Origin of the sequence: Comamonas sp. (genome assembly GCF_036643215.1) — a bacterium.
Classification (GTDB): Bacteria; Pseudomonadota; Gammaproteobacteria; order Burkholderiales; family Burkholderiaceae_C; genus Comamonas.
Genome location: NZ_JAVXSJ010000012.1, coordinates 1 through 57,671, shown reverse-complemented (window position 1 = coordinate 57,671; position 57,671 = coordinate 1). Strand labels below are relative to the sequence as shown.

The following is a 57,671-nucleotide window of genomic DNA, read 5'->3' as shown; positions in this document are numbered from 1 at the left end:
TGAGCGACGGCCTGCAAGCCGAAGTGCGCCTGTATGACCGCCTGTTCACCGACGCCCAGCCTGATGCGGGCGGCAAGGACTTCCTCACGCTGCTGAACCCCGACAGCCTGAAGGTGGTGACGGCCTATGTGGAGCCTTCGCTCAAGAGCGCCCAGCCCGATGACAAGTTCCAGTTCGAGCGCTTTGGCTACTTTGTGGCTGACCGCAAGGACCACAGCGCTGAAAAGCCCGTGTTCAACAAGATCACCGGTCTCAAGGACAGCTGGGGCAAGTAAAGCTGCTTGCGTTTAAGCATTGATAAAGGCTGCCGAGAATTCTCGGCAGCCTTTTTTATTGTTCAAGCTGCGCAGCACTGCATTGCAAGCATCTGCAATACAGACCTGATGAAGCACGGCTCTAAGCTTCCGCAGCCATACACAGAAATTGACTTTCTCTGAACCCAGATAAAAATCAAATACCGTCAGTATTTAAATTTTGTACTTTCAAAGAAGCGCCACAAAACTTTGTGAAATTGCTTAATTTCGCCCTTTTCTTTCTAGAATCAATTTCTTTAGATTAACTATCAAAGTTAATCAATTACTCCATTAAAAATTCTTCATCAATCATCAAAGGGAATAAATGAACAAGAAAGCAGGCATCGGTATTACAGCGGCGGTGGCCGTGGTCGTCGCAGGCGCTCTGGGCACCAGCTATTACATGGGCGGCAAGCTACAGCAAAGATTTACCGAAGGCATTGCCAAGGGTAGCGATTACGGCGTCAAGATTCAGATCACCAGCTACGAGCGCGGTGCGTTCTCCTCCACCGCCAAGACGGTCTGGACGCTGGAAAATGATGATGAGCCCACGCAATTCACTGCCGAGCACAAGATCAGCCACGGCCCCCTGCCTCTGGGCCATGCTGCCGAAATTCATACCCGCTTCAATCTTCCCGATGATGTGGAACCCGCGCTGAAGACCGCGCTCAATGGGCGCTCGCCACTAGAGATCGCAACCAAAGTCGGCTGGGGCCGCAGCAGCTCCAACGTCATGACCTCGCCCGCCGTGACGACCAAGGTCAATGACAGCGACATGAACTGGGGCGGCATGAAAATCGCCTGGGATATGCCCGCCAACCTGAAGGGCGCCAAGGGCACAGGCCATTTTGCAGGCCTGGAATTCAAGGATGCCGAAGGCAGCGCGACGATGGACAAGGCCGAGATTCGCTTTGACATCAAGCAGCCCGAAGGTCAGAAATTCTGGACCGGCCCGTTTGCCATGAATATTGCCAAGTTTGCGACCAGCAAGATTGAAGACGGCAAGACCTCGGCCAGCCATTTCGAAGGTATCAGCATGGATTCGGACACCCTGCTCAAGGGTGATGTGGTTGAGATGACACTCAAGTCAGGCATCAAGAGCGTCAAGCTGGAAGACAAGCAGGCCAACGATCTGGTGCTGGAGATGGCCTTCAACAATATCGATGCTGGCTGGATCAACCAGGCCATGGAGATGAGCAAGCGCATGAATGCTCAGCGCGCCGAGGGCGAAGAAGCAACGGACGGTGAAGACGAAATGTCTGGCGGCGACTTCCGCGAAAAAATGCTCAAGTCGCTGACACAGGCTCTGGCGCGCAAGCCGTCCATTGAAATCAAGCGCCTGTCCATGCACACCCCCGAAGGCGTGAGCGAATTTTCTGCCGCTGTTCAGTATCTGGGTGACGGCGAAAAAATGGGCAATCTGTTCAAGGACCTGAAGGTCAGCGTCAAGGTAGATGTACCCAAGCCCCTGATGGAAAACCTGATCCAATCGCGCAAGCGCGCCAGCCTGATCGCCACTCTGGACGATGAAAACGATTACAAACCCGAAGAGATTGACTCCGCCGCCAAGATCCAGACACAGGGCAGCCTGGAGTTGCTCACGAAAGAAGGCATTTTTGAAGACAAGGACGGCAAAATTCGCACCGAGATTGTCTTTGCCCAGGGTGAAATTCAGGCCAACGGCAAGCCTCTGAGCCCGGAAGGCACGGCCATGCTGATGTCCGAAGCCATGGAGTAAATGGCAAAAGCCAAGGCATGGACATGATGACTTTGCTCGCCATCGTGGCGGTGATTGCGATCATCGTCTTTCTCATCATGCGTTAAACGTCTGGGCATTTTTGCCCTGCTGCGCACGCCTGAAAAGCGTGCGCAGCTATTTATTCAAGAGCAAATCTTCTGCGCATCCTCTGGCTCCATCTGTGCTGACGGCGGCCTCCCTCGTGCTATCGTTCCTGTATCAGCCAGCGCTTGATAGATATGGGCTACAGCCCTTTTTAATCAAAGATGAACATGAATACAGCTCTTGAACGCCGCCGCCTGCTGCAATGGATGGGCCTGACAGCAGGCATTGCCAGCGCCCCCGCATGGGCTGCCAAAGCCGCGCAAAGCGACAGCGTCTGGCCACAAGACAGCCGCGTGCCCGGCGGCGTGGCCCGCATCTCGCTAGGCCCTGCATCGACCCGCCCCAAGTTCAGCTACAACGATGCACCCGCGCTGGTGCTTGGCGACATGATTGAGTGGACGGCGCTGATCGGCATCCCTCTTTCAACCGCTCCCGGCGAATACACCCTGCCCGTGGAAATGGACGGCCAATTGCGCGACAAGCGCCTCACGGTGCAAGACAAGAAGTATGTGGAGCAGCGCCTCAAGGTCTCGCCCAAGACTGTGGACCTGTCCCCTGAAGACAACACCCGCTATGAGCGCGAGGCGGCCCACCTCAAGACGGTCATGACCAGCCTGAGCCAGCCACTGCCCATGGCTACCAACTTGCAAATGCAGGTACCTGTGCCCGGCCGCCGCTCCAGCAGCTTTGGCCTGCGCCGCATCTTCAATGGCCAGGCCCGCAATCCGCACAGCGGCATGGACATTGCTGCGCCTACGGGCACGCCGGTGAAGGCGCCACTGCCCGGCAAGGTTATTGATGTGGGCGATTATTTCTTCAACGGCGGCACGGTCTGGCTGGACCATGGCGGCGGCCTGCTCAGCATGTACTGTCACCTGAGCCAGGTGAACTGCAAGGTCGGCGACATGCTGCAGACGGGTGACGCGTTCTGCAAGGTCGGCGCCACAGGCCGCGTGACCGGCCCCCACCTGCACTGGAGCGTGATGCTGAACCGTGCCATGGTGGACCCGGCTCTGTTTCTTTAAGCGCAACTCACACCCACAAAAAAGCGGCTTTAAAAGCCGCTTTTTTGCTATGCATTTGATATGGGCACCGCAAGCCCATCAAGCGCTACAGGCCAATTTCATTCTCAATACACTCAAGGCGTTTCTTTGTCCTGTTTGAGATAACTTTCCATCAGCTCAAAAAAGCTGTCGTAGAAGCTGCGCCGGGCAATGGTCTCGCTGCCAATCTTGACCAGCGAGTCCGTGTTGGAAGAAAACGGCAGAGACACCGAACCCAGCGCACTCACACCCACACTGGCCGAGTTGGCGCTTTTCTTGAGCGTGTACCGATCTTGCAATGCCGTGGCAAAACCCAAGCTGACCTGACCATCGCTGGTCTGCGGCACGCAGACCACACGGAAGTTGATTTCCAGATTCGTATCGACATTGGGCTGGAAGTTTTTGCGACCTTCAACCAGCTCCTGCGTCCTGGCCGTAGCGATATAGCCTTGGCTCAGCAAAGCCCGGCGCGCCGCCTCACAGGTCTGCGCAGGTGTCGCATCAAAACCGCGAGAGAACGTGGAGCTTGAATCAAAAGTCTCTTGCAGCGGCTCATGCACCGTTTTGGAGGTGCCGCAGGCGCTCAAAAGACCGACCAGCACACTGGCCAGACCCAGATTCAAAAAACTCTTTGCAGACAAAGCAACTCCACCTAAGCGCACACAATCTCCTTGATACCGAGACATGCGCGGTGCGCACCCTCAGCGCTCAAGAGTAGCAGCTTGACAAGTCCTTGCCCGGCGAACCAGAGCCAGAAATACGGATTTTTGCCATATTTACAGCACCTTCACGACATGCCCCAAGCTTACTGACCGCCCCTCTAGCCATCACCGCAGCATTTACTGACAATGTGACGACTCAAATCGCCAAAGTGCTCACCGCATTCGGTTAAGGTCACAGAGGTACACGGGGAACTGATATCGTCAACACGACTCGTCTGCCTCAGACGCAGCTTGCTGCCATCGCCCCCTATTTCACACTGAAGGAATCCTCATGAAATTTCGCTGGACCTGGTGCCTCCCTCTAGTTGCCTCCATGACGCTGGCCGCCTGCGGCACGACTAACGGTGGTGGCGTCAGCAAGCCTGGCCCCAACGGCCCCGCTGGCGATGCCGCATCTCTGACCGCTTACCACTGGAAGCTGCAACAAGCTTTCACCCCCGCTGGTGCCGAAGACCAGAGCTGGTTTCTGAGCGCCAACCATGCTCCTATCGAGCTGGAATTTGCCGACCAGCGCATCATGGTCAAAAACCTGTGCAATGTCATTTCTGCAGGCTACAGCGTTGAAGGTCAGCGCCTGAACGTGCAACGCAGCGTAAGCACACTGCGTGCCTGCAACGACAGCCAGCTCATGCTGCTGGAGCAAAAAGTCGCCCGCATTCTGCCCACGAGCAAGCAGTGGAATGTGCAACTGGGTGGAACCACCCAAGAGCAGCCCCGCCTGACCGTCCAGTTCATCGACGGCACACGCTGGCAGCTCAGCGGCAAGCCCACGCCCCAGACGCAGTACGGCAGCGCGCCCGAACGCATCTTTCTGGAAGTGGCCCCCGAGCGCAAAGCCTGCAGCCATGGTGTGATGAAGGATTACCAATGCCTGCAAGTGCGTGAAATCCGTTACGGCGAAAACGGCGTCAAGACCTATACCGGCCCTTGGGAAAATTTCTACAGCGAAATTGAAGGCTACAAGCACGAAGCAGGCGTGAGCAATGTGCTGCGCATCAACCGCTTCAAGCGTCAGAACGTGCCTGCCGATGCATCCAGCTACGCCTATGTGCTGGACATGGTGGTCTCGTCCTCCATTGCAGACAAGCGCAAATAAACCAGCGCAGCCTGCACAAAAAAGCCGACCACAGCGTCGGCTTTTTTGTTTTTGGCGGCCGTTGAAGAGTGCCAATGTTTCACGCACCCTTGACTCAAGCTTGATTGACGCTCAAATGGAGAAATTTTCCTTTGATCAAAGCGACTTAGCGATTGCTGTGCAATCGATATCAGAGGCATGAGCAGCTCTACGGGTTATACCCAGTCACTGTGGAGCGTCCTGTGGACAAGCCACTCTGAAACGTCGTAAATCCGCACCAGCACTGGCGCAAAGGCCTGCGATCAAAAATTACGCAGTGACGAGCCTCTGTCCTGATGTTTCACGGACAAAAAAAAGCCGGCACCTTTCGGATGCCGGCAAGAGAGGAGAGACACTGACCTCACACACAAAAACCAGTTCAGACCTCGCTACAGCCACAGGGCGTTAGCGAGAGCCGAAAAATTCAACGCAGACGGAAACTGCCTTCCACAAACATGGAAGAACGGTGACCTGTTTCACACTGCTCATCGGCATAGGACCAGAAGGCCTGAACCGTGCCCTTGGCGGAGTCGATAACTTGACTCACGGTAAAGCCGGTTTTCTCGATCCAGTTGAGGAAGTGCAGGTGATCGCTGAGCTGCAGATAGCTGAGCTTTTCACAGCCTTCGGACACATGTCCTTGGGAGTCCACCACGCGCCAGCGCATCTGCCCCTTGGCGGTGTAGCGAACTTCGGCCTGGCTGTCCGGGAATTCAATGACTGCTTCGCGCCCCAGAAGAGTTCCGGCGTATTGCATCGAAAGCATGGACATGATGAGACTCCTTGAATGAAAACGTTGCCAATCGCAACGCCAATCTTTTTTGCGTATAGCTATGGTGAATCTCCGGCGTTTTTCCAGTTGTGGGAAAGACGCTCATGCCGTCGTCGGAAAACATTTTTTAACAAATAACGTGATTCACTCGCCCGTTCGCCAGTCATTTCGACGCTTTCAGGTTGGGGCATCACAAGACCGACAGTGATCACTTCCTTGCCCGTGATTTCTGCACAGCACAGGGCGATCGCAGATACTCTGATGTCCGATTTTTCACATTGCCCGGCAGGCGCATCAGCGCATATCGGCACTGGCCGCCATTCCGGAATTCATCTTGCCAAGTCCCTCGCCCTCCCCTGAACCGGCACCCAACGCCCGCGCTGCGGCACCACTGCGCGACCCCGCTTTTCTGAGCTTTGTGCTGGCGCGCATGCTGACCATGTTTGCGCAGCAGATGCAGGCCGTGGTGGTGGCCTGGCAGGTCTATGACATCACGCGCGATCCGCTGTCGCTGGCCTATGTGGGGCTGGCTCAGTTTCTGCCCATGATGGGTTTGCTGATACCGGCTGGCGACCTCAGCGACCGCATGAGCCGCAAGCGCCTGCTGACCATCAGCTGGCTGCTAGCTTCGGTCTGCTCGGGCCTGCTATGGCTGCTGTCTCAGAGCGGCATGCATGATGTGAACTGGATTTACGCGGTGCTGGTGCTGTTCGGCTGCAGCCGCGCCTTCAGCGGCCCTGCGCTGCAAAGCCTGCTGCCGCAAATCGTGGCCCGCGAACAACTGGCCAAGGCATTGGCCACCAATAGCATGCTGATGCGCATTTCAGCCATCGCCGCACCGGTGTTGGGCGGCCTGCTATATGCACTGGGCGGCGGTGTATTGACCTATGCGGTCTGCGGTATCAGCCTGATTCTGGGTGCCGCTTTGCTAAGCCAGGTGCCCGTGCGCTTTGCCAAGCTCAAAGCGCCCAGCGCTGATGACCAGAGCACCATGTGGCAGCGCTTTGCCGAAGGGCTGCGCTTCATGCGCACACGGCCCATCATTCTGGGCACCATCTCACTGGACCTTTTTGCCGTACTGCTGGGCGGTGTGATTGCGCTGCTGCCCGTTTATGCGCACGAAGTGCTCAAGGTAGGCCCGCAAGGGCTGGGCCTGCTGCGTTCATCCATGGCGGTGGGCGAGGTGTGCATGGGCCTGTGGCTGGCTTCGCGCCCCATCAACCGCAGCGTGGGCAAGGTGATGTTTGCGGCCGTGGCCGTGTTCGGTCTGGCCAATCTGGTGTTTTCGCTTTCGCACTGGTTTGTGCTGTCCATGCTGGCGCTGGCCGTGGCCGGTGCGGCCGATATGGTCAGCGTCTACATTCGCAGCGCGCTGGTGCAGTTTTCCACGCCCGACCATATGCGCGGCCGCGTGAATGCGGTGAACATGCTGTTCATCGGCTCCTCCAACGAGCTAGGCGAGTTCCGCGCGGGCAGCAGCGCATCGTGGTTTGGCGTGGTGCCTGCCGCCATTCTGGGTAGCCTGTGCACACTGGGCGTAGTGGGTGCGTGGATGACACTGTTCAAGCCCCTGCGCGATGTGGACACGCTGGAAGATACAGCGCGCGTGGGTACCGGCAAGGAGTCCTGATTTGATAGCTGCTTGCGCTCAATAGACAAGCGCTACAGCATTTTTTATATAAAAAAGCCTCGCAAATTTTGCGAGGCTTTTTGACTGAAGGCGCTGAAGGCTTACAGCAGCTCAGCGCGCAGCTCGGCAGCGCTCTTGGGCGACAGCATGCCGGGAGCCACGTCAAACACCGTCTTGCAACCATGCTGACCGGCTTGCGCCATGCGATGCACGGCGCGGGCGTAGGCCACGAGCACGCTGGAGGTGAACTCGGGGTTGCTGTCCAGCTGCAGGCGGTACTCAATGACCTGCTTGTTTTCGGCGCTGGTATTGCCGCTGCGAATCACAAAACCGCCATGGGGCATGGCAGCGTGATCGCGTGCAAGCTCTTCGGCGCTGATGAAGTTGACCGTGGTGTCGTACTGGTCAAAGTAGTGAGGCATTTCCACAATGGCCTTGCGCACGACTTCGGCGTCAGCACCGTCTTTCAGCACCACATGGCATTCGCGCTTGTGCTTTTCACGCGTGCTCAACTCGGGGCGCACACCGGAGCGCACCTTGTTCACCGCATCTTCTACGGGGATGGTGTACTGCACGCCGCCAGCCACGCCGTCCACACGGCGGATGGCGTCGGAGTGACCCTGGCTCAGACCCTTGCCCCAGAAGGTGTAGGTGGCGCCATCGGGCAGCAGGGCTTCGCCCATCACGCGGTTGATGGAGAACATGCCGGGGTCCCAGCCGGCCGAGATCAGCGCGGTGCACTGACCGCCCTGAGCGGCCTTGTCCACATTGGCAAAGTGCTCGGGGATGCGGGCGTGGGTGTCAAAGCTGTCGATCAGGTTGAAGTGGGCTGCCAGCTCAGGGGCTTGCTTGGGCAGGTCGTCCTTGGAGCCACCGCAGAGAATCAGCACATCGACCTGGCCCTTGTGGGACAGCAAAGCGTCCATGGCGTGCACGGGCGTGCCGACATTCAGGGGCTGGAGCTGCGAAGGATCGCGACGTGTGTAAATCCCCGTCAGCTGCATGTCGGGGTTCTTGGCGACGGCGGCTTCCACGCCGCGCCCCAGATTGCCGTAGCCAACAATGCCAACGCGAATGGGGGATGTGGTCGATGCCATGACGAGCAATTCCTTCAAAGAGACAAAGAAGCAATTATTGCCGCCCAGCGCACCAAGTTGGGGCAACTACTGTCTCCATCTCAGTGAAGCCTGTGTGAACGCCCACGCCATAAATGCCAGATGCCATCGCCGATCAGCAAGCCCACGGCAGCAAAGATCAGGACATAAGTCAGCACCTGCTGCGGCGCAATACTCTCGCCCAAAAGCCATGCAACGACGACCAGCAGGGCCGGTTCAACATACGACAGCAGCCCGAACAGGCCCATGGGCAGCCAGCGGCTGGCAATCATGTAAAGCGCCAGCGCCACGGCGCTGACCACGCCCAGCACCAGCAGCAAAGGCCACAGCGCCGGGTGATCTGCCACCAGCGGCCAGCTATTGGGTGCGCGCAGCGTAAAGACAATGGCTGCGGGCAGCAGCAAGGCCATATCGACCCAGTGCCCGGCCAGCGTATCGGTGTGCAGCCAGCGGCGTAGCGAGAAATAGACGGTGTAGCCCAGCGCGACAACCCAGGTCTCCCAAGACATGCTGCCGGCCTGCCAGATTTCATGGCCCACACCCACAGCCGCCACCAGCGTAGCCAGCGTCTGGGCTCGCGTCAGCCGCTCGGCAAACAGCAAGCGCCCGGCCACCACCATCACCAATGGCAGCAGAAAGTAGCCCAGCGACACGGGCAGCGCGCGCCCATTCATGGGTGCCCACATAAAGAGCCAGAGCTGCACCCCCAGCAGCGCCGCGCTCAGCAGCAGTTGCAAGGCAAATACGGGCTGCTTGAATGCCCGCGCCAGCAGCGCACGCACGGCAGCGGCCTCTTTGACCACACAGAGCAATGCGGTAGTGAATGGCAGCGTGACCAGGACGCGCCAGCCAAAGATTTGCTCACCATCCAGCGGGGCCAGAAAGGGCGAGAGGTAATACAGAGATGCGAACAACACGCACGACAGAACCGAGACAACAACGCCCTTGAAGATCACAGCAAAAACCAAGCAAAAACAGCCTCAAGCGCCTATCAATCAAGCGCTAGAAGCTATGAATAAAGAAGCATGACAGCGCATCAAAAACGCCTGCAACAACCAGCAGCCATTGTCCGCCAGCCCTGCCCGCACCTAAACCGTGCGCGGCGCATGACTGCTGCACCTGGCAAAACACAAAGCCCGCCAAGGCAAGGTCAGCAACGCTGGGTTAGAGTGCGGCTCGCCCTGTTTTCGCCCTCTGTGACCCGTTGATCTGCCATGACCGAAACCGCCCTTCCCGCCCATCCCCCGCTGCATATCCTCTGGCAGGACGAGCACATGGTCGTGGTCTACAAGCCCGCAGGCTGGCTGGTGCACCGCACGGGGCTGGATGCGCATGAAACCCGGTTTGTGATGCAGACGCTGCGCGACCAGCTGGGTCGCCATGTCTGGCCGGTGCACCGCCTCGACAAGGGCACTTGCGGCGTGCTGGTGATGGCGCTGCACAAAGAAGCCGCGCAAGCACTGGCCGCCAGTTTTGCGGCTCACGAAACACGCAAGGAATACCTGGCCGTGGTGCGTGGCTGGCTACTCGGTGCGCTAGAAGTCGATCACGCCCTGAAACCCGACGATGCCCCCGAAGATGCGCCCGTGCAAGAAGCCCACACCACGCTGCGCTGCCTGTCGCAGCTGTCATGGCCCGAGAGCTATGACGGACGCCATGCCGAAACCCGCATCAGTCTGGTACAAGCCCTGCCCACCACGGGCCGCAGGCACCAGATTCGCCGCCACCTCAAACACGTGGCTCACCCCATCATTGGCGACGCCACCCACGGCAAAGGCCCGCTGAACCGCTGGTGGGCAGAACGACTGGGCCAGCAGCGGCTGTGGTTGCATGCAAAGGCGCTGGAAATTGCCCACCCCATGAGTGGCGAGCCGCTGCGCTTTGAAGCCGACTGGTCTGCACTAAGCCATGTGCAAGAAGCGCAGGACTGGCAAAAACTACTGGCCTTGCCGGGCTGGCAAGCCATCGCCTGAAAATTCCATAAAAAATAGCTGCCAGCGCTTATCTATCAAGCGCTGGGAGCTATGATTTTTTATGAATTAAAGCGCAGCCTTGGGGGTTTCGCGAATCCACTTGCCTTCTTCATCAAACTGCAAGCTGGGCGCAGCGACAAACTCGTACTCGGTTTCGAGGTCGGCCCTGAGCCCACCCTGCAGCAGCTCGACCAGACGCTCATTAGGCATCTTGAAGCCGCAGGCCTGTGCGTGGCCGCCGCCGCCAAAACTCTCGGCCAAGGGGATGCAGTTGAAGTCCGAGCGCGAACGCAGGCCCACCTTGGTGCCCTTGTGATTGGCATGCCACATCAGGGCAAAGCTGCCGCTCTTGCGTGCCAGCAGGTCACCTACCTGGCTGTGGAACATACCGGGGCAGTTGACCATCAGGCCCTGCTTGCCGTTGAAGACCAGCACCTGAGCGCCATCGGCAATGTCGGCACAGAGCTTCTGGAACTTCTCGTCCATGGCTCCGCCACGGGCCATGTAAACGGCTTCCTGCTCGGGCGTGAAGGCGGCGATTTCGGCCCAGCGCTCAAAGCTGCGCACGGGCTCCATGTCCAGCGCGGCGAGGAAGGCTGCGCTTTCGGCGAATTCCCACTTCCAGATGTCGCGGTCTTCGATATAGCGAATCAGGCCGGGAACGGGCTTATCGGACTGGAAGAACTCCCAGCCCAGACGCGCGCCGGACTTGTTCATGTCAAAGTGCACCACACCGCAGCGGCACTGGTAGCCGCTGAGCTTTTCAGCCGCGCTCTTGTGGTGGTCCAGCACCACGAGCTTGGCCACGCGGGACTCGATCTCGGCCATCAGCACGGGCTCAAAAGCGAAGTCCAGCACGTACACCGCGCGGCCTGTCAGGTCGCCCAGATCATCAGCGGTCTGAATCTCGCCATGATCGAGCCCCCGGAACTCGGCCTGACCTTCATAGAACAGCCAGGCAGCCAGCGCTGCGCCAAAACCATCGGGGCAGCGGCGGCCGTGATAGAGAATGAGTGGGTTGGGATCGTTGCGATCAGGGCGCACCAGCAGCTGCTGGAAAAGGGGGAGTTTGGCGTTCAGGGCGGTCATATCCGTCCATTTTCGCCGTTTGCCGTGCAGCGCGGCATTGCGCGGGCATTGCCGGGGCCATAGCGGGATGCGCTGAACGCTTTATTGAGCCGAAAAAATGGCATGCAATTTTTTGTAAGTCACTGCTTGCTACTGGCTTGGTTAGCACACACCTTGAATCCCCTGATGTCGGTATCTACCTAAGCCCCCAGCCTTCGCATACGCCTATGATGGGGGTCTTGCTATTGAAATGCTGCGGTCACCGGCAGGCCCGCCTCGCTTGCTTGCCACGACAGTTATAGCGCTGGGTGCTCCGCGGCCCCTGTATGCGATCTACTCCCGATATCACACCTCACCTCGGCACCTTGCTCAGTTTCCGTCGCGATCTGCACGCAAATCCTGAGCTCAAGTACGAAGAGCACCGCACAGGCGACAAAGTCGCCGCATACCTCACAGCCCTCGGTCTGACCGTGCACCGGGGCCTGGGCCAGACTGGCATCGTCGCCAGCATCTACGGCAAGGGCCGCAGCAAAGACAACCCCGGTCGCAGCATCGGCATCCGCGCCGACATGGACGCCCTGCCCGTCACGGAAATCAACACCTTTGGCCACATCAGCCAGAACAAGGGCCGCATGCATGCCTGCGGCCATGATGGCCACACCACCATGCTGCTGGGCGCCGCCACCACCCTGGCGCAGCACCCCGACTTTGATGGCACGGTAAACCTGATCTTTCAGCCCGCCGAAGAAGGCGGCGCCGGTGCCAAAGCCATGATGGACGACGGCCTGTTCGAGAAATTCCCTTGCGAGGCCGTGTTTGCACTGCACAACTGGCCTTCGCTTCCCGCTGGTCAGATGGCCGTGCGCGTGGGCCCCATCATGGCCTCCACGCTGCGCTTTCAGATCAAAGTCCACGGCAAGGGCGGCCACGCGGCCATGCCCCACACCACGCTGGACCCGATTCCCGTGGCCTGCGCCATCGTGACCCAGTTGCAGACCCTGGTGTCGCGCAGCACCGATCCGCTGGACTCGGCCGTGCTGACCATTGGCAAGATCACCAGCGGCACCGTGGAAAACATCATTCCCGATGACGCCATCATTGCTGGCACCGTGCGCACCCTGAAAAAGGAAACGCGCGAAATGTTTGTCGAGGGTCTCAAGCGCATCAGCAGCCATGTGGCCGCCGCCCATCTGTGCACGGCCGAGTTCACGCTGCGCCCCGGTGCCTACCCCAACACCACCAACCACGCCAGGGAAGCCAAGTTCATGGCCGCCGTGATGCGTGAAGTGGTCGGCGATGACAACGCATTTGACGATGTACTACCCGCCATGACCTCCGAAGACTTCGGCTTCATGCTGGAAGCCGTGCCCGGCGCCTATGGCTGGATTGGCAATGCCAAGGGCGACCAGCCCGGCGTGAGCCTGCACAACCCGGCCTACGACTTCAACGATGACAACATCGGTCGCGGCTCCAAGTTCTGGGATTTGCTGGCACGTCGCTACTTCGAGCAGCCTGCCGCCTAAGGCATTTAGCCCACTACGCTATTCATAGCTTCTAGCCCGCATCCAGCAATGGCTGCGGGCTTTTTTCGGGCTTTTTCATGTCTTTTCAGCGGCATGTTGAATACCGCCTTGGTCAACGCCCAGCACTTGGGCCAGCCACTGCTGCTCTGGCAGGGGCTTGCCCAGCAACATGCCCTGCAAAACAATGTCCGGGTTCCACTGCGTGAGCTGCAGCGCCTGTTCAGACAACTCCACCCCTTCAGCCACGACCCGCAGTTGCAAGCGGCGCGCCATCAGCAGCATGGCCTCAACCAAGGCGGCATCTTTCTCTGATCGGTGGCTGCCGCTCACAAAGCTCTGGTCAATCTTGAGCTCCTGAATCGGCAGACGCTGCAAGCTATACATGCTGGAGTAGCCGGTACCAAAGTCATCCAGAGAAATTTCTATGCCCATGCGGGTCAACGCCTCGATGCGAGTGCGTGCCTGATCAAGATCACGCACCACCGCGCCTTCGGTAATTTCCAGCGTCAGCTGGTGCGGATTGGCACCTGTCTCTTGCAGCACCTGCTCCAGCGATGACATGAAGTCCTCATGCCCGAACTGAAACGCGCTGACGTTGACCGACAGCCGCAGCCCGCGCCCTGCCAGTGCGGGCGTTGCCAGCAGCAGGCAAGCCTGGCGCAGAACCCAGTCACCCAGCCGCACGATCAGCTCAGACTCCTCTGCCACTGGAATGAACTCCGCCGGGCTGACCAGCCCCCACTTCGGGTGCTGCCAGCGCACCAGTACTTCAGCCCCCACACAGCGACCGCGAGCATCGGCCTGGGTCTGCAGATACATGCGCAACTCACCCTGAGGAATGCCATTGTGCAAGTCTTTGGCGATGCGCACGCGGCGGCGCACATCCTGCGCCATGCGGGGCTCAAACAGCACCAGACTGCCCGGCCCTTTTTGCTTGGCCTCATGCAGAGCCACGCTGGCAAAACGCAGCGCATCATTGCCATTGCCACCACGGCTGGCGGGCTCCAGCACCACCCCGCCCATACAGCAGCTGACCAGCTCAGTTTCCACCCAGCTATTAAGGCTGAAGGGCTTTTGCAAGGCCTTCTTCAAGGTGTGCGCATATTGCCGCAGTTGATCTTCCACCCCCTCTGCATGCGGGTGCAAGCTACCAAAAACAATAGCAAACTCCGCAGCAGCGATACGCGCTACCCAGGTATCGTCGGGCAGAACCTCCACCAGTCTGGCCCCCATAGCCTGCACCAGCTCATCGCTGTGCTGCATTCCATGCACATCGTTGAATACAGAGAAACGGTCCACATCCAGCAACAGCAGGCCATGGCAGTCGCCCTGCTGGGTATGGATGAGCTCGCGCAGGTGCAAGGTCAGCGAATGGCGGTTGGGCAGGCCGGTGAGCGAATCCAGATAGACCAGATCGTGAATGTGGCGCTCTGCCAGCACGCGCTCAGACAAGTCGCGCTTGAGCTCCACGTAGTTGACGACCTCGCCCTGCGGCGTACGAATGGGCGCGACCAGTACGGATTCACGCAGCGCCTCACCATTGCTGGCGCGATTGGTCATCTCTCCGCGCCAGATCGTGCCCGAGGCCAACTGCGCCAGCGCACGCTGACGGCTGACAAGGTCCATGCCAATGGTCGAAACCAGTTCAGTGGACTGGCCCAGTACCTGCTCTCGCTTGTAGCCAGAGCGGGCCAGAAAGGCATCGTTGACATAGACCACCTTGAGCTCGGTATCGGTGATGACAATGCTCTCGGGGTTTTGCTCGACTGCGCGGTAGAACTTGCGCAGCTCGTTCTGGCTGGCTTGGAGAGTGGCCAGCATTTCCTCCCCTTTTTGCACCCGGCGGCCAAGAATTAATCGCGCCTGCAAGCTGATCATCAGCACCAGCACCAGCATGCCCGGCACATAAATCAAACCCATCAGCGCCGCCGTGGCCTGCATGGCTTCAGCGCGGTCGATCATCGGAAAAAACCACCAGAAAACACCCAGGGCCACGATAGACGCCGCAAACATCAGCAGCGAAGCACGCAGCCCTAGCACCCAGACCGCGATCACCAGCCAGGCCGGAAAAGCAATCACCGCCGGGCTGTAAAAGCCACCAGCACGCCAGACCAGCAGCAAGCTCAGCAGCCAGTTGCCCCAGACAAAGCAGCGCACCGCCCAGTCCCACTGCCTCGCGCGCGCCAGCCCCATGCACACCAGTGACAACACCATGATGGCAAGCGTAATAGCCATCCCCTGAGGATCGATGGAAGGGCTGAGCAGCCACACCAGCGTCATCAATGCGCCAAGGCCCAGCATCCACAGGCAGCCCAGCCACACCATGCGTCGCATGGGCAGCCGGTATCTGGCCTCAACAAAATGACGCTGCATGCAAGCCCTCTGGCACTCAGTGGAGATGCTGCATGCTAGAAGCTGTTCTCGATTATTTCAATCAGTCCTGCAACCTAGAGCTGGATTGGAGCCAGGACTCTCAGTGCTGCGCCAGAGCGGGGTTGGCCATCCAGTCCTCGGCCAGCACCGGGCGGCTGAACCAGTAGCCCTGGCACAGAATGCTGGGTTCAAGCGCACGCAGCAGCTCGGCCTGCTCCGGCTCTTCCACGCCTTCGGCTACCACTCGCAGGCCTTTGGCCTTGGCCAGCATAAGGATGGACTCGACCAGTACCCGGCTTTCTGCATTGACCCGCAGATCGCGGATAAAGACCTGATCGAGCTTGAGCTCCTGAATGGGCAAGCGCATCAGATAGGCCAGCGATGAGTAGCCTGTCCCAAAATCATCCAGTGCGAACTGCACACCCAGGGCCACCAGGTTCACCATTTTTTGAATGGCGTGATCCACGTCGCTGAGCAGCAAGCTCTCGGTCACTTCCAGCGTCAACTTGCGCGGGTCTATGCCCGTGCGCTGTATCGCACTCTTGACCTTCTCCACAAAGTCCGCATGCTGAAATTGCAGGGGGCTGACATTCACAGAAAGCGAGTAACCCGCTGCCCTCACACGCGGGTCGTTCAGCAGCAAGCACACCTGCTCCAGCATCCAGTCGCCCAGCGGAACAATAAGGCCGCAGTCCTCGGCCACGGGAATGAATTCACCGGGCGAGACCATGCCTTTTTCAGGATGCTGCCAGCGCACCAACGCCTCGACTCCCAGCACCCGCCCATTCATATCGACCTGGGGTTGCAAAAAGGCCCGCAACTGCCCCTCTTGAATCGCGACAAACAGCTCTTTCTCAACCGTCATGCGCCGCTGCATGGTCTCATCCAGTATTTCTGAATACGCATGGACCTGATCCCCCCCTGATGGCGCGCCTGACTCAAGGCCACCCCGGCGCGGCGCAGCACATGGTCGCCGCTGTCGGCCTTCAGGCCATCTTCCACAAACGGGAACACGGTAAAGCCCACGCTGCAGGCCAGCTGCACCGCTTCAGCCCCCTCAGGCAAGCCGGTGATCTGAACAAGGCTCAGGCCGCGCTGCAGCTCCTGAGCCACCGTGTAGGCACCAATGCGGGCCTCATGCCGCGCCTTGCCAACCCCTTTAACCACTACGGCAAACCGGCTGACGCGAATGCGGGCCATGATGGCGGCGTCTGGCACCAGGGCTTTCAGCCGGGCGACAAATGCCTGCAGCAAGACATCTGTCCAGAGCCGGGAGCGGGAATTCTCAAAGTTCTGAAAGCGGTCAATATCAATAATGAGCAAGCTGTGCCAGTCATGACCGCTGCGGTAGGGGCTGAGGTTGTGTGCGATGCCATGCATCTCCACCTTACCCTGTGCTTCAAGCATTTCGCTCAGCTCGTGCAGCAGCCCATTGCGATTGGGTAGCTGCGTCAGGCTGTCGTAGTGCTGCAGATGACGAATGCGGTTCTCCGCCTCCATCTTTTCCGTAATGTCGGTGCGCGTTTCAACCAGAAAAGCCAGTTGATCGTTTTCGCCCAGCACGGGCGCCACGCGCATCTCGTCAATCACGGTGACCCCGTTTTCGCGCACGAGATACACCACATCTTCCCAGGTCTTGCCTGCGTTCAGCAGCGCCCACATCTGCACGCGCTGCTCAGTCGTCATGCCCACGCCGGTCACCCGGCCATGCTCACTTTGATCATCACGGCCCATGCGCTGGCGATACTTCTGGTTGGCATAGACCTCAGCGCCCTTGTCAACGTCAACGATCATGACGCTGGACGTACTTTGCTCAACCGCTTGAAACAGCACATTCAGCTGACGCTTGTGCAGCTCAAGCGCAATCAATGAAGACTGCAACTCATTCAGGTGGCGCTTAAAGCCCTGAACCATCAACCAGGTGATGCCCAGCAAGAACAGCATGACATACGCGATCGATAGCACCTGCTCCCAGCGGGCATGCCCGCTATAGGCCAGCACCAGTCCCAGCAGCATGACGCCAATGCCGGCCAGGCTCGCTTCAACCATGCCCAGCGTCCATGCCGCGAACACCACCAGCACGGTAAGAATCAGAACACTGACCGTCGGCTGAAACGCCGCATTCCAAGCGAGAAAGGTCGTCAGAGCCAGTGCTCCGCTCACCAGGCAGCGCGCGCCCCAGCGCCAATAGCCACGCCAGGTCAGCAGCAGGGTGACAGCAGCAATGGCCGTAGCAATCGGCCCACCCCAGACGCGCGCATGGTCTGGGTCCGCAAAAAGAGTGGCAAGCCAGCCCATGGAGCAATACCAGAGGCTGACTAACACCACCCCTACACGGGCATAAGCCAGAGAAGGCGAATTGGCTTTTTCTGTGGACTGCTCAAGTGTGAACATCTTGCTAGGGCTATTAACATTTACATGGAAATAGTTTTAAACAAAATTCCTGCTCCCACACGTAGGTAAAAGTGCTAGGTCAAACGGGCTTTGCGCCCTTTTTTCCGTGCCAGTGCAGCGGCATCCTTCTTGGCCTGGCGCTCGGCATCCTTGAGCTGACCTGCAGCCAGCCAGACTTCAAACTCGGCAGGCGTTTCCAGCGTGATGCGGCCAATGGTCACATCGCGGAAGTCGGTCAACACCAGCTCGGCCGCTTTTTGCAGGTTCACACGGCCACCGCTCATCACAGCGCCGCGCTTTTTGCCAATCAGGGTCAGCAGCTCATCGTCGTGCAGCGCTGCAATTTCTTCGTCATCCAGGCCCAGCTTGTAACGGGCGGCCAGCATACCGGCGTAGTTTTTCTGGAGATACAGCAACAGCTCCAGCACCACCAGCTCTTCATCGTAGGCATTGCGACCCACGGCACCGCTGGCGGCCAGGTTGAAACCGCTTTTCTCCACGATGATGCGCGGCCACAGCATGCCGGGCGTATCCCAGAGGTAAAAGTCATCGGCCAGCACAATGCGCTGCTCCAGCTTAGTCACGCCAGCTTCGTTGCCGGTCTTGGCCTGGGTCTTGCCGCTCATGGAGTTGATCAGCGTGGACTTGCCCACGTTGGGCACGCCGCAGATCAGCACGCGCATGGGCTTGGCGAGGCCGCCGCGTGTGGGCGCCAGCAGCTTGCACTGCTCGATCAGGCGCTTGGTGGGTGCCAGCTCAGAGGCATCCAGCCCGATGGCGCGCGTTTCACTCTGAGCGTTGTACCAGTCAATCCAAGCCTTGGTCTGGGTGGCATCGGCCATATCCTGCTTGTTCAGAATCTTCAGGCGCGGCTTGTGGCCCGTCATTTCCTGCAGCAGAGGGTTGGCGCTGGAGCCCGGCAGGCGCGCATCCAGAACCTCGATGACCACATCAATATCCTTGACGCGCTCCGTGATGGCCTGACGCGTCAAATGCATGTGACCGGGGAACCATTGGATGGCCATAAGCGGAGATCTTTCTTTATGGTGGGCGTAAGAAACAAGAGTCAGCGCGCCGCGGCTGCGGGTCGACTGATTTGCGCAAACACCCTTTTATGTCAGTGAATTCAGGCGCGCAAGGATAATCTCCTCCTGCTTTTCTGACCTGCCAGCTCGTTTATGCCCCTGCCCTCCGCACCCCAAAAATCCAAAGCCCGCAACGAAATTCTGATCAAGGGTCTGACGATTGCACTGATCGGCATCATTATTTTGCTGGCACCTGTATTCAAGCCCGAAAGCGGCATTGCCCAGCTGTTTGCCCAGTCGCATATCGTGGGCTGGTTTGCGCTGGTGCTGGGTCTGGCCTTTATCGGTCAGCATCTGTGGGTGCGCTTCAAAAAGTGAGCACCGAGGCTTTGCTTCAGCCTCTGACCCAGGCCCGCAGCCAGATTGCGCACTGGCAAGGCCGGGCAGCCCAAGCGTCAGTCACACTGCGCAACCCGCCGCCCGAGCCCACCAGCTGCTGCGGGCGCGGCTGCAACGGCTGCGTGTGGGAAGGTTATTACGGCGCTTTAGGCTTCTGGCTGGAAGATGCGGCCGAGGCTATGGCAACTGCCTGAGTCGCTCTCCAATCAAGCCATTTCAGGCTGTAGCGCAAGCAGGGTGTGCGCCTGAGCATCATTTTTCATAGCGCCTGAAACGCATTCCAGACGCGCCAGATCGTCGATGCGAAAGCGCCCGGCTCCCGCCTCCAGCCTTTGTGCCTGATGGAATAGCTCTCGCGCAGCGGCGCTGGACTCGGCAACCAGGCCTGCGTTCTGACTGGTCATGTGATCAAGCGCCTGCACGGCATCGCTGATCTGGGCGATGCCCTGATTCTGGGCCTGTGCCGCCTCGGTGATCGACGCAATCAAGCCACTGACGGTACGCACATCGCGCACGATATGCTCCATACGCTGGCCGGCCTGCAGCGCCAGCGACTGCCCAGACTTCATCTGCTTGGTAGAGTTCTCCATCAACTGGCGGATCTGCTTGGCCGCCTCGCTGCTGCGCTGGGCCAGCTCCCGCACCTCGGCTGCCACCACGGCAAAGCCACGGCCTTGCGACCCGGCACGTGCGGCCTCTACAGCAGCATTCAGCGCCAGGATATTGGTCTGGAAAGCGATGCCGTCAATCACGCCCACAATCGCCGCCACCTGCTGGCTGCTTTGCGCCATGTGCTCCATATTGCGCACAACTTCCTGCACCACACTGCCGCCGCTGGCTGCGGCCTCTGCGGCGCTGCGCGCGCTCTGGTCGGCATGTCGGGCGCTGTCAGCCGCATGCGTGACCAGGGTGACCATGTTCTCAATACTGCTGACCGTGGCCTTGAGCTGCACCGCCGCATGGGCTGTGCGGTCTGACAAATCGCTGTTGTCCTGAGCCATCTGGCTGGATGCAGCCGCTACGGCTTCCACCCCGCCCTGCACCTCTCCCACCAGCCCGCGTAGCTGCTGGGTCATCTGCGCCAAGGCCTGCATGAGCTGGCCCAGTTCATCCCTGCGAACACTTTGCGGTGCATAGCTCAAATCTCCCGCCGCAATGGTCTGCGCCAGCTGCACGGCCTCGCCCAAGGGCGTGGTGATGGAACGAATCGTCGCCAGCGAGAGCAGCGCGCCCAGCAACCCCACACACAGACCCACGCCTGCAGCCATGCGCTTGGCAATGGCACTTTGCTCACGCCCCTGCTGCTCTGCGCTAAGGCGTTGCTGCTGCTGGGCAGCAATGAAGGCATCTTGTGCCTGCACATAGCGATTAGCCGCAGGTATCAGCTGCTCGTCCACTAGTTTCTGCGCTTCCCAGGCCTTGCCCAGGTCGCGTGCCTGATAGGCCTGCTCATAAATCCCCAGCACGGCCTTGCGCTCCTGCTCCACCGTGGTGAGCCCGTCTCGATCCTGCGCGGTCTGGGCATCGGCCTGTACCTGCTGCTGCAAGCCGCTGGCCTGCTCCATCAGTCCGCGCGCCTTTTGCGAGAGCTGGGCAATCAAATGCTCTTCCGACGAGAGCACGCTGGCCAGGGCCGCCTCTACGCTTTGCAGCGTCAGGGCCTGCCAGCGCAGAGCCAGGTTGATGCGCTTGTCCGTAGCCTGCACCGCGGCGCTGACGCGCTGCTCCACATTCTGCAAATAGCCAAACAACCCGCCTGCCACCAGCACGCTGCACAGCAGCAGGCCTACAAACAAGGCCCACATCTTGTGCGCCACGGAAAGATTCTGGAAATTTTTCAAAGACATGCCATATCGCTCATCAAACGCGGGAGCCTGTCGCTACCCGTCAATGGTTACGATATGAAACACAGATGACATCGCGATGACACGGCTGCGCCATCCATCAAGAAAAAGCGCCTGCAGCCCAGAGACTGCAAGCGCTTTTTGCTATCAATTGAATGGATTAACGCAGGCTGGCCGGGTCCATATAGCGCTGGCGCCATTCTTCAAAAGTCAGCGTATCGGCAGCTTCAATGCGCTGCTGCGCGGCCACAGACTCTGCGCTCATCTGCTCATAGCGTGCCTGCTGCTCAGCCGTCCAGGGCATGGCCAGCAAGGTATCGCGCGCCTTGGCGGACTGAGTGGTCATGAACTCAATAAAGCGGCTGTCGTAGCCATCTACCAGCTCTTGCAGCACATGGGCCGAAGGCGTGGTCTGCGCGTTCTGCACACGGGCCAGCGCCTGCTCCAGCGCAGCGCTGTAGTCGGTACTGTTGTTGGCGGAGTCCAGCGCCTGTGCATAGGGGCGGCATTGCTGCAGCACTTCAAGTGCCCAGTCGGTCAGCAGCACCTGCTGACCATTGCGCTCCAGCGTCAGGCCTGGCTCGCGGCCTTGCTCGGCGGCCAGGTGCTGGTTGTGCTTGAGGGCATCAATCTCCTGCGGCGTGTCGTCAGGGCTGTCTGTGTGCAGGCAGTGCAGCAAGAAGACGTCGATCATGCGCATGGTGGCCGGGGCAATGCCCACGGTTTCATATGGGTCGATGTCCATCAGGCGCACTTCCACATACTCCACGCCGCGCTCGCGCAGGGCATGCAGCGGGCGCTCGCCGCTTTTCACCGTGCGCTTGGGGCGGATGGTGCCGTAGAACTCGTTTTCAATCTGCAGCAGGCCGGTGCCCAGCTGGTTGTAGTCGCCACCGGGGTTGCGCACGCCCAGTTGCTCATATGCTGCGTAGGGGCGAGTCAACGCTTCGTGCAGCGAATCGGCATAGCCATCCAGCCCGTTGTAGCTAACGCAGATGGTGGACTGGGCATCGCTCTGATAACCCAGTCGCCCCATGCGCAGCGATGTGGCGTAGGGCAGATACAGCGCGTCCTTGCCATCACCGAGCGGCTGCAGGCGGTGCTCGCGCCCTTCCACAAAGCTGGGGCACAGCGCGGGCGATGCACCATACAGGTACAGCAGCACAAAGGCATTGCGGCGGAAGTTGCGAATCAGCGCAAAGTACTGATCGCTGGTCACACCGGGCAGCGACCAGTTGTAGTGAATGCCCGAAATGGTCTGCATGCGGCGGCCATAGCGGTGGCCCAGACCCATGCGGTACACGCTCTTGGAGCGGCCCGAGTGCGAGCTGCCGTAGCGGCCCAGCGGAATGGTTTCATCCGTGGGCAAACGGCAGGGCATGCTGGAGTTCCACATCAGCTCACCGCTCTCGCTCAAATTGCGCAGCACAAACTGGTGGACTTCGGTCAGCTCATCCAGGCACTCCTGCACACCCAGACGCGCGCCGGTAATGAGTTCAAGCTGCGACTCGCTGTAATCGGTGGTGATGTGGGGGTGCGTGAGGGCCGAACCCAGCTCGGCTGGGTGCGGCGTCAGGGCCAGCGAGCCTGTGCCTAGCGCCCGCAATCCCTCTTTCTCGATACCGCGACGAATGCCCAGCAGCCGCTCGGCTGAAGGCATGTCCACGGTGGCCTGCGATGTCTTCATTCTTGTTTACCTTATTGGTGAAGACGCTGACGACAAACTTCGTCTGCCCAATCGCGCCCAGTCGGCGAATGATAGAGAAACCGGGCCAAACGCGATGCCAGCTGGCCGCTTAACCACGTTTTTCGGCCTGTTGAAGCGCGTAAAGCATATGCACGAGCCAGTAAATTGTCAGGTTAACAAGCCACCAGAAGAGAGCACTCGCTCACTCCCAAACAGAAAAAACCCTCGAGAGAGGGCTTTTTTCAGCTGTGCTAACCGACAATCCACGCACTTTTTACGCAGCTAAAGCACGAGCAGAGCAGCACAAACCGGCTCAATGGCCGTGCGCTTTCATGGCCTTGCCCACTTCAACTTGCCCCTGCACAGCGCCACTGCCCGGCACTTGCTGGCCTTCGCTGGCGGTGACTTCGGCCAGACGCGCAGCCAGCTCCTCGGGCACCTGATCGCCCATGCCCAGGTAGACACCTTCGGTCATGGTGATGTGCGCAGCTTCAAACCCACCCGCACCGGCGCAGAGAATGGTGCGCGTGGGCGCAGTTTCATGGGCCAGCACCAGCATGGCGGGCACCACGGCTTCGGGCTTCAAGGCTTCAAGCACGGGCTCTGGCAGCAGGCCCGCCGTCATGCGCGTGGCCGCCGTGGGGGCCAATGCATTGACGCGAATATTGTTCTTGGCGCCTTCAATGGCCAGCGTCTGCATCAAGCCCACCTGCGCCAGCTTGGCTGCGCCATAGTTGGCTTGACCGAAATTGCCGTAAAGGCCTGTGGACGAGGTAGTCATCACTATGCGGCCATAGTTCTGCTCTTGCATATACGGCCACACCGCCTTGCAGCAGTGGGCCGCGCCCATCAGGTGCACATCGACAACAAGGCGGAAGTCGGCCATATCCATCTTGGCAAAGCTCTTGTCGCGAAGAATACCGGCGTTGTTGACCAGAATGTCGATGCAGCCCCAGGCCGTGATGGCCTGCTTGACCATGGCCTGCACAGCGTCAAAGTCCGTCACCGATGCGGCATTGGCAATCGCCTCGCCACCTGCAGCGCGAATTTCATCGACCACTTTTTGCGCTGCAGTGGCCGAGCCACCCGAGCCATCGACCGCGCCACCCAGATCGTTGACCAGCACTTTGGCTCCGCGCCGGGCCAGCGCCAGCGCATGCAGACGACCCAGACCACCACCCGCACCCGTCACGATAGCTACACGACCTTGAAAATCCATTGCCATGATGTCTTGCTCCTTGCTCAAACCATTGCTTGTAGAGCTTCAATGTACGCGGGCATGTTGCAGCGCAACGTAGCGTTTGTGACTATTTGCCACGGCTTTCGGGTAAGTCAGGAGACTGCTATCCATTTCAAAGCTGCTTGCGCCTGCATCACATGCACTTCAGATAGAAATCCCATTGAAAATCATCAAAATCAATCGCAAGCAGCTTTCAAATAAATAGCAAAAAGCACTCGCTTACTCTCGCCAACCTTGTCCCCATTTTTCAGCAACAAGCCTGTGGACAAGCCTGAATAGCTTTGGCAACAAAGGCTCAAACCCTTGATCTGAATGATCTTTTTTAAATCGCCTATTTTTTAATCAATTTTTTCAGCCAAAGCACTACTTATCCCTTTCAGCGCTGAACATCCTTGTGAACAACTGAACCTTCCACAGGGATAAGTCACTCAAGTCGTTGATTTCAAACAACTCGCGAGCATCTGATCAAAAAACAGGCAATCCATCGCCACCCCACGGCCTTGGCAAACCGGCTACAAACACGGGTTTTGCATAGCCCGATTTCCCAGCCCCATGTCCAACGACTCTGCTTTCGCCCCACCCTTTTTTATTGCCAAGTGCGAGCCCAGCGGCCAGCAGGTCGATGCATGGGCTGACCAGTCCCTGCTGGACTCTCTGGAAGGCGGCGGCGTGGACTGGCCCAGCTCCTGCCGTAACGGCACTTGCCGCACCTGTCTGGGCCAGATGGTGTCGGGCAGCGTGCGCTATGACATTGAATGGCCGGGCCTGACGCCTGAAGAAAAGGCCGAGGGCTATGTGCTGCCCTGCTGCGCTTTTCCTGAAAGCGATGTGGTGCTGAAAGATGCCCCCTGAGCGGCTTTGCCGCTTCCCCTAAATGGGGACGGCATCTTCGCTGCGGGGCGGCCCTTGCTGGATGCCACTGATTTGAAGTCCGCCCAGTTCTTGCAGCAGATCATGGTTTCAGGGGTAACTGCCGCGCCGAAAGCTCGCACTGCAATAGAATGGGCGTTTTCCGCAAGGCCTTGCCCTGCAGAAAGCGGCTTACCCGCTTCACACGTTCTTTGGAAGTCCTGCCATCGCCCCCTACTCTCCCTCAGGCGGCGCTGGCAATGCCTCACTGGTGCGTGTCGTGCGCCAGCCCTGACTGCTTGCATCGCATCAAGATCACGTCCAAGAAGGCATTCCATGAACAGCTCCCTCCAACCCGTGCCCATCTCGCCCGTCGAAGACATCGTGGCGGAAATGCGCGCTGGCCGTATGGTCGTTCTCGTTGATGAGGAAGACCGTGAAAACGAAGGTGATCTGGTTCTGGCATCGGACCATGTCACACCTGAAGCCATCAACTTCATGGCCCGTTTTGGCCGTGGCCTGATCTGCTTGACGCTGACCCGCGAGCGCTGCGAATTCTTGAAGCTGCCCCCCATGGCCGCGCGCAATGGCACGGTGTACAGCACGGCGTTCACCATCTCGATTGAAGCCGCCGAAGGCGTGACCACCGGCATCTCCGCCGCTGACCGCGCCCGCACCATTCAAGTGGCCGTGGACAAAAATAGCCAGCCCACCGATCTGGTGCAGCCCGGCCACGTGTTCCCGCTGCAGGCCGTGGATGGCGGCGTGCTCATGCGCGCTGGTCACACTGAAGCTGGTTGCGATCTGGCCGCGCTGGCAGGCTGCTCGCCCTCCTCGGTGATCTGCGAGATCATGAACGACGACGGCACCATGGCCCGCCTGCCCGATCTGCAGCTGTTCTGCGCCGAGCATGGCATCAAGATCGGCACGATTGCCGACCTCATCGAATACCGCAGCCGCAATGAATCGCTGCTGCAAAAAGTGGGCAGCCGCCCCATGCAGACGGCCCACGGCGAGTTCATCGCCCATGCCTTCCGTGACGTACCCAGCGGCTCCGTGCACCTGGCACTGGTCAAGGGCGAATGGCAGACCAACAACACCGTGCCCGTTCGCGTGCACGAGCCTCTGTCAGTGCTGGATGTGCTGGAAGTGGGCCGCAACCAGCACTCATGGTGCCTGGATGAGAGCCTGAAATACATTGCCGACAATGGCCAGGGCGTGGCCGTGCTGCTGAACTGCAGCGAATCCGGCGACGAGCTGGTGACCCAGTTTGAAGGCAAGGCACGCTCTGCCCAGGCGCCCGAACGCGGCCGCATGGACCTGCGCACCTATGGCGTGGGCGCGCAGATTCTGCGCGAAGTCGGCGTGAGCAAGATGCAGCTGATGGGCCAGCCCCGCCGCATGCCCAGCATGGCTGGCTACGGACTGGAAATCACCGGCTACATCCCCAAAGCATAAGAGACGGAAATTACAAGATGCAAAACGCAGAACAAGGCCAAGGCCTGAACATGAACGGCGCTGATCTGAAGATCGGCATCGTGCAAGCTCGCTTCAACGAAAGCATTACCAACACCCTGTTTGCCTCCTGCCGCGATGAGCTGCTGGCACTGGGTGTGAAGTCCGAGAACATCGACCATGTCACAGTCCCCGGCGCACTGGAAGTGCCCGTGGCCCTGCAGACACTGGCCGACACCGATCAGTACGACGCCCTGGTGGCGCTGGGCTGCATCATCCGTGGGGAGACATACCACTTCGAGCTGGTAGCCAATGAATCGGGCTCGGGCGTGACACGCCTGTCCCTGGACTACCGCCTGCCGATCGCCAATGCGATCATCACCACTGAAAACATGGAGCAAGCCATTGCCCGCCAGGTGGACAAGGGTCGCGACGCCGCCCGTGTTGCCGTGGAAATGGCCAATTTGCTCAACGCCTACGACGATAACGAACCATCATGAGTGAAGAACAATCTAGCGACTCCAGCGCCAACCGCCCTGCCCGTCAAAGCCGCACGGGCTTGACCAGCACTGGCGTGCGCAAAGCAGCGTCAAAATCCAACCGCAGCCGCGCACGTGAATTTGCGCTGCAAGGCCTGTATCAGCACATCGTGGGTCATAACGAAGTGCTGGAGATCGACCGTTTCACACGCGAGCTGGCCGGTTTTCACAAGGCCGACGTGGTGCACTACGATGCACTGCTGCGCGGCTGCGTAGAAAACGAAGCCGCACTGGATGCCCTGATCACCCCCAAGCTGGACCGTGGCCTGACCGCTATCTCGCCCATCGAACATGCCTGCATGTGGATTGGTGTGTACGAGTTCCAGAACTGCCTCGACGTGCCATGGCGCGTTGTGCTCAACGAGTGCATCGAGCTGGCCAAGGAATTTGGCGGCACCGACGGTCACAAGTATGTAAACGCCGTGCTCAACGGCCTGGCTCCAGAGTTGCGCGCTACAGAAGTGACGCACGACCGCTCGGCCCAGAAAAAGTCTGCCAGCTAAGCTGGGCTGACCCATGGGCCGTGCTTGTGCGGCCCTGCTGCCGCCTCATGCATAGTCAATGCAAATACTGCAACCAGACCACAGGTGCTATCGTGCACCCGCTGGCTGGTTGCAGTTTTTTTATGAGCGCAGCCTTAGAGCATGCTTGCGCCCATTGCTGATTGATTGAAAGATTTTCTTCGTCCATGTCCGTTATTGAGCTTTCCCGCCGCGCCCAACGCATCGAGCCTTTTTACGTCATGGAAATGGCCAAGCACGCGCAGGAAGTGGCACGCAAGTCCAGCGCCAGCGGCTCACCCATGATCTACCTGAACATTGGCGAGCCCGACTTCACCGCCCCGCCTCTGGTGCAGCAAGCCGCTGAGCGCGCCATCCGAGCCGGACGCACCCAGTACACACAGGCCCCCGGCCTGCCCGAGCTGCGCGAAAAGATCAGCGCCTGGTATGCCTGCCGCTTCGGCATCAATGTGCCTGCGCGCCGTATCATCATTACCGCCGGAGCCTCGGCAGCGCTGCAGCTGGCCTGCCTGGCGCTGATTGATGAGGGCGACGAGGTACTGATGCCCGACCCCAGCTACCCCTGCAACCGCCACTTTGTCTCTGCTGCTGAAGGCAAGCCGGTGCTGATTCCCTCATCGGCTGCCGAGCGCTTTCAACTCAGCGCTGCCAAGGTGGAGGCCGCTTGGGGCGAGCACACACGCGGCGTGATGCTGGCATCCCCCTCCAACCCCACAGGCACCTCCATTGCACCCGATGAGCTGCGCCGCATTCACGAAGTGGTGCGCGCCAAGGGTGGGCTGACCATCGTCGATGAAATCTATCTGGGCCTGTCTTATGACGACGCCTATAGCAAGTCGGCACTGGAGCTGGGCGATGACATCATCTCCATCAACAGCTTCAGCAAGTATTTCAATATGACCGGCTGGCGTTTGGGCTGGATGGTGGTGCCCGAATCGCTGGTTGCCCCTATCGAGATGCTGGCCCAGCACCTGTTCATCTGCGCCAGCACCATCTCTCAATATGCGGCCCTGGCCTGTTTCGAGCCCGAGAGCATTGCCGAGTACGAACGCCGCCGCGCCGAGTTCAAGGCCCGCCGAGACTATTTCATTCCGGCGCTGGAATCGATTGGCCTGCCCGTGCCCGTCAAGCCCGATGGGGCCTTCTACGCCTGGGCCGACTGCCGCGCCGCCGCTGAAAAGCTCGGCGTCAAGGGAAGCTGGGACTTTGCCTATGCAGTGATGAATCAGGCCCACCTGGCCATCACGCCCGGCCGCGACTTTGGTCATGCCGAGACGGCGAACTATGTGCGTTTTTCCACAGCCAACTCCATGGAGCAGCTGCAGGAAGCCATTGCGCGCCTGAAGAAGCTGCTGGGCTGATGCACCATGGCTTTTGAGTTCCCTATTCGAGTTTATTGGGAAGACACGGACGCAAGTGGCCGCGTCTTCCACGTCAACTACCTCAAGTTCTTTGAACGTGCGCGCACCGAATGGCTGCGCTCGCTGGGCATTGCTCAGCAAAATCTGCGGGAACAAACCGGCGGTATCTTTGTCGTAACCTCTGCGCAGCTTGAATATCTGCGCCCGGCCCGGCTTGATGACCAGCTGCGTGTGACCGCAACCCTGAAAAGCGCCGGCCGCGCCTCGCTCGTCATTGAGCAGCAGGCGCTGCTGGTAAACCCCGACAATCAAGCTTTGGAGCCAGCGCTGCTGTGCACGGGCTCCATCCGCATTGGATGGGTGGATGGCAAGACCATGCGCCCCACGAGAATTCCAAACCATATCCTGGAGCAACTTTCATGAACTCCCAAGACATGTCCATCCTCAGCCTCATCATGCAGGCCAGCTGGGTGGTTCAACTGGTCATGCTGATTTTGGTGGTCGCATCCATCGCCAGCTGGGCCACCATCTTCAACAAGGCCAAAACCTTGAAGCGTGTGCGCACGCTGAACGACAACTTCGAGCAAGACTTCTGGTCGGGCACCAGCCTCAACGACCTCTACGCCTCTGCGGCGCAAAACGCCAAGACCGGCGGCCCCATGGAGCGTATTTTTGCCAGCGGCATGCGCGAGTATCAAAAACTGCGCGAGCGCCGCATGGACGATGTTGCCACGCTGATGGACGGCACACGCCGCGCCATGCGCGCCAGCTTCCAGCGTGAGCTCGACGAGATCGAATCCGGCCTGTCCTTTCTGGGCACCGTGGCATCCGTCTCGCCTTATGTCGGCCTGTTCGGTACCGTCTGGGGCGTGATGCACGCCTTCACCGGCTTTGCCAATATGGAACAAGTCACGCTGGCCACCGTCGCGCCCGGTATTGCCGAAGCACTGGTGGCCACGGCCATGGGTCTGTTTGCCGCCATTCCTGCGGTGACGGCTTACAACCGCTATGCCCACAACGTGGACCGCATTGCCAGCCAGGAAGAAACCTTCATCGAAGAGTTCTCCAACATCTTGCAGCGCAATGTGGGCTCCACCAGCAGCCACAGTGCCTCCGGCCACTGATGACCCAGCTCAAGGAATGACGCCATGGCAGCAATGAGCTCACGCGGTCGCAATCGCCGCACCGTCAACGAAATCAATATGGTGCCCTTCATCGACGTGATGCTGGTGCTGCTCATCATCTTCATGGTGACAGCCCCCATGCTCACGCCGGGCTCCATCAATGTGCCAAGCGCAGGCAAGTCCTCGCGCCCGCCGACCAAGAACATTGCCTATGTGCTGCTCGATAAAGACGGCAGCATTCAGTTCAAGAACGGCAGCAGTACGCAGGGCGTCAAGCTCGACGACCTCAAGGGCCTGGCCCAGTCCTGGCAAGAAGGCCAGGGCGAAGACAGCGCCATTCAGATCATCGCCGACAAGGGCCTGCCCTTTGATGACGTCATGAAGGCACACACCACGCTCTCCAAGGCCGGCGTCAAACGCATCGCCTTTGGCGTTGTTTCTTCTTCCAGCAATTGAACCCAGTCATAAAGCTCTGCCCCGCCACGCTTGAACTCAAGCACAGCCGCCAGAGCAGACCCCTCATTCACCATGCCTAACCAGCAAGATCGCGATCAGTTTGCGCCACCCCGCCACCAGGGCCGGGTGCGCTCATGGTCGCTCGCTCTGGCCGCGCACGGGCTGCTGATTGCGGCTCTGCTGTGGACAGTGCGCACCCCCAAAGAAGCCGAGGAAGCCATGGTCGAAGCCGAGGTCTGGAGCAGTTCTGCCCCAGCCTCTGCCGCCGCTGTGACGCCACCACCTCCTCCACCCGATCCCACGCCCGAGCCGGTACCCGAGCCACCACCTCCCCCGCCCCCCCCTCCACCGCCACCAGAGCCGATGGTAATGCCGACACCTGCTCCTGCGCCCACCCCAAAAGCCCAGGCCCATGACGACGAGCATGAGGCCGAAGTGGCGCTGGCCAAAAAGAAGAAGCAGGAACAGTTGAAGAAGGAAAAGGCCGAACAGGAAGCCCAGGAGAAGCGAGAGCGCGAGAAGGATCGCAAGGAAAAAGCGGAAAAGGACAAGGCTGAAAAGGCGCACCAGGACAAGCAAAAAGCCGAGAAGGCCGAAAAAGCGGAGAAGGAACGCAAGGAAAAAATCGAGCACGACAAGAAGGAAAAAGCCGAAAAGCTCGCCAAGGAAAAAGCGGAAAAGGAAAAATCCGAGAAGGCCGAAAAAGATAAAGCGGCCAAGGACAAGGCCGCCAAGGAAAAAACCGAAAAGGCTGAAAAAGAAAAAGCCGAGAAGGACAAAGCCGCTAAGGAAGCCAAAGAAAAGGCTGCCAAGGATGCCAAGGCCGCCGATGACCGCCGCAAGGCCGAACTGGCTCGCCTGCAAGGTCTGGCCGGAGGATCAGGTAATGCCGGCGGCAGCGGTGGCAGCGACCACAGCGGCACTGGCGGCAGTCGCTCAGGCGGGGCAGGCAGCAGTGCCAACGGCGGCCCATCGGCGGGTTACGGAGCGAAAGTCGCTGCCAAGGTCAAGCCCAATATCGTCTATCCAGACGCCATCAGCGGCAACCCGCGTGCCGAGGTTCGCGTGCGCACAGCGCCGGACGGCACCATCACTAGTGCGACGATTTCCAAGTCCAGCGGCAATGCGGCCTGGGATGAGGCCGTGGTGCGCGCCCTGCACAAGACCGATAAGCTACCGCGCGATATCGACGGCAAGGTGCCATCCGATCTGGTGATTGGCTTCAGACCGCAGGACTGATTTGCGGCACCATGCGGGCAACTATGAAAACCATAGCTGCCAGCGCACAATAGAAAAGGGCTTGAAGGCAAAAAACCTTCAAGCCCTTTTCAGTATTCAAACAGCACTGATCGCTGTTTTGGCGCTGTTATTTTTTCTTCAGCTCCCCCACCATAGGAAGCACCAGCGTGTCGCCATCCTTGATGGTCAAAATCGTGACCTTTGCGCCGTCTTTCTCAATTTTGACCTTGTTATCTTCAATTTTGTATTCCACCTCCATACCCATCATTTCCAGCGTATTGCCTTTGAAAGTGATTTCAGCCGCCCCGGTTTGATCGGCATACGTCCCATCCAAAGTTTTGCCGCATGCAGCCAGCAAAAGGGTCATCATGGAAATTGCAATCAGTTTTTTCATATCAGGTCCTGGAAAACTATTCGTACCAATATTCATGGGCCGCTTTGAGGAGACATTGCCCCGCTGAAACGGTCGAAATAACGCTTTGAAAAAATGCACAATGCATTGGCACAATGGCTTGGCTGACGCCCTGTTTTCAATGAAGCGTTCTGTCTTATTCGCTGTTCGCAGCGTTCTGGTTCAAAGAATTTGCAGGCACGCGGATGTCTGCTGCAGCGCCTGCCCGGCCCGCGTAGCCACATCAACCCACAGTGAAAAGCCTGATGCAGGACAATAGAGGGATCATGACCCTCAAAGCCCCTGAACTCTTGCTGCCTGCCGGCTCGCTCGACAAGATGCGCGCCGCCTACGACTTTGGCGCCGACGCTGTGTACGCCGGCCAGCCGCGCTACTCTCTGCGCGCGCGCAACAACGAATTCCGCCTGGAGCAGATCGGCCAGGGCATTGCCGAAGCGCACGCGCGCGGCAAGAAGTTCTTCCTGACCAGCAATCTGATCGCCCACAACGACAAGGTTCGCACCTATCTGCGCGACATCGAGCCCATCATCGCGATGAAGCCAGACGCCATGATCATGGCCGACCCCGGCCTGATCATGATGGTCAAGGAAAAATGGCCAGAGCAGGTCATTCATCTGTCCGTGCAGGCCAACACCACCAATCACGCCACCGTGAAGTTCTGGCAGAAGATGGGCGTGGAGCGCATCATCCTCTCGCGCGAGCTGAGCCTGGACGAGATCGAGAAGATCCGCCAGGAATGCCCCGATATGGAGCTGGAAGTATTTGTGCACGGCGCGCTGTGCATTGCCTACTCTGGCCGTTGTTTGCTGTCGGGCTACTTCAACCGCCGCGACCCCAACCAGGGCACTTGCACCAACGCCTGCCGCTGGGACTACAAGACGCACGATGCCAATGTAGACCCCAACACCGGCGAAGCGCTGGGCCAGACCATGGAAAACGGCTTCAACTTCGAAGACGCCAAGAACGATCTGGACAACCAGTTCACCAGCACCTGCGGTGACCAGCAGCGCCACCCCAAGGCTGACGCGATTTACTTGCTGGAAGAAAAAGGCCGCCCCGGCGAGATGATGCCCATCATGGAAGATGAGCATGGCACGTACATCATGAACTCCAAGGACCTGCGCGCCGTGGAGCATGTGGAGCGCCTGACCAAGATCGGTGTCGATTCGCTCAAGATCGAAGGCCGCACCAAGAGCCTGTACTACGTGGCCCGTACCGCGCAAACCTACCGCCGCGCCATTGATGACGCCGTGGCCGGCCGCCCCTTCAACCCCGAGTTGATCACCGAACTGGAAGGCCTGGCCAACCGCGGCTACACCGGCGGCCTGATGGAGCGCCGCCCCGCCAACGATTACCAGAACTACGAAACTGGCCACAGCGTGCTGCAACGCAGCCACTTTGTGGGCGAAGTGCGTGGCTACGAAAACGGCATGGCTGAGATCGAGACCAAGAACCGCTTCTCGGTCGGCGATACGCTGGAAATCATTCACCCCACAGGCAACCGCCAGATCAAGCTGGAAAAGATGTTTGACCTGGAAGGCAAGCCCGTGGAAGTCGCACAGGGCAACCCCATCCGCGTGCGCATTCCGCTGGAAGGCCCAGTGGAAGGTGCGCTGATTTCGCGTCTGCTGTAAGCTCACTGCGCACGCTTCTTCCAACGCCCCATACGCTGGGGCGTTGCTCTTTTTTCAGTAGCTTCTTGCGCTTGTTCCGCGTCAAATTTCAAAGAAAAAATTTTTGAAATCATTGAATATCAAGCGCAAGCAGCTCATTTATTGATAGTGGCACCCAGCTAACTGCTGGCAGCCACACACGGACAGAAACACCATGGATCTCCGCATTGACGAAGGCCTCAAGGCCTATATCGACCCCTTGACCGCTGACGAGCATGAGTCGCTGGAGCGCAGCATCCTCGCCGAAGGCTGCCGCGATGCGCTGGTGGTCTGGGATGATCTGCTGATCGACGGCCACAACCGCTACGGCATCTGCCAAAAGCACGGCCTGCCCTTCAACACCATTCAGGCCACGCAGTTCAAGAACATGGACGACGTGCACCTGTGGATGATCGACCAGCATCTGGGCCGCCGCTCAGTGTCTGACTTCCAGCGCGGCGTGCTGGCCCTGCGCAAGCGCGAAATCATTGCCGAGCGCCGTGCTGCTGCCGCCGCTGCGGTGAACGCAGCCAAGGCCTCCCAGCCCGCCAGTGAAGAAGCCCCATGGGAAGGCGATACCGACCCCGCTGTCGCCCAGGCACTGGCCAGTGTGGCCAAGGTGCCCGATGAGGCGCTGGACACGCGCGAAGCCCTGGCCCGTGCCGCCCGCCTGTCGGCCGGTCAGGTCAAGATGATCGAGACGATTCAGGAAAAAGCGGCGCCTGAAGTGGTCGCCGCCGTGAAGGCCGGCGAGCTGTCCCTGAACGCTGCTGCCGTGGTCGCCACCCTGCCCGAAGAAGAGCAGCAGGCCGTGGCCGCCGAGGGTGCCGATGCACTCAAGCAAGCTGCCAAGCGCGTGCGCGATGCCAAGAAAAAGCCCAAGGCCGCCAAGCCCGAAGCCGACGAATCGGCAGAAGCTGCGCCCGCCGCCAGCCCCGAAGAGCTGCAAGCCCGCGTGACCGAGCTGGAAGCCGAGAACGAGCGCCTGCGCATGCAGGTCAAGACCTTGCAGGAGCTGCTGGCCGAGCAAGGCTAAGCAGGCCCTGCCTCTGACAAAAAAGGCGAGACCCATGTCTCGCCTTTTTTACGCCCACCAGTTGGATCCGAAGACGCTGAATCAAGAGGTCCAGAGTGTGCGCGACGCTTTCTTGACGTCTTCCGTCAGCTCCAGCATGCCATGCTCTGGCGCCTTGGTGGTTTCCACCACCATCCAGCGCCCGTTGTGCTGATAAATCACTTCATACACGGTGTTAAAAGAATGCGCATGCACCTCATGAAAACCGGGGTTCACTGGCAGCTTGACCGCATTCAAAGACTGATTGGCCGGCACCTGCGCCAGGCTGGCTACCGGCGTAAACAGGTTGTGGACCACCGAAAACGGCTTGGCCGACTGCGCCATGGAAGGCGTGACCAGCACCACATCCGAGCTCAGTTGCTGCAGAGTGCTCATCACATAGCTCAGGCCTTTCTCGCCGCCCACCACCACCTGCGTGACGCGATGCGGCGTGATCTGCATCGCGCTGACGACCTCTTGGGCCCATGCGCCTTGAGCGCACAAAATAGCCGCACCCAGCAAACCTGTGCGAAGAAACGGCTTGCGGGCCAGAGCGGTAAAAACGCAGCGCGAAAACGATTGAGTCATGATGTCTTGTCTCTCTATGTCTATGGTTTGGTTCGAAATCGATATGACAGACGCGTGCAACCCTCTTCAACGCCGCCTGCCTTTGTTGTTCGAATGGCGGCTGCAGGCGGTTCAATGTTTTGCGCAAAAAATCAAATGAATGCGCGCAACCACACTCGGCCATCGTCTGCGTGCAAGCGCCGCTCAGGCAGACTTGAGACTTGGCTGTTGACTGACTCAGGATCTCTACCCCATGCGTGACCTCAATGATTTGTACTACTTCGTGCAGGTGGTCGATCACAGCGGCTTTGCCCCGGCAGGGCGGCAGCTGGGCATACCCAAGTCCAAACTCAGCCGCCGCATTGCCCTGCTGGAGGAAGAGCTGGGCGTGCGCCTGATCCAGCGCTCCAGCCGCCGCTTCACTGTCACCGACATTGGTCAGGCGTACTACCAGCGCTGCCTGGCCATGCTGGTAGCGCAAGAAGTCATTGACCGCACCCAGCTAGAGCCACAAGGCCTTGTGCGGCTCAGCTGCCCCAATGCCCTGCTGGATTACCAGATTGGCGAGATGCTGGCCCGCTTCCTCGTTCAGCATCCGCGCGTGCAACTGCAATTGGAGAGCACCAACCGCCGTGTGGACGTCATTCGCGAAGGTTTTGACGTGGCATTGCGCGTGCGCTTTCCGCCGCTTGAAGACAGCGGGCTAGTCATGAAGATACTGGGCGAGAGCACGCAATATCTGGTCGCCAGCCCCAGTCTGGTCGAATCCATGGGCGGCATTCCAGGGCTGGAGGCTCTGAACGGCTGGCCCAGTGTCAGCGATACGCCCAGCCAGCGCAGCCCCAGCTGGCAATTGCAGAACGCCAAGGGCGAAACCCGAGAAATTGCCTACCAGCCGCGCCTGGTCTGCGAAGACCGCCGCGCCCTGCTGCATGCAGCTTTGCATGGCGTGGGCGTGGTGCAGATGCCCGCCATGTTTGTGCAAGATGATCTGCGTGCAGGCCGCCTGCTGGACATCGCCCCGGGCTGGAGGCCGCGCGCTGGGCTGGTCCACGCCGTCTTCCCCTCGCGCCGCGGTTTGTTGCCTTCGGTGCGGGCGCTGCTGGATTTTCTGGGGCAGGAGTTTGCACCGGCCAGCCCTCACCCACTGTCAACCCTGACAACGAATGAAGGCGAGCTCAACGTCTAAGTGCTGCTGCTTCGCTGCAAGCGACACCATCGTCCTAAATTAAGAACGCTGATACCAAGTTCTGCGGGCTACTCAGGCTGACTCATCTCCCATAAATTTGAGCCATTCCTGATTCAAGCAAGGCCTCTAACCCTTGCTTCTTCCTTCGGAGACCTAGCCATGAATGCAAAACTCTCAGCCGCCGCAGCCGCCATCCTCTGGGGCTTCACCTATGTTCTGACCACCTCCTGGCTGCCACCCAACCCTTTGTTCCTCGCGGCCTTTCGCGCGCTGGGCGGGGCTCTGGTGCTGCTGGCCATCGTTCGCTGCATGCCAGAGCGCGCCTGGTGGGGCCGCATGCTGGTTCTGGGCACTTTGAATGCAGGCATGTTCTTCAGCCTGTTCTTTGTCGCCGCCACCCGCCTGCCTGGCGGTGTTGCTGCCACCTTTCAGGCGCTGACACCTCTGGCCGTCATCTTTATCGCCTGGGGCGTGCTGGGCGCACGTCCCACCATGATCAAGATTGCAGCCGTCATTCTGGGTGCACTCGGCGTTTCACTGGTGGTACTTTCCAGCTCCGCGACGCTGGACCCTGTCGGCATTGCCGCCGCTGTAGGCAGCATGCTCTCCATCGCCGCTGGTGGTGTGATGCTGAACAAGTGGGGGGCTCCTCGCATGCCTTTGCTCGGCTTTACTGGCTGGCAGTTGTTGATTGCAGGTGTGGAACTCGCTGTAGTCGCCTTGGTTATGCAAGACCTGCCTTCAGGCCTGAACAACAGCAACATCCTTGGTCTGGTTTTGCTGGCCGTGGCACTCACTGCTGTCCCCTTTGCCCTGTGGTTTGGCGCAATTGAGCGTGCTGGTGCCGTGGCTGTGGCCCCGTTCATGCTGCTGACACCTGTTACGGCCTTTGTGCTGGATGCCTTAGTCAAGGGTGTGCAACCCAGCAACTTGCAACTGGTCGGCGCAGCTCTTGTGATGGGCGGCCTGATTCTGAGCCAGCGCGGCAGTAGCAAGCCCCACGCACACGCCCATAAGCATGCCCACACCCCGAAGGCAAAAACAGCAAGCAACGCCCATTAATTCATAGACTTTCTTGCCCTGAGGAGGTCCGCCATGCTCAACACCCTGCTGCAATCTCGCGTTTACTACACCCTGGCAACCGCACTGCTGACCTATATCTTCTGGTGGAGCGGGTTAAACAAGATCTTTGATTTTGCGGGAGCCATGGCAGAGATGGAGCATTTCGGACTGCACCCTGCCACCTTGTTTGCCGCGGCGACCATTGCTCTGCAAGTTCTGGGTTCTCTGGCCATCATTAGCGCCAGCCGCTGGGCCTGACTGGGAGCTGGTGCACTGGCAGTGTTTACGCTGTCTACGATTCCTCTGGCACACCGGTTCTGGGAAATGGAAGGCATGGTGGCTTTTCTCGAAAAAGCACTGGTGCAAGAGCACATCAGCCTTATCGGAGGCTTGGCAGTTGCCGCAGCTCTGGCCAGCATGCGACGCAAAGCGGCAGTCATTCAGCAATGAGTTACTCCTTGAAAAAGATCACCAACAGGTGATCTTTTTTTGCGTCTGCACTGCCTATCTTTCGCATTTAGCCCTGTTTTCGTCACATCACGGAATGCACCATTTAAAAAAGAAAAAACAAGAATAAAAAAGAAACAATAAGAAATTAAAAAGATAAGAAACCATAAATACAAATGTTTGCGCACACTCTCTAAAAACCAAACAACGCCCAAAACAGATCGTCTCCAGAAAATAACAAAAATTAAAATAGTTCAATAAATTTTCAAAAAATATACAAAAGTTTATTAACTACTCATAGAATTTCACCGCTTACTCATAGTTACAAAGGTAAGCCATCTGCTTTCAGCGCATGAATCGCTGTTTTTTCTTATCTGCTTCAGATACTAAAACTCGCAACCATCCGCCTGATTCAGCGCACAAGCCTTAGAGCCGTTAACACGCCCCAGTAAACCGAAGCTTACGGTTGAGACAAGGCTTCGCGCTGACGTATCAAGGGTTTTTTAGCGGGTCTTATTCCAGTTTCTCCGAGGTGCATCGTATAGCCCTGCTTGCGATGCACTTTTTTTGCTATCTGCCTTACTCCATCGTGCTTCTCACTCCCGCTTACCCCCTCTCCCGCATGACGCTGCATCTGAGTGCCGTTATTTCCATTTTGGCCAGTTCCATGGCTCAGGCAGCAGAACTCCCAGAAGTAAAAGTTCTTGCAGAAGCCGAGTCGGTTGCAGACGCTTTAACTACGTCTTATGACCGAGCGAACTTGACCCATGAGGGCGATGGCGATTTGGTCGAGTTTTTACGCCGCCAGCCTGGTGTGAGTGTGGACTCGAACGGCTACCTCTCATTGCGCGGCATGGGCGCGGGCTACACGCAAGTTCTGGTGAACGGTCAGCAAGTCAACGCCCTCAACGGCGATGTCATGCTTGATGGCATCAGCATGGACATGATTGAGCGCGTGGAAATTGTTCGCGGCGCATCGGCCTCCGATAGTGGTGCAGGTATTGCGGGCACCATCCGTATCTTCACGCGCCAGGCCACAGGCCCCGTGGAGCGCAAGGCCAGCATTCGCACCAGCTTCTCGCCACGCGGCGCGTTTCACCATCAGGCATCCCTGGCCGCAGGCGGACGCTCCGTGCAGCTCGAATGGCAGATTAATGCGTCCGTCGCAAACTCAGAGAAAAAGAGCGATACGCTAACCCACGAGCACCAGGACATCATTGGCGGCGAAGAATTCGTCAACAGTTACAGCTCCCAGAAGGGGCTGGTGCGCACCACTCAGGCCATGCTTGCCGGTGAAGTGGCCGTGCGCCCCTCCCGCCAGGACCGCATCGGTCTGTCATGGACGGCCGAGCTGCTGCCCGAAAAGCGCCGCACTGAGGGGGACTTCCGTTATTACTACGAAGCCCCCGCTTACGACTATCTGTATGAGTACCGCTCCCGCTGGCAAGCAAGGGAAACCGCCTCGCCCTTCTGGACCATCATGCCCACGCTGCGCTGGGACCACCAGTTGCAAGGCGGTGGCCTGCTGCAAGCCGAGGTAGGCAGCAGACAAAGCGGCAGCAAGCAAAGCTATCGCTACCAAGCCCTAGAAGGCGGCTTCCTTGGCGGCAACGGGGAGGACATCCGCCAGCGCCAGCGCGACTACCACACTGGGCTTAAATGGGTGCAACCGCTGGGCAGCGCTATGCGCCTGACGATGGGCGGCCAGCTGCGTACCGAACGCAGCGGCACCACCTATTTCGAAGAAGGCGAGACCTTTAGCGAAAAGCTCAAGCGCAACACCAGCGCAGCCTACACCCAGCTGAACTGGTCACCCAGCGCGCAGTGGAATGTAGAAACAGGCCTGCGCCATGAGCGCATAGAGCTCACGCCCCCCGCAGACTCCGAGCTGGGCCGCCGCCGTCAGAACTTGTGGCTGCCATCGCTCAACATCGGCTACAGCCCCAACGCGCAGCAGCGCTGGCATGTGCAACTGGCCAAGACCTATCGCGCTCCTAAATTTGATGACCTGATGGCCCATGTGCGCGAGCGTGAAGGCAATTTCACTCAGCCGGACCTGGGCGGCAACCCCAGCCTGCGCAACGAGACAGCCACAGGCCTGGAGCTGGGCTTTACACAGGCGCTGATACAGGGCGAGCGCAATGCAGGCCAGTTCAAGCTCAACCTGTTTGCGCGCAATATCTCGAATGGTCTGACCAAGCAACTGACCCAGTACACCACCGAAGGCTGGAATGGCGAGGCAATGGTGCCCATGGAGCGCTGGATTCTCACCACCGTCAATCGGGGCAACACCCGCATCTGGGGCCTGGAAACCGGTGTGCGCTACGACTTACCCAAATCCACTGGGCTGCCGCTCAGCCTGCGCGCCGATCTGATCCTGACCCAGTCACGCGTTGCGGGCCAGGCCTCCCCTTCCCGCCTGATGGGACAAAGCCCGGCCGTTCTGGACCTGGGGTTTGATGCCACAACGCAAGGGCACGGCATGCTGCCCGACCGCTTTGGCGCCACGCTGCGCCTGGAAGCTGGCTACAAGTCCCGCGTCAACCCCGAGTTGTGGGGCAAGATCAAGCCATTGGCCACATTGCACCTGAACAGCCTCTGGAAGCTGGACAGCAGTACCCGTCTGCGCGCGCAGCTGTCGGGTCTGGGCAATGACTGGCGCTCGACCTTCTACCCCACCATCACCCCCCCAGCGCCCAACGAGCCTGAGGTCGTCGCGCAGACTATGCAAATGCGCACCAAGCGCTTCTGGTCCGCCGCCATCATGCTGGAAAAGGACTTCTAAGCCATGCTGCAAGCGCCTCGCCCTTTTCTCAGACTGCGCAACTGCGCAACTGCATTGATGCTGGGCTGGGCGCTGGCGGCGGCTGCACTGCCGGCAGCCAGCGGCGATGCTCAGCCTCGCCCCGCTATCCCCGAAGAGCAGCTGGCGCAGCTGGCTCGTTTGTCTTATGCCGAAGACATACCAGGCCTGCGCAGCTTGATGCAAGCGCTGGAGCAGGACTACGACACCGAGTCGCTGGCCACCTTCAGCGCATACCGCGCGCTGCTGTATTTTCATGATGAAAAAAGCCAGCAGGGCTTGCAAGAGCTGCGCAAATCGCTATCAATAGCAAAGCAACGATGGCAGGAATCTCCCAATGCTGAGCATGGCAACAACTATGCGTTTGTGCTGGATCTGCAGGCTGAGCTGCTGGAGAAGCAGGCCCGCAAGGCCGAGAGCCTTGCCAGCCGCGACCTGGCGCATCAAATAGCACTGCAGGCGCTAGGCCCCGCGCACCTTGCAACCCAGTGGCTGCTGTACAAGCGCATGTACGCTGCCATTGCCAATTCACGCTATCCGCAGGCACAGCAACTCTCCAGACAGTTGCAGCAGAGCTTGCCCAAGCCGCTCAACAAGTGCATCAAAGACATCTGCCTGAGCATGCGTTTTCAGGCGGCTAATCTGGCGAGCACCATGGGCGACCATGCCCTGGCAATGCGCATAGCCAAGGAGCTGATGCCCGATCTGAAATCCGAGCCTCGACATGCGGTCTGGAATGTCTATCAGCTGGTCCATCTCAGCGGGCGCTTGAAGCGCGACAAGGACCTGCAACACTGGTGTGCACATGCCGAAAAAATGGCCTCTCAGCCCCAGTTCGCCAACCTGGATGGCATGAACCGCGCCATCGCCAAATGCCTGCTGGTGCGTAGTCAAGACGCAGATCAGCTCGATGATCTGCTGGAGCAAGAGATAAAGCTGCGCGGCGCTGGCAGTGATGGCTCAACCTATATGCTGCTTCAAAAGGCCGAGAGCCTGGGGCAGAACAACCGCCCCCATGAGGCGGCCCAGGCAGCGGCTCAAGCCCTGGGCATTGTTCTGGCCAACGACAACGCCTACTGGCAATGGTCTAGCCAGTACACCTTGGCAGAGGCCTTGGGCGATATGCAGCGCATGCCAGAAGCCATCTACTACGCCAAGCAAGCCATCAATGTGCAGCAGCGCTTACTGGCCGATGCCAAAGGCCTGACGCCCGCACAGCGGGAAACCATTCTGAGCCAGGGAGGTGAGATCTACGAGGACCTCGCCAATTGGCTGCTTCAGGGTCAGCGCTTCAGTGAAGCCGAGCAAACCCTGACACTGGCGCGCGAACAAAGCTACCACCAGTTGGTGCGCAGCTATCTGCCCTCACAGCGAGCACTGGAGCTGACGCCCGAGGAGCAGCAGCGCCATGAAGCAATGCAGGCCATGCAATCCACGCTTCGCGCGGCCTGGCAAGGTCGTGAAAACGATAGCGCGTCGCTGCGGCAGGCGCTGAACCTGGTGCCGAAATCACTGGATCAACGCATGGCGCAGCCGCAGTCAGCCCAGGCCGGACCGACCTACCTCAGGGCACTGGCTCCCCATCAAACCGAGGTGCGCTACCTGCCCGCACAGGAGCATGTATATGTCGTGATACGCCGAGGCAATCAAGCCGATCAGCACCTGCGTCTGCCCATCGCACAAAATCAGCTGACCCAAGACATCACCCTTTTGCGGCGCGCTCTGCAGCAGCGCGGCAGCCCCCCCCAAACACAGGCGCACAAACTGTACAAGCAGCTGTGGCAGCCCCTGACACAATGGCTGCCCGCCCCGCAGCCCGGTGCTACTGCGGGCCATGCCCCCGAAGTGCGTGTGCATCTCGAAGGTGCGTTGCGCTACCTGCCCATGGCCGCCCTGCATGATGGCCGGCACTGGCTGGGGGAGTCTTACGCCCTGCCGCAAGACACCGGAGTCCAGGCATCGGCATCCGCCATTGCAGACGCCACGGCAGCACTCCAGCGCGATGGCTGGAGTCTTCAGGGATCCAGCCGCGCCACTGCCGATCTGCCGGCCCTGCCTAAAGTCCGCGAAGAAATTGAAGGTCTGGCACAGCTGGCCAGCACTCGCGGCATAGGCCACGACCAGCAGCAAGATGATGCCTTCACCGCCGACAGCCTGCGCGCAGCCTTGCAATCGCGCAAGGTGGTGCATCTGGCCAGCCACTTCAGGCTGCTGCCTGGTAACGGACAGGCATCAGGCCTTTATCTGGGCAATGGGCAATTGCTCACGCTGGGTGAGCTAAGCGACCCCAGCTTTAGGTTTGAGGGCCTGGACCTGCTGACTCTCTCAGCCTGCGAAACCGCTGTGCCATCCGGCCCTGCGGAGCAAGGCCTTCCCGTGGACAGTCTGGCCTGGCTAGCGCAGGCACGCGGCGCACGCAATGTCCTGGCTAGCCTGTGGGCCGTTGCGGATGAGGGAACACAAGAGCTGATGCACGCCTTCTACAGCGCCCTTGCGCAGGGCATGCCACATGCACAGGCACTGCGCGCCGCGCAATTGGTGCTGCTGTCGTCTGAAGGCAAAGCTTCGCAGACCCAGAAACGAGGCCTTGTCACGGCAACACCCAAAAGCAGCGGTGACACACTGGCTCACCCGTATTACTGGAGCGGCTTTGTGCTGCTGGCTGCGACGCAGTAAGCGTCTTTGCGCACCACACAACTCAAGGCTATTTCACCGACTGCCAGCCCAGCGCCATCTGCCAGAGCTGGCTAGGCAGGGCTGCCGAAGCATCGTCAATCCAGCGCATGGAATCTGCGGGGGCCACCACCCAGATCAATGACTCCGGCAGCTTCTCGGGCTGATTGATCTGCAGTGTTTTTTGCCAGCTAGCCGGGCGGCCCGGCAGTCCCTGCGGCAGCAGAGCGGCATCTGCTGCACGCTCGGGGTAAAGCGCTTGCCAGCGACCATGACTGCTCTCGTAAAAAATGCGCACGTACAAAGCCTGCGCGGCCGAGTTGATGAGCTGCAGATCAAACCGCGTGCCCAGTGCCAGCGGCCCCAGAAACTGCCTCCCAGCGGCCAGCTTTGCCAAGTCCATTCGCCTGGCAGGCTTGCCGCGTTCTTGCACTGTCAGCAGCAGTTGCAGGCCTGATGGCAGGCTCCACGATTGCCGATGGTTGGCGGGTAACAAAGGAGCCTTGCTCCAGCCCGGCAGGCTCGCCCGGGTCCACAGCGGTGCCTGCAAACTCCCCTCAAACACCGGCGAGGGCCATTGAGACTGGGCCACCGGCCCACTGCGTGCCAGTTGCGCATGCAAATCCAGCGTGCGCTGAGCCAGCGATGCATAGCGCTCTACCGCTGCAGCGCTCATCAGCGCCTGCACCAGCGCATAGGTGAATACGCCTTGCGGCTGGCCGTTCAGCGTCCACTCAGGCGTGCGCTCCATGTCCTCGCAGGCATAAAGGCCCACAAACCCCACAGGCCTCGGTCTTGCCGATGGTAGAACAGCTGGCAAGGCGTCACCCGAGAAATTGCTTGCAGGCTTGCGGCTTTCCTCCAGCTCTTCAAGCTCGCTCACTCGCAGCCCCCGCCACTGCACATCTTCAGCCACCGAACGCGTGGCCGATGAGGCATGGCACACATCCATGACGGTAAACACATGCGCGCCCAGCGCCAGAAAGTCATCAATCGCCGCGCCAAGTTCTGCATCGGCCACGGCTCCGCGCAGGGGCCAGCCATCCGCACCTGATTGGCGCACCGCATCGGATGCCAACAAAAAAGTGCTTCGTCCATCGACCTCTGCCACCGCTTTTTTCGGCCCTTGCGCACGCACAGCGTGGCCTGACCAATACAGCATCACGGCATCGCCGGGGCGAATGCGCTGACGCAGATCTGCAAGGGCTTTGAGAATGCTGGCGCGCAAGGGCATGTGTGCATCTGGCAAAGCCGCAGGCTGCGCCATGGCGTTGTCCGCCATTGTCTTGATGTCAGCGGGTTTGAAGCCGTGCGCCTGCAAAGATTGCCGCACCAGCGCCACATCATTGACAGGCCCCTTAAGCCAGAAACGGCGTGGCTGATTGAGCAAGGCGCTGACGCCAATCAGCAATGCATGGCGGCGCGGTGCCTGCGCGGCCTGGAGCAAAAAGCTTTGCAGAGAAACGCTGGCCGCCCCCCCCACTTTCAACAAGGCCCGACGCTTCATGGCAGCAGCTGTGCTTGCTCCACTTGCGGGTGCGCCCTGAGCCTGCCCAGCAACACTTGAGCATCCGCATTTTGGGGCCCTATTTGGAGCAGCCACGAGCCATCGGCTTGTGCCAGCCATGCAGCAGGTGCATCAGCGCTCAAGTCTCTGGCAATTGCAGCCAGGTCAGTGCTAAGGCTCTGCGCCTTCAGTCGTACCTGAATGCGCACACCGCTGGCTTGAAGATCCTCAAAATTCAGCGAGCGCCAGGCGGTTGTATCAGCATCAACTTCAGCCACGGGCTGACCTGTGCCCGACCCCGTCGCAATCCACGCGGCCTGCCCCACAACCAGTACTACCGCCATAGCCGCGGCAGCGTTGGCCCAGCCAGGATGACCCAGCAACCACTGCAGCCAGCGCGCAACCTTGGGCTCACGCGCATCAACCACTTTGCGGGGTCGTGGAGAGGCTGGCTGCGCAAAGCTATCAGCCTGAAGGCGCTTTTCCAGCAATCCCCAAGCCGCATCCGTATTCTGGCTGGCCGCCTCAGCCCGAATGACCGCACGCGCGTCCCTGAGCCACAGCGCCTGCAACGCAAGCTTCTTATGCTTGGCCTGCATGTCCTCCATCCAGGCCGCATCAGCATCACTGAGCTGACCCGCAAGCCAGGCAGGCAACTCACTGTCAAAACGTTCTTGCTCCTGCGAGCTCGGCTCTGAGTTCAGATATGCACTCATTTCAGTTCACCTCCAGCCTCAGCCATTGCTGCAGGCAGGTGCGCAGATTCTTACGCCCATGAAACAGACGGGTCTTGACGGTGTTTTCAGGGCATTGCTGCGTCTGTGCAATGTCGAGCAACGGCATGTCTTCTACCGCCCAGAGCATCAGCGCTTCTCGCTGCAAGGGGTTTCTCAGACGCATCAGGCAATACAGCACCGCTTTTTTATCCTGAGCGGCGTTAAGACGTGCATCCGGCCCGGGAGCATCATCAGCCAGCGAGGTGAAGTCATCATCCCCCGCAGCCTGCTCCATCTGGGTACGGCGCTGCCAGCTGCGCCTGCAATCCACAGCCTTATTACGGGCCAGCGTATATAGCCAAGTATTAAAGGCAACGCGCCCGTCATAACGCAAAGGCTGATTCCAGAGGTCATAAAAGACGTCAGCAGTTACTTCCTGGGAAAGTGCCAAAGCCTCATCCCCACACACTGCTAACTGCATCCGTACAAACGTCTGAACCTTACCCGCCCACTCCTGCCAAACAACGCGCAAGGCCTGCTGATCGCCCTGGTGCATGGCATGCAATAAATCCTGCATTGACCGAGAAAGCTCCATGGCTACGTTTGAATCTAGGGGTAACAAAAAATGACTTTCTGAATCATAGCCTCGATCCAGCAAAGAGCGCGAAGTCAATTGCTGCAAATCAATCGGCGCACATCAAAAATATTGAACCCACATGAACCGTGCAACGAATAAGAAATGAACCGCTCACAAAAATGAAGGCAACTCATCTTCAAGCAGCGGCATTTTGATAATTCAACAGGAGAATCCGATGCAGCAGACTCTTACCGCCAAACTGGCTCAACTCACTATTGCCGTAGCGTGTGCTTCAATGCTGGCCGCTTGCGGTGGCGGTGGTAGCGATAACAATACATCTGGCGGCAGCGGCACCAGCGGTGGTAATGGCGGCAGCACTGCCGGTGGTAGCAACACTGGTGGAGGCAGCAATACTGACGGCGGCGGCTCCAGCAACGCGGGTGGCGGTTCAACAGGCTCCGGTAGCTCTACTGCTTTTGACCCCAGCAGCGAAAAAACTGTAGCTGAAGATAATGCGAAGAAAACTAGCTATGGCGGCAAAGTCACGCCAGTCAGCTACGTTCTGCATAACCAAGATCACAGCGTCGTCACACTGAATGGTCAGCGTTATGGCGATGCAACCGACTGGCTCATCGATCTGGAGCAGATTCAGCTGAAGTCCACCAACGGTGGCAATACCGCGAGCTGGAGTGGTTCGCTGGTTAAGTCTGAAAGCAAATTTTTCGCAGATGAAGGTGTTTTGATGGCCTGCGCAGGAACATGGGACAAGTTCACAAATATCGCGATCGACAAAGCCGCCGAGGTGATCAGTGTCACTGACATAGCCAAGCTCGCCGGTACCTATACAGAGTACTCATGCGGCACTGAAGACATCAAGGGCGAACAAGGTGCATTTTCCATTGATGCCAACGGCGTCATGAGCAACGATTACGGGAAGTACGATGCAAAGGCATTGATGAGCCCCAGCGGCTTGTCGCCTGAAGCAGGCTTGAACATCAAAGCTCGTGGCTACATCATCAATGGCGTCAAAGTCATCATCATGAAAGACACCGAGGGCAGCGATAAGTCTCAAACAGTAGCTTTTGCCCGATAAGCTGTTTCCAGCTTCATAAAAAAAACCGTGCTACTTCAGCACGGTTTTTTATTTCTCAGCGCAAAAGATCAAGCCAGCAACTGCCTGAGCACATAGGGCAGGATGCCGCCATGACGGTAGTAGTCCACCTCGATTGGCGTATCGATGCGCAGTTTGACGGTGACCGTTTTCTTGCTGCCATCAGGCTTGGTGATTACCAATTGCGCATCGCTTTGCGGAGCCAGGTCTGTAGCGGGAATCACATCAATGAATTCCTCCCCCGTCAGCCCGAGGCTTTGCCAGCTGTCATTGCCTTTGAACTGCAGCGGCAACACGCCCATGCCCACCAAGTTGGAGCGGTGGATGCGCTCAAAACTGCGTGCCACTACGGCTTTGATGCCTAGCAACTGCGTACCCTTGGCTGCCCAGTCGCGGCTGGAGCCTGTGCCGTACTCTTCGCCCGCCAGCACTATGGTGGCACGGCCTGCAGACTGGTACTTCATGGCTGCGTCGTAGATGGACATCTTCTCCACCTTGCCATGGTCATCACGGTAGAGGGTGACACCGCCCTCCTCGCGTGCGCCATCGGCCTGCGCCGGAATCATCAGGTTCTTGATACGCACATTGGCAAAGGTGCCGCGCATCATCACTTCATGGTTGCCGCGTCGCGAGCCATAGCTGTTGAAATCAGCCTTTTGCACACCATGAGCCAGCAGCCATTTACCTGCAGGTGAGGTCTCCTTGATGGAGCCCGCAGGCGAGATATGGTCGGTGGTGATGGAGTCTCCAAACAAGGCCATCACACGTGCGCCATGGACCGCATATGGGTTTGAGCCTTTTTGGCCTGTCGCGCTTTCTGCACCTGCGGAAGGCGCTTTCAAATCGAGAGCAAAATCGGCAAAGAACGGTGGTTCTGCGATGTAGGTACTCTCAGGCCACGTGTAAGTGGCTCCCGTCACGCCCTTGATTTTTTCCCAGAGCTTGCCCGGCTCACTGGCCACCTGCTCATAGTTGCTGCGGAAGGCCTTGCCGTTCATGGCGTACTTGAGCAGGCCTTGAATCTCCTCGCTGCTGGGCCAGATGTCACCCAGATACACATCCTTGCCACCCTTGCCCTTGCCCACAGGCTCGGTCATCAAGTCCTTGCGCACCGTGCCAGCAATCGCATAGGCCACCACCAGCGGCGGGCTGGCCAGAAAGTTGGCCTTGATATTGGGATGGATGCGCGCCTCGAAGTTGCGGTTGCCTGAGAGCACGGCCGCGCAGACCAGATTGTTCTGCGTGATGGAGGCATTGATCTCGGGCGTCAAATCACCGGCATTGCCAATGCAGGTGGTGCAGCCATAACCGGCAAGGGCAAAGCCCAGCTTTTCCAGGTAAGGCAGCAAACCTGCCTCTGTCAGATAGCGCGTGACCAGCCGCGAGCCGGGGGCCAGTGAGGTTTTGATATGCGGCTTGACCTTGAGCCCGGCCTCCACCGCCTTTTTTGCCAGCAAGCCCGCAGCCAGCATGACACTGGGGTTGGAGGTGTTGGTACAGCTGGTAATGGCCGCAATTAGCACATCGCCGCTGCCAATATCAAAGCTCTTGCTTGATGCGACAACCGCACTGCTTGCATCAACGGCGATAGCGCTGGCCTCGGCCTTATTGGTCGTGGGCTTGTTGCTCACCATCTCGACTTTGTTGCGCTCAGCATTGGCAGGTATCGGCTTGCTCTCTGGCTGCAAGGCCTCTGGCCCATCGGGATGCACAAGATGGCGGCGAGCCAGTTGGTCGGCGGGCAAGTTGAAGCCATTTTGCGCAACCGCTGCGCTGAACAGCTCATCGAACTGAGCAGCCACATTGCCAATCTCGATACGGTCCTGCGGCCGCTTGGGGCCAGCCAGACTGGGCGCGACCTTGCCAAGATCCAGTTTGACCACATGTGAGTAGTCGATATCGCCCACCTTGGGGACGCCGAACAGGTTCTGAGCCTTGAAGTAAGCCTCGAAGGCCTGAATTTCACTCTTGGTGCGACCCGTGCCCTTGAAGTACTCGATGGTTTTTTCATCGACGGGGAAAAAGCCCATGGTCGCGCCGTATTCAGGTGCCATGTTGCCAATCGTGGCTCGGTCGGGCAGTGAAAGGCTGCGCGTGCCTTCGCCAAAAAATTCGACAAATTTGCCGACCACTTTTTCCTTGCGCAGGATTTCCGTGACCGTGAGCACCAGATCAGTTGCCGTCACGCCTTCGCGCAACTGGCCGGTCAGCTCAAAACCCACGACATCGGGCGTGAGGAAGTACACGGGCTGACCCAGCATGGCGGCTTCGGCCTCGATACCGCCCACGCCCCATGCCACGACACCAATGCCGTTGATCATGGTGGTGTGACTGTCGGTACCAACCAGCGTGTCGGGGTAATAGACACCATCCTTGGTCTTGTGAACGCCGCGCGCCAGATACTCAAGGTTGACCTGGTGGACGATGCCGAACCCTGGCGGCACCACGCCAAAGGTGTCAAAGGCCTGCATGCCCCATTTCATGAACTGGTAGCGCTCCTGGTTGCGCTGAAACTCCAGCTTCATGTTCAGGTCCAGCGCCTTTTTCGTGCCGAAGTAATCGACCATGATGGAGTGATCAACCACCAGATCCACAGGCACCAGCGGCTCGATGGACTTGGGCTTCTTGCCCAGCTTGGCGGCCGTGCTGCGCATGGCTGCCAAATCCGCCAGCAAGGGCACGCCGGTAAAGTCCTGCAGTACCACGCGCGAGACAACGAACGGGATTTCATCGACCCGCTCGCTCTTGGGCTTTGCCTGCCAGCGCGCCAGCTGTTCAACGTGCGCAGCGGTGATTTTCTGGCCGTCACAGTTGCGCAGCACTGATTCAAGAACGATGCGGATGGATACCGGCAATCGTTTGATTTCAGGGAACTGCTTGGCGAGTGCGGGCAAGGAATAGAACTTACCTTTTCTTCCGCCGTCGGTTTCAAAAGACTTCAGCGTTTTTTCAAAAGCATGAGGCATCGCGAGACTCTCCATCGATGGGACACAGGGAAGCACTTGTGTTTACATTGTGCACACAACCAGCAATCAAGCGATGTGGGACGACACACTATCCATGTCTTTGATGGCACAGCACCTCTGCCCAGTACCGGGCACTGCTGAAATTCGGCCTCGAAATATCTTGCAAAAATGCTTCGCAGCGCTTAATCAGAAAGCGCTAGCAACTACTTTTTCAATAGCAAAAGAATTTCAGCGCTTAACGGCTGGCTTGCTGCTCTTGCTCGCATCCGTACTGGCCGCTGCTGCCGCATTCGGGTTTTGCCAGTGATATTCCACAAAGCGGCGTATGACCAGGCAACCGGGCGGCGAATCAATCAGAGAGACGGAGGAACCCGGCTCTTTAGGATCGGTATACACCGCATAAATGGGCAGCAGGCGCACCATCTGATAGCCGGGCAGCTCCGCCTGCGCAATGCTGGCACAGGTGAATGGGGCCACCGTCAGACGCTCAGCAGCGATGGTGCAGGTTCCGGCAGCCGCATCGGGTACGGCTGTGATGGATGCGGCCATGCCAGCATTCGGAAACTCCATTCCAATAAGCGAGAACACTGCCCCTGCATCTGGCTGCTTGCGGTCCCAGTCCAGCAGCACATCATGGCTGCGGCTGCCCTGCACGGCTAGACCCGCCAGGCGGCTGATGGCAGGCAGGCATTTTTTGACACCCACGCTGGCAGCAGCCTGTGTCAGCTTATCCGGCGCAGGCGCATTGGCAGCAGGCTGCGCAAAGGACACACCCGCGCCAAGCTGCGCCCCGAGCACAGCGCTCATTAGCAACCATGTTGACTTGCGCCTGCCCATCGCCACCTTAGTTTGCATACAGCTGCTCAATTGCTTGCGAATAGATGCGTACATTTTCTTCAGCCAATGGGTCCAAAGTCGCCAGAAAACGTCGAGATTTTTCTCGGTAAGCGCTCAGATTTTCATCATGCTCCGCAAAGGCCTGGCACAGCACTTGCCCGCCCTCTTCGCAGTCAAAATCGTGATAGCGATAGCCACAATCACCAATCAGGTGCGAGTTGTGAATCAGCGGATAGCCTCCATACAGAGCTTCGTAGTAGACGTAGTTCTGCGCGTTTTCCCATTGATGGCTGATCACCGCATCGCAGTTCTGGGACAGCACCTGCCAGATGGGAAAGCGCCCCTCAAACGTCGCCAGGCCATGGCGAACAATATCGAGGTTGTGAGCAAAGCCGCTGAAAATAGGATTTTCTTTCAAATGAAAGGTGTTGTAGGCCCAGACTCGCTCTGTGATGTCAGGCTGAGTACGGTGTGCCACCTCACAAACCAGCAAGGGGATGTGACTGGTCTTGACCATGCAAACATTGGGCTCAAACATACCCATGCGCCAACGGCGGCGCCCCGGTTGATAGCCAAACTGCAGCCCTTGTGTGGACTCTTTCATGGCCCGCTCCAACACTTCAGGGCTCCACAGATGCGGAACAATCCTCACCGGCGCACGAAAGGCGCTGGCGAAATACGGAACGCAGGTGTCGATGTACTCCGGCAGAGTCCAGATCTCGTCATACGGCGCGCCAGTTATCAGCAGGCCATGCGGCTTGTTGAACATCATGCGTTCAATGTCGATCACGTAGTCATTGCCGACCCGCATCGACACAACTTTGCGCCCATTGGCCCGAAACTTCACAACCCATTCTTTATCCAGCTGCGCACTGAACTCAATCATCAAATCCAGCTGTTCCATCGCGGCGCTCATCTCAATGACCGGGACAGGTGACTCTTTCAAAAAAGCCAGCGCATCTTGCGCATCGCCACCGCCGCCTCCGGCAACCAGAAAGACCTCAGACACCACTGGCGACTTCTGCAACAACTGCGCCAGAAACAGGCAGTTTTGAAAAATACCGTTTTCCCATAAGGATTGATTGCCCTTGCGCACAAACAGAGAGATACCTACACGCAATTTTTGGGGTTGATTTGCCATCACACAGTCTCCATCAGCGCAGGCGCATCATGGCAAAGCCGCCTCAGCAAATCTGCGTATTCACGCACATTGGCCTCCGCTGCAGGCTCAAGCGCTGCAAAGAGGTTGCGCGTAGCACGTTGCTGATCTGGCAACTTCTCATCGTGGTTCTGCCAGGCATTCAGTAATTGCCTGCCTCCCTGTGCAGCTTCAAAACCGGGGTAGTAATAACCCGCACCAAAACTATTCAACCAATCCGAGTTGTGAATCAGAGGGTAATCGCCATAAAGCGCATCCATATAGCTGTAGTTCTGATCATTGGTCCACTGGTGTGAGATCACGGCATTCGCGTGCTGGGCCATAAACCCAGCAATATCGTGGCGACCATGAAAGCAGGCTTTATGTTGCTTGACCAGATCCAGCGAATTGGCCAGATGCAGCATGGTTGGGTGGTCTTTCATGTGTGCACTATTGAGCACATGCATCATTGCAATGCTTGAAGAATTGACTCGATAAGCCTCGTCACAGGCAAGCATCGAAATGCTGGAGGTTTTGACCACCGAGATATTGGGCTCGAACATGGCAACCTTGAGCCCCGCCCCTCCAGAGCCAGCTCCTGCATCGCTCTTCCAGCCAAAGTGATAGCCAGACCGAGCAATCTCCTCAACACGCCAGCGCAGCAGCAACGGGCTCCACACATAAGGGACGACATGGACCGGGCAGCGATGTATGACGCGCTGAAGAGAGACAAATGAAGCATGCCCGGGAATGCTCCAAATCTCATCACAGCGATCCGTTTTGAAAAAATGACCTGGGCGATCAAAAACAGAGGTCTCCACCACTCCCGCGTAAGGATGTCCTGCGCAGTAATAGACAACCTTCTTTCCCCTGGCCCGCTGCAGTGCTAGCCATGACGGATTAAACGCACCACCAAATTCGATGAAGACATCCACCTCATCCGCCGCAGCTTCAGGCTTCAGAAGCCTCAGCTGCATCGAATCCAAATCGATGCCTGACGGCATTTTTCCTTGGTCGCCGGTATCCAGTAACACGACCTCTTTGACGAAGGCAATTTTTTTCAAAGAGAGGGCAAGAAATAAAACGTTTTGCCCTATTCCACTTTCCCAGACATTCTGGGTCGCACGAGTCAGTACAGAAATACCAATACGCATAGAAGCTTTTCTTATAAAAATGGGCCCTCCACAATGTGAGAGCCCTTTTTGCTGCTGTTTAACTCATTCGCCTTATTCAGGCGAACCAGTTATCACCTCCACTTCCAGCCCACGCCAGCATTAAAGCCCCACTCCCGCCCTGTGGAAGATATGCCGGCGCCCCAAGACATATTACCTTCCTTCGACAGCGCCTTGAAGCTCACGCCGACAGCGCCATAACCGCGGTAGCCACCGACCCCCACACCCAGCGCTTTTTCACCAGGGTACAGCGTTGGCATATAGGTGCCAGACATCGCGAATGCCATCGCAACACCAGAGTACGCCGTCCGTGCCACGTCGCCAATTTGCCCTTGCAACTTGCCCATTTGCACGGCTTGCTGGCTTTCCAGCGCCTTGAGCTGACTCACGTTCACTGCATCGCTATTGGCCGTACCTGCGGCTACCCCTGTGACCTGACGATACTGCCCGCTGCCTGCATCGCCCACAGACACGGCGGCCTGTGTACTGGTCGTCGCAACCACTGCACTCGTCTGCTGCTCACCGGCTCCAACTGGTACATATCCTGCAATACCTGCAGATGTGCTGGCCACAGATCCTGTACCAATCGCCACACCGCCGGACTGCTGCACAACAGCACCAAATCCGATCGCAGTGCCCTTGGATACGCCGGTATTCGCACTTGCCGGCGTGCCACCCGCATCGGCACCATCACCAATCGCAACACCGCCGCCACCGGCTTTCGCCTGTGCGCCAATGGCCTGAGAACCGGTGGCCAGCGCGCCTGTACCAATCGCAATGGCATTGGTACCTTTCGCCTGCGCTCCATACCCCATCGCGACCGCAGAGGCTCCGCTTGCCACGGCGGCAGGTCCTACGGCAATGGAATTGCTGCCTGTGGCAAGAGAGTCAGCCTCCGTCGAGTTGGCATGGAAGTACTTGGTTCCATTGGCATACAAATTCGACAGCGCATCACCCACATTATTGGCACTCACCGTTGAGCCATCCGCCTTGGTTGTCGTATAGGTCGGAGCCGTGATATTGCCTCTTAGTGGGTCATAACTTGCCCCACCACCCAAGACACTTGCTGCGTCATCACCCACACTTCTCGATCGAGCATCGGTCGTACTCAAACTCGTCGACAAACTACTCAAATTACTGTTTGTTGTGCTCAATCCTGTAGACAAGCTATTGACACCCGTTGAGGTCGAAGTCGACAGGCTATCCAGATTGCTGTTGGTCGTGCTCAGACCTGTGGAGGTCGACGTCGACAGACTCTGCAGATTGCTGTTGGTTGTACTCAGACCGGTGGAAGTCGAAGTCGACAAGCTCTCCAGATTGCTGTTGGTCGTGCTCAGACCCGTGGAAGTCGACGTCGACAGGCTATTCAGATTGCTGTTGGTCGTGCTCAGTCCTGTAGAAGTCGATGTCGACAGGCTATTCAGATTGCTGTTCGTCGTACTCAGACCTGTGGAAGCCGAAGTCGACAGACTGTTCAGGTTGCTGTTGGTGGTGCTCAGACCCGTTGACAAGCTGCCCAGATTACTAGTCGCTGTACTCAGACCGGTCGAAGTCGAGGTCGACAGACTGTCCAGATTGCTGTTCGTGGTGCTCAAGCCCGTGGAAGTCGAAGTCGACAGACTGTCTAGGTTGCTATTGGTCGTGCTCAGGCCCGTAGAGGTCGAAGTCGACAAGCTATCCAGATTGCTGTTCGTCGTGCTCAAGCCCGTGGAAGTCGAGGTGGACAGACTCTCCAGATTGCTGTTGGTCGTGCTCAGACCGGTGGAGGTCGAAGTCGACAAGCTTTCCAGGTTGCTGTTGGTCGTACTCAGTCCCGTAGAGGTCGACGTCGACAAGCTGTCCAGATTGCTGTTCGTCGTGCTCAGCCCCGTAGAGGTCGAAGTGGACAAGCTATCCAGATTGCTATTCGTCGTGCTCAGCCCCGTAGAGGTCGAAGTGGACAAGCTATCCAGATTGCTGTTGGTGGTGCTCAGACCCGTAGAGGTCGAAGTCGACAAGCTGTCCAAGTTGCTATTCGTGGTGCTCAGACCGGTGGAGGTCGAAGTCGACAGGCTCTCCAGATTGCTGTTGGTCGTGCTCAGACCGGTGGAGGTCGAGGTCGACAAGCTGTCCAAGTTGCTATTCGTGGTGCTCAGACCGGTGGAGGTCGAAGTCGACAGGCTCTCCAGATTGCTGTTGGTGGTGCTCAAACCCGTAGAGGTCGACGTCGACAAGCTGTCCAGATTGCTGTTCGTCGTGCTCAGCCCCGTAGAGGTCGAAGTGGACAAGCTATCCAGATTGCTATTCGTCGTGCTCAGCCCCGTAGAGGTCGAAGTGGACAAGCTATCCAGATTGCTGTTGGTGGTGCTCAGACCCGTAGAAGTCGAGGTCGACAAGCTCTCCAGATTGCTATTGGTCGTGCTCAAACCCGTAGAGGTCGAGGTCGACAGGCTCTCCAGGTTGCTGTTGGTGGTGCTCAGGCCTGTGGAGGTCGAAGTGGACAGACTGTCCAGGTTGCTGTTCGTGGTACTCAGACCGGTGGACGTCGAAGTCGACAAGCTTTCCAGGTTGCTGTTGGTGGTGCTCAGACCCGTCGAGGTCGAAGTGGACAGGCTTTCCAGGTTGCTGTTCGTGGTGCTCAAGCCCGTGGAAGTCGAAGTCGACAGACTGTCTAGGTTGCTATTGGTCGTGCTCAGGCCCGTAGAGGTCGAAGTCGACAAGCTATCCAGATTGCTGTTCGTCGTGCTCAAGCCCGTGGAAGTCGAGGTGGACAGACTCTCCAGATTGCTGTTGGTCGTGCTCAGACCGGTGGAGGTCGAAGTCGACAAGCTTTCCAGGTTGCTGTTGGTCGTGCTCAGTCCTGTAGAAGTCGATGTCGACAGGCTATTCAGATTGCTGTTCGTCGTACTCAGACCTGTGGAAGCCGAAGTCGACAGACTGTTCAGGTTGCTGTTGGTGGTGCTCAGACCCGTTGACAAGCTGCCCAGATTACTAGTCGCTGTACTCAGACCGGTCGAAGTCGAGGTCGACAGACTGTCCAGATTGCTGTTCGTGGTGCTCAGGCCCGTAGAGGTCGAAGTCGACAAGCTATCCAGATTGCTGTTCGTCGTGCTCAAGCCCGTGGAAGTCGAGGTGGACAGACTCTCCAGATTGCTGTTGGTCGTGCTCAGACCGGTGGAGGTCGAAGTCGACAGGCTCTCCAGATTGCTGTTGGTGGTGCTCAGACCCGTCGAGGTCGAAGTCGACAGGCTTTCCAGGTTGCTGTTCGTGGTGCTCAGGCCGGTGGACGTCGAAGTCGACAGGCTGTCCAGATTGCTATTGGTCGTGCTCAAACCCGTAGAGGTCGAGGTCGACAGGCTCTCCAGGTTGCTGTTGGTGGTGCTCAGGCCTGTGGAGGTCGAAGTGGACAGACTGTCCAGGTTGCTGTTCGTGGTACTCAGACCGGTGGACGTCGAAGTCGACAAGCTTTCCAGGTTGCTGTTGGTGGTGCTCAGACCCGTCGAGGTCGAAGTGGACAGGCTTTCCAGGTTGCTGTTCGTGGTACTCAAGCCAGTAGACAGGCTACTGATACCGCTGGCCAAGCCGCCCACACTCGTTGATAGCGAAGTTGCTGTCGTGGAAAGCTGTGCAACATTTACTGCATCGGTATCGGCAGCACCTGGTGCTACACCGGTAATAACTCGATCCCCCACATTCAACTCGCCAGAAGCGGTGGCAGCACCAAGTGCGTAGGCGTTGGAATAGCTCCCACCCCCACGGTTTGCAATGGACCCGTTCCCCAAAGCAATGCTGTTTTCTTGAATTGCGTTAGCACCGTTACCAATGGCAATGCTATTGGCTCCGTGCGATGTTGCGGCCTGGCCGATGGCGACGCTATCTGCACCAAGCGCCCGACTATCCGCGCCAGTGCTATTGGCATGGAAATACTTGGTACCTTTTTGATAGATATTTTCCACGCGCGTATTTGTTGCGCTGAGGCCCGTAGAAGTCGAAGTCGACAAGCTCTCCAGATTGCTATTGGTCGTGCTCAGACCCGTGGAGGTCGAGGTCGACAGACTGCTCAGGCTGCTGCTGGTCGTGCTTTGCGCTGTGGACAGGCTGCCCAGGTTGCTGGTGGTGGTGCTCAGACCCGTGGAGGTCGAAGTCGACAGGCTGCTCAGGCTGCTGCTGGTCGTGCTTTGCGCTGTGGACAGGCTGCCCAGGTTGC

At 58.6% G+C, this 57,671-nt stretch carries 49 protein-coding genes and 2 pseudogenes (1 of these 51 running past the window's edge); 28 read left to right on the top strand and 23 right to left on the bottom strand.

All coding sequences use genetic code 11. From position 1 onward, the window contains the following. The 3 genes from RSF91_RS10250 to RSF91_RS10240 all read left to right on the top strand — a co-directional run. Window positions 1–275 carry the 3' end of a glutamine--tRNA ligase/YqeY domain fusion protein gene (locus RSF91_RS10250; protein WP_332568320.1) on the top strand. 1,543 nt of this gene lie to the left of the window's left edge, so only the last 275 of its 1,818 coding nucleotides appear in the window; its start codon lies beyond the left edge, outside the window; the stop codon is at window positions 273–275. Window positions 276–618: 343 nt separating this feature from the next. Continuing rightward, window positions 619–2,031: a YdgA family protein gene (locus RSF91_RS10245; RefSeq protein WP_332568319.1), complete on the top strand. Its 1,413-nt coding sequence runs from the start codon at window positions 619–621 to the stop codon at window positions 2,029–2,031. Between the two features lie 266 nt (window positions 2,032–2,297). Beyond that, a complete protein-coding gene (locus tag RSF91_RS10240; RefSeq protein ID WP_442878834.1) occupies window positions 2,298–3,161 on the top strand; it encodes a peptidoglycan DD-metalloendopeptidase family protein in 864 nt (287 codons plus the stop codon). Window positions 3,162–3,274: 113 nt separating this feature from the next. Here the strand turns inward: RSF91_RS10240 and RSF91_RS10235 are convergent, their stop codons facing one another. Further along, window positions 3,275–3,841 (bottom strand): DUF2242 domain-containing protein, encoded by a 567-nt coding sequence (locus RSF91_RS10235; RefSeq protein WP_332568318.1) that lies wholly within the window; start codon window positions 3,839–3,841, stop codon window positions 3,275–3,277. Window positions 3,842–4,172: 331 nt separating this feature from the next. On the opposite strand from RSF91_RS10235, the gene RSF91_RS10230 reads away from it, so the two are divergent. Next, window positions 4,173–4,997: an META and DUF4377 domain-containing protein gene (locus tag RSF91_RS10230; protein WP_332568317.1), complete on the top strand. Its 825-nt coding sequence runs from the start codon at window positions 4,173–4,175 to the stop codon at window positions 4,995–4,997. 442 nt (window positions 4,998–5,439) lie between these two features. Here the strand turns inward: RSF91_RS10230 and RSF91_RS10225 are convergent, their stop codons facing one another. Then, window positions 5,440–5,787, bottom strand: a complete 348-nt coding sequence (locus RSF91_RS10225; RefSeq protein WP_332568316.1) for a MoaF-related domain-containing protein — start codon at window positions 5,785–5,787, stop codon at window positions 5,440–5,442. A 334-nt stretch (window positions 5,788–6,121) separates the two neighbouring features. On the opposite strand from RSF91_RS10225, the gene RSF91_RS10220 reads away from it, so the two are divergent. Beyond that, window positions 6,122–7,417, top strand: a complete 1,296-nt coding sequence (locus RSF91_RS10220) for an MFS transporter (RefSeq protein ID WP_442878833.1) — start codon at window positions 6,122–6,124, stop codon at window positions 7,415–7,417. A 101-nt stretch (window positions 7,418–7,518) separates the two neighbouring features. Here RSF91_RS10220 and RSF91_RS10215 read toward each other — a convergent pair whose 3' ends face one another. Together RSF91_RS10215 and rarD are read right to left on the bottom strand one after the other, a co-directional pair. After that, entirely contained in the window at window positions 7,519–8,514 is a 996-nt protein-coding gene (locus tag RSF91_RS10215; protein ID WP_332568315.1) for a diaminopimelate dehydrogenase, read from the bottom strand. An 80-nt stretch (window positions 8,515–8,594) separates the two neighbouring features. After that, window positions 8,595–9,485 (bottom strand): EamA family transporter RarD, encoded by an 891-nt coding sequence (gene rarD / locus RSF91_RS10210; protein ID WP_332568382.1) that lies wholly within the window; start codon window positions 9,483–9,485, stop codon window positions 8,595–8,597. Between the two features lie 261 nt (window positions 9,486–9,746). Between rarD and RSF91_RS10205 the strand changes: the two genes are divergently transcribed. After that, entirely contained in the window at window positions 9,747–10,505 is a 759-nt protein-coding gene (locus RSF91_RS10205; protein WP_332568314.1) for a pseudouridine synthase, read from the top strand. 66 nt (window positions 10,506–10,571) lie between these two features. Here the strand turns inward: RSF91_RS10205 and RSF91_RS10200 are convergent, their stop codons facing one another. After that, window positions 10,572–11,594 (bottom strand): DHH family phosphoesterase, encoded by a 1,023-nt coding sequence (locus tag RSF91_RS10200; protein WP_169106892.1) that lies wholly within the window; start codon window positions 11,592–11,594, stop codon window positions 10,572–10,574. A gap of 305 nt (window positions 11,595–11,899) precedes the next feature. Here RSF91_RS10200 and RSF91_RS10195 point away from each other — a divergent pair, with 305 nt between their 5' ends. Next, window positions 11,900–13,096, top strand: coding sequence for a M20 aminoacylase family protein (locus tag RSF91_RS10195; protein WP_332568313.1), 1,197 nt, complete (start codon window positions 11,900–11,902; stop codon window positions 13,094–13,096). 75 nt (window positions 13,097–13,171) lie between these two features. On the opposite strand, the gene RSF91_RS10190 is transcribed toward RSF91_RS10195, so the two are convergent. The 4 genes from RSF91_RS10190 to ylqF all read right to left on the bottom strand — a co-directional run bounded on the left by RSF91_RS10190 (window position 13,172) and on the right by ylqF (window position 18,888). Continuing rightward, complete coding sequence (locus tag RSF91_RS10190) at window positions 13,172–15,469, bottom strand: putative bifunctional diguanylate cyclase/phosphodiesterase (RefSeq protein WP_332568312.1); 2,298 nt, start codon at window positions 15,467–15,469, stop codon at window positions 13,172–13,174. 100 nt (window positions 15,470–15,569) lie between these two features. Then, the gene (locus RSF91_RS10185; RefSeq protein ID WP_332568311.1) at window positions 15,570–16,334 is read right to left on the bottom strand and encodes a putative bifunctional diguanylate cyclase/phosphodiesterase; all 765 of its coding nucleotides are present in this window, start codon (window positions 16,332–16,334) and stop codon (window positions 15,570–15,572) included. Then, the gene (locus RSF91_RS10180) at window positions 16,331–17,863 is read right to left on the bottom strand and encodes a diguanylate cyclase domain-containing protein (RefSeq protein ID WP_332568310.1); all 1,533 of its coding nucleotides are present in this window, start codon (window positions 17,861–17,863) and stop codon (window positions 16,331–16,333) included. Before RSF91_RS10180 ends, RSF91_RS10185 begins: the two co-directional genes overlap by 4 nt. Before the next feature lie 74 nt (window positions 17,864–17,937). After that, complete coding sequence (ylqF, locus tag RSF91_RS10175; protein ID WP_332568309.1) at window positions 17,938–18,888, bottom strand: ribosome biogenesis GTPase YlqF; 951 nt, start codon at window positions 18,886–18,888, stop codon at window positions 17,938–17,940. 153 nt (window positions 18,889–19,041) lie between these two features. Between ylqF and RSF91_RS10170 the strand changes: the two genes are divergently transcribed. Together RSF91_RS10170 and RSF91_RS10165 are read left to right on the top strand one after the other, a co-directional pair. Continuing rightward, window positions 19,042–19,266: a hypothetical protein gene (locus RSF91_RS10170; protein ID WP_099736288.1), complete on the top strand. Its 225-nt coding sequence runs from the start codon at window positions 19,042–19,044 to the stop codon at window positions 19,264–19,266. Then, window positions 19,263–19,481: an oxidoreductase-like domain-containing protein gene (locus RSF91_RS10165; RefSeq protein WP_332568308.1), complete on the top strand. Its 219-nt coding sequence runs from the start codon at window positions 19,263–19,265 to the stop codon at window positions 19,479–19,481. The genes RSF91_RS10170 and RSF91_RS10165 overlap by 4 nt, the downstream gene beginning before the upstream one ends. 12 nt (window positions 19,482–19,493) lie before the next feature. Here the strand turns inward: RSF91_RS10165 and RSF91_RS10160 are convergent, their stop codons facing one another. From RSF91_RS10160 to RSF91_RS10150, 3 genes are all read right to left on the bottom strand, one after another. Continuing rightward, window positions 19,494–21,134: a methyl-accepting chemotaxis protein gene (locus tag RSF91_RS10160; protein WP_332568307.1), complete on the bottom strand. Its 1,641-nt coding sequence runs from the start codon at window positions 21,132–21,134 to the stop codon at window positions 19,494–19,496. Window positions 21,135–21,291: 157 nt separating this feature from the next. Then, entirely contained in the window at window positions 21,292–22,818 is a 1,527-nt protein-coding gene (gshA, locus tag RSF91_RS10155) for a glutamate--cysteine ligase (protein WP_332568306.1), read from the bottom strand. A gap of 313 nt (window positions 22,819–23,131) precedes the next feature. Next, on the bottom strand, window positions 23,132–24,043 hold the full coding sequence (locus RSF91_RS10150) for an SDR family NAD(P)-dependent oxidoreductase (protein ID WP_332568305.1): 912 nt from the start codon (window positions 24,041–24,043) through the stop codon (window positions 23,132–23,134). 567 nt (window positions 24,044–24,610) lie between these two features. On the opposite strand from RSF91_RS10150, the gene RSF91_RS10145 reads away from it, so the two are divergent. The 9 genes from RSF91_RS10145 (at window position 24,611) to tolA (ending at window position 31,602) form a co-directional block, all read left to right on the top strand. Further along, window positions 24,611–24,910 carry a 2Fe-2S iron-sulfur cluster-binding protein gene (locus RSF91_RS10145; RefSeq protein ID WP_099736280.1) on the top strand — a complete coding sequence of 100 codons (300 nt, stop codon included), beginning with the start codon at window positions 24,611–24,613 and terminating at the stop codon, window positions 24,908–24,910. Window positions 24,911–25,243: 333 nt separating this feature from the next. Continuing rightward, a complete protein-coding gene (gene ribBA, locus RSF91_RS10140; RefSeq protein ID WP_332568304.1) occupies window positions 25,244–26,365 on the top strand; it encodes a bifunctional 3,4-dihydroxy-2-butanone-4-phosphate synthase/GTP cyclohydrolase II in 1,122 nt (373 codons plus the stop codon). Window positions 26,366–26,382: 17 nt separating this feature from the next. Then, on the top strand, window positions 26,383–26,862 hold the full coding sequence (ribH, locus tag RSF91_RS10135) for a 6,7-dimethyl-8-ribityllumazine synthase (RefSeq protein ID WP_099736278.1): 480 nt from the start codon (window positions 26,383–26,385) through the stop codon (window positions 26,860–26,862). Further along, on the top strand, window positions 26,859–27,404 hold the full coding sequence (gene nusB, locus RSF91_RS10130; protein ID WP_332568303.1) for a transcription antitermination factor NusB: 546 nt from the start codon (window positions 26,859–26,861) through the stop codon (window positions 27,402–27,404). The genes ribH and nusB overlap by 4 nt, the downstream gene beginning before the upstream one ends. A gap of 185 nt (window positions 27,405–27,589) precedes the next feature. Then, on the top strand, window positions 27,590–28,783 hold the full coding sequence (locus tag RSF91_RS10125; protein WP_332568302.1) for a pyridoxal phosphate-dependent aminotransferase: 1,194 nt from the start codon (window positions 27,590–27,592) through the stop codon (window positions 28,781–28,783). Window positions 28,784–28,789: 6 nt separating this feature from the next. Then, window positions 28,790–29,206 (top strand): tol-pal system-associated acyl-CoA thioesterase, encoded by a 417-nt coding sequence (ybgC, locus tag RSF91_RS10120; protein ID WP_332568301.1) that lies wholly within the window; start codon window positions 28,790–28,792, stop codon window positions 29,204–29,206. Then, window positions 29,203–29,907 carry a protein TolQ gene (gene tolQ, locus RSF91_RS10115; protein WP_099736275.1) on the top strand — a complete coding sequence of 235 codons (705 nt, stop codon included), beginning with the start codon at window positions 29,203–29,205 and terminating at the stop codon, window positions 29,905–29,907. The genes ybgC and tolQ overlap by 4 nt, the downstream gene beginning before the upstream one ends. A gap of 24 nt (window positions 29,908–29,931) precedes the next feature. Beyond that, window positions 29,932–30,363: a biopolymer transporter ExbD gene (locus RSF91_RS10110; protein ID WP_332568300.1), complete on the top strand. Its 432-nt coding sequence runs from the start codon at window positions 29,932–29,934 to the stop codon at window positions 30,361–30,363. Between the two features lie 72 nt (window positions 30,364–30,435). Further along, window positions 30,436–31,602, top strand: a complete 1,167-nt coding sequence (gene tolA / locus RSF91_RS10105; protein WP_332568299.1) for a cell envelope integrity protein TolA — start codon at window positions 30,436–30,438, stop codon at window positions 31,600–31,602. 127 nt (window positions 31,603–31,729) lie between these two features. On the opposite strand, the gene RSF91_RS10100 is transcribed toward tolA, so the two are convergent. Then, window positions 31,730–31,996: a hypothetical protein gene (locus RSF91_RS10100; RefSeq protein WP_332568298.1), complete on the bottom strand. Its 267-nt coding sequence runs from the start codon at window positions 31,994–31,996 to the stop codon at window positions 31,730–31,732. 263 nt (window positions 31,997–32,259) lie between these two features. On the opposite strand from RSF91_RS10100, the gene trhP reads away from it, so the two are divergent. Both trhP and RSF91_RS10090 read left to right on the top strand, forming a co-directional pair. Then, entirely contained in the window at window positions 32,260–33,648 is a 1,389-nt protein-coding gene (trhP, locus tag RSF91_RS10095; RefSeq protein ID WP_332568297.1) for a prephenate-dependent tRNA uridine(34) hydroxylase TrhP, read from the top strand. A 193-nt stretch (window positions 33,649–33,841) separates the two neighbouring features. After that, a complete protein-coding gene (locus RSF91_RS10090) occupies window positions 33,842–34,702 on the top strand; it encodes a plasmid replication/partition related protein (protein ID WP_332568296.1) in 861 nt (286 codons plus the stop codon). Window positions 34,703–34,783: 81 nt separating this feature from the next. Here the strand turns inward: RSF91_RS10090 and RSF91_RS10085 are convergent, their stop codons facing one another. Continuing rightward, window positions 34,784–35,308 carry a hypothetical protein gene (locus RSF91_RS10085; RefSeq protein ID WP_332568295.1) on the bottom strand — a complete coding sequence of 175 codons (525 nt, stop codon included), beginning with the start codon at window positions 35,306–35,308 and terminating at the stop codon, window positions 34,784–34,786. A gap of 232 nt (window positions 35,309–35,540) precedes the next feature. Here RSF91_RS10085 and RSF91_RS10080 point away from each other — a divergent pair, with 232 nt between their 5' ends. The 6 genes from RSF91_RS10080 to RSF91_RS10055 all read left to right on the top strand — a co-directional run bounded on the left by RSF91_RS10080 (window position 35,541) and on the right by RSF91_RS10055 (window position 43,464). Further along, the gene (locus tag RSF91_RS10080) at window positions 35,541–36,476 is read left to right on the top strand and encodes a LysR substrate-binding domain-containing protein (protein WP_332568294.1); all 936 of its coding nucleotides are present in this window, start codon (window positions 35,541–35,543) and stop codon (window positions 36,474–36,476) included. A 159-nt stretch (window positions 36,477–36,635) separates the two neighbouring features. After that, on the top strand, window positions 36,636–37,538 hold the full coding sequence (locus RSF91_RS10075) for a DMT family transporter (RefSeq protein ID WP_332568293.1): 903 nt from the start codon (window positions 36,636–36,638) through the stop codon (window positions 37,536–37,538). Window positions 37,539–37,571: 33 nt separating this feature from the next. Continuing rightward, a complete protein-coding gene (locus RSF91_RS10070; RefSeq protein WP_332568292.1) occupies window positions 37,572–37,796 on the top strand; it encodes a DoxX family protein in 225 nt (74 codons plus the stop codon). A gap of 21 nt (window positions 37,797–37,817) precedes the next feature. Further along, window positions 37,818–37,988, top strand: coding sequence for a hypothetical protein (locus tag RSF91_RS10065; protein ID WP_332568291.1), 171 nt, complete (start codon window positions 37,818–37,820; stop codon window positions 37,986–37,988). 529 nt (window positions 37,989–38,517) lie between these two features. After that, window positions 38,518–40,770 (top strand): TonB-dependent receptor plug domain-containing protein, encoded by a 2,253-nt coding sequence (locus RSF91_RS10060; protein ID WP_332568290.1) that lies wholly within the window; start codon window positions 38,518–38,520, stop codon window positions 40,768–40,770. 3 nt (window positions 40,771–40,773) lie between these two features. Then, the gene (locus RSF91_RS10055; RefSeq protein ID WP_332568289.1) at window positions 40,774–43,464 is read left to right on the top strand and encodes a CHAT domain-containing protein; all 2,691 of its coding nucleotides are present in this window, start codon (window positions 40,774–40,776) and stop codon (window positions 43,462–43,464) included. Window positions 43,465–43,492: 28 nt separating this feature from the next. Here the strand turns inward: RSF91_RS10055 and RSF91_RS10050 are convergent, their stop codons facing one another. The 3 genes from RSF91_RS10050 to RSF91_RS10040 are packed head-to-tail and all read right to left on the bottom strand — an operon-like array spanning window position 43,493 to window position 46,357. Then, on the bottom strand, window positions 43,493–44,968 hold the full coding sequence (locus RSF91_RS10050) for a caspase family protein (RefSeq protein ID WP_332568288.1): 1,476 nt from the start codon (window positions 44,966–44,968) through the stop codon (window positions 43,493–43,495). Next, a complete protein-coding gene (locus RSF91_RS10045; RefSeq protein WP_332568287.1) occupies window positions 44,965–45,684 on the bottom strand; it encodes a hypothetical protein in 720 nt (239 codons plus the stop codon). The genes RSF91_RS10050 and RSF91_RS10045 overlap by 4 nt, the downstream gene beginning before the upstream one ends. 1 nt (window position 45,685) lies before the next feature. Then, the gene (locus RSF91_RS10040) at window positions 45,686–46,357 is read right to left on the bottom strand and encodes an RNA polymerase sigma factor (protein WP_332568286.1); all 672 of its coding nucleotides are present in this window, start codon (window positions 46,355–46,357) and stop codon (window positions 45,686–45,688) included. Between the two features lie 139 nt (window positions 46,358–46,496). Between RSF91_RS10040 and RSF91_RS10035 the strand changes: the two genes are divergently transcribed. Continuing rightward, complete coding sequence (locus tag RSF91_RS10035) at window positions 46,497–47,354, top strand: hypothetical protein (protein ID WP_332568285.1); 858 nt, start codon at window positions 46,497–46,499, stop codon at window positions 47,352–47,354. A gap of 68 nt (window positions 47,355–47,422) precedes the next feature. On the opposite strand, the gene RSF91_RS10030 is transcribed toward RSF91_RS10035, so the two are convergent. From RSF91_RS10030 to RSF91_RS10010, 6 genes and pseudogenes are all read right to left on the bottom strand, one after another. Beyond that, a complete protein-coding gene (locus RSF91_RS10030; RefSeq protein ID WP_332568284.1) occupies window positions 47,423–50,338 on the bottom strand; it encodes an aconitate hydratase in 2,916 nt (971 codons plus the stop codon). Window positions 50,339–50,566: 228 nt separating this feature from the next. Continuing rightward, on the bottom strand, window positions 50,567–51,145 hold the full coding sequence (locus tag RSF91_RS10025; protein ID WP_332568283.1) for a hypothetical protein: 579 nt from the start codon (window positions 51,143–51,145) through the stop codon (window positions 50,567–50,569). A gap of 37 nt (window positions 51,146–51,182) precedes the next feature. Beyond that, complete coding sequence (locus tag RSF91_RS10020; protein ID WP_332568282.1) at window positions 51,183–52,316, bottom strand: DUF2827 domain-containing protein; 1,134 nt, start codon at window positions 52,314–52,316, stop codon at window positions 51,183–51,185. Continuing rightward, a complete protein-coding gene (locus RSF91_RS10015; RefSeq protein ID WP_332568281.1) occupies window positions 52,316–53,467 on the bottom strand; it encodes a DUF2827 domain-containing protein in 1,152 nt (383 codons plus the stop codon). Before RSF91_RS10015 ends, RSF91_RS10020 begins: the two co-directional genes overlap by 1 nt. 92 nt (window positions 53,468–53,559) lie before the next feature. After that, window positions 53,560–53,910, bottom strand: a pseudogene (locus RSF91_RS19820) (YadA-like family protein); the annotation flags it as partial. Window positions 53,911–54,222: 312 nt separating this feature from the next. Next, a pseudogene (locus RSF91_RS10010) lies at window positions 54,223–57,360 on the bottom strand (ESPR-type extended signal peptide-containing protein); the annotation flags it as partial. A 127-nt stretch (window positions 57,361–57,487) separates the two neighbouring features. Here RSF91_RS10010 and RSF91_RS19815 point away from each other — a divergent pair. Further along, window positions 57,488–57,671: hypothetical protein (locus tag RSF91_RS19815; protein ID WP_442878839.1), on the top strand; the 184-nt coding region annotated here is incomplete at its 3' end.

What these genes read in the sequence shown, in the direction of transcription:
- RSF91_RS10245 (WP_332568319.1), top strand. Translation starts at nt 619, where the DNA reads ATGAACAAGAAAGCAGGCATCGGTATTACAGCGGCGGTGGCCGTGGTC.
- RSF91_RS10240 (WP_442878834.1), top strand. Translation starts at nt 2,298, where the DNA reads ATGAACATGAATACAGCTCTTGAACGCCGCCGCCTGCTGCAATGGATG.
- RSF91_RS10230 (WP_332568317.1), top strand. Translation starts at nt 4,173, where the DNA reads ATGAAATTTCGCTGGACCTGGTGCCTCCCTCTAGTTGCCTCCATGACG.
- RSF91_RS10225 (WP_332568316.1), bottom strand. Translation starts at nt 5,787, where the DNA reads ATGTCCATGCTTTCGATGCAATACGCCGGAACTCTTCTGGGGCGCGAA.
- RSF91_RS10215 (WP_332568315.1), bottom strand. Translation starts at nt 8,514, where the DNA reads ATGGCATCGACCACATCCCCCATTCGCGTTGGCATTGTTGGCTACGGC.
- RSF91_RS10205 (WP_332568314.1), top strand. Translation starts at nt 9,747, where the DNA reads ATGACCGAAACCGCCCTTCCCGCCCATCCCCCGCTGCATATCCTCTGG.
- RSF91_RS10200 (WP_169106892.1), bottom strand. Translation starts at nt 11,594, where the DNA reads ATGACCGCCCTGAACGCCAAACTCCCCCTTTTCCAGCAGCTGCTGGTG.
- RSF91_RS10195 (WP_332568313.1), top strand. Translation starts at nt 11,900, where the DNA reads ATGCGATCTACTCCCGATATCACACCTCACCTCGGCACCTTGCTCAGT.
- RSF91_RS10190 (WP_332568312.1), bottom strand. Translation starts at nt 15,469, where the DNA reads ATGCAGCGTCATTTTGTTGAGGCCAGATACCGGCTGCCCATGCGACGC.
- RSF91_RS10185 (WP_332568311.1), bottom strand. Translation starts at nt 16,334, where the DNA reads ATGACGGTTGAGAAAGAGCTGTTTGTCGCGATTCAAGAGGGGCAGTTG.
- RSF91_RS10180 (WP_332568310.1), bottom strand. Translation starts at nt 17,863, where the DNA reads ATGTTCACACTTGAGCAGTCCACAGAAAAAGCCAATTCGCCTTCTCTG.
- ylqF (WP_332568309.1), bottom strand. Translation starts at nt 18,888, where the DNA reads ATGGCCATCCAATGGTTCCCCGGTCACATGCATTTGACGCGTCAGGCC.
- RSF91_RS10170 (WP_099736288.1), top strand. Translation starts at nt 19,042, where the DNA reads ATGCCCCTGCCCTCCGCACCCCAAAAATCCAAAGCCCGCAACGAAATT.
- RSF91_RS10160 (WP_332568307.1), bottom strand. Translation starts at nt 21,134, where the DNA reads ATGTCTTTGAAAAATTTCCAGAATCTTTCCGTGGCGCACAAGATGTGG.
- gshA (WP_332568306.1), bottom strand. Translation starts at nt 22,818, where the DNA reads ATGAAGACATCGCAGGCCACCGTGGACATGCCTTCAGCCGAGCGGCTG.
- RSF91_RS10150 (WP_332568305.1), bottom strand. Translation starts at nt 24,043, where the DNA reads ATGGCAATGGATTTTCAAGGTCGTGTAGCTATCGTGACGGGTGCGGGT.
- RSF91_RS10145 (WP_099736280.1), top strand. Translation starts at nt 24,611, where the DNA reads ATGTCCAACGACTCTGCTTTCGCCCCACCCTTTTTTATTGCCAAGTGC.
- ribBA (WP_332568304.1), top strand. Translation starts at nt 25,244, where the DNA reads ATGAACAGCTCCCTCCAACCCGTGCCCATCTCGCCCGTCGAAGACATC.
- ribH (WP_099736278.1), top strand. Translation starts at nt 26,383, where the DNA reads ATGCAAAACGCAGAACAAGGCCAAGGCCTGAACATGAACGGCGCTGAT.
- nusB (WP_332568303.1), top strand. Translation starts at nt 26,859, where the DNA reads ATGAGTGAAGAACAATCTAGCGACTCCAGCGCCAACCGCCCTGCCCGT.
- RSF91_RS10125 (WP_332568302.1), top strand. Translation starts at nt 27,590, where the DNA reads ATGTCCGTTATTGAGCTTTCCCGCCGCGCCCAACGCATCGAGCCTTTT.
- ybgC (WP_332568301.1), top strand. Translation starts at nt 28,790, where the DNA reads ATGGCTTTTGAGTTCCCTATTCGAGTTTATTGGGAAGACACGGACGCA.
- tolQ (WP_099736275.1), top strand. Translation starts at nt 29,203, where the DNA reads ATGAACTCCCAAGACATGTCCATCCTCAGCCTCATCATGCAGGCCAGC.
- RSF91_RS10110 (WP_332568300.1), top strand. Translation starts at nt 29,932, where the DNA reads ATGGCAGCAATGAGCTCACGCGGTCGCAATCGCCGCACCGTCAACGAA.
- tolA (WP_332568299.1), top strand. Translation starts at nt 30,436, where the DNA reads ATGCCTAACCAGCAAGATCGCGATCAGTTTGCGCCACCCCGCCACCAG.
- RSF91_RS10100 (WP_332568298.1), bottom strand. Translation starts at nt 31,996, where the DNA reads ATGAAAAAACTGATTGCAATTTCCATGATGACCCTTTTGCTGGCTGCA.
- trhP (WP_332568297.1), top strand. Translation starts at nt 32,260, where the DNA reads ATGCAGGACAATAGAGGGATCATGACCCTCAAAGCCCCTGAACTCTTG.
- RSF91_RS10090 (WP_332568296.1), top strand. Translation starts at nt 33,842, where the DNA reads ATGGATCTCCGCATTGACGAAGGCCTCAAGGCCTATATCGACCCCTTG.
- RSF91_RS10085 (WP_332568295.1), bottom strand. Translation starts at nt 35,308, where the DNA reads ATGACTCAATCGTTTTCGCGCTGCGTTTTTACCGCTCTGGCCCGCAAG.
- RSF91_RS10080 (WP_332568294.1), top strand. Translation starts at nt 35,541, where the DNA reads ATGCGTGACCTCAATGATTTGTACTACTTCGTGCAGGTGGTCGATCAC.
- RSF91_RS10075 (WP_332568293.1), top strand. Translation starts at nt 36,636, where the DNA reads ATGAATGCAAAACTCTCAGCCGCCGCAGCCGCCATCCTCTGGGGCTTC.
- RSF91_RS10070 (WP_332568292.1), top strand. Translation starts at nt 37,572, where the DNA reads ATGCTCAACACCCTGCTGCAATCTCGCGTTTACTACACCCTGGCAACC.
- RSF91_RS10055 (WP_332568289.1), top strand. Translation starts at nt 40,774, where the DNA reads ATGCTGCAAGCGCCTCGCCCTTTTCTCAGACTGCGCAACTGCGCAACT.
- RSF91_RS10050 (WP_332568288.1), bottom strand. Translation starts at nt 44,968, where the DNA reads ATGAAGCGTCGGGCCTTGTTGAAAGTGGGGGGGGCGGCCAGCGTTTCT.
- RSF91_RS10045 (WP_332568287.1), bottom strand. Translation starts at nt 45,684, where the DNA reads ATGAGTGCATATCTGAACTCAGAGCCGAGCTCGCAGGAGCAAGAACGT.
- RSF91_RS10035 (WP_332568285.1), top strand. Translation starts at nt 46,497, where the DNA reads ATGCAGCAGACTCTTACCGCCAAACTGGCTCAACTCACTATTGCCGTA.
- RSF91_RS10030 (WP_332568284.1), bottom strand. Translation starts at nt 50,338, where the DNA reads ATGCCTCATGCTTTTGAAAAAACGCTGAAGTCTTTTGAAACCGACGGC.
- RSF91_RS10025 (WP_332568283.1), bottom strand. Translation starts at nt 51,145, where the DNA reads ATGAGCGCTGTGCTCGGGGCGCAGCTTGGCGCGGGTGTGTCCTTTGCG.
- RSF91_RS10020 (WP_332568282.1), bottom strand. Translation starts at nt 52,316, where the DNA reads ATGGCAAATCAACCCCAAAAATTGCGTGTAGGTATCTCTCTGTTTGTG.
- RSF91_RS10015 (WP_332568281.1), bottom strand. Translation starts at nt 53,467, where the DNA reads ATGCGTATTGGTATTTCTGTACTGACTCGTGCGACCCAGAATGTCTGG.